This is a genomic window from Sorangium sp. So ce726, from assembly GCF_051521405.1.
Lineage (GTDB): Bacteria > Myxococcota_A > Polyangia > Polyangiales > Polyangiaceae > Sorangium.
In genome coordinates this window covers 3,875,001-3,932,671 of the sequence record NZ_CP150349.1, presented here as the reverse complement: position 1 = coordinate 3,932,671, position 57,671 = coordinate 3,875,001, and the positions used below count along the sequence as shown (strand labels likewise).

General features: G+C 71.1%; 42 protein-coding genes, 1 tRNA gene and 2 rRNA genes (2 of these 45 cut by a window edge). 17 read left to right on the top strand and 28 right to left on the bottom strand.

Annotated features, from left to right (window positions below):
* On the top strand, positions 1-258 hold the 3' end of the coding sequence (locus tag WME79_RS14835; RefSeq protein WP_437535576.1) for a hypothetical protein. It extends 480 nt beyond the left edge of the window; 258 of the gene's 738 nt are visible here — the last part of the coding sequence; its start codon lies off the left edge, out of view; the stop codon is at positions 256-258.
* An 88-nt stretch (positions 259-346) separates the two neighbouring features.
* Here the strand turns inward: WME79_RS14835 and WME79_RS14830 are convergent, their stop codons facing one another.
* The 4 genes from WME79_RS14830 to WME79_RS14815 all read right to left on the bottom strand — a co-directional run bounded on the left by WME79_RS14830 (position 347) and on the right by WME79_RS14815 (position 5,085).
* Positions 347-1,063 (bottom strand): hypothetical protein, encoded by a 717-nt coding sequence (locus WME79_RS14830; protein ID WP_437535573.1) that lies wholly within the window; start codon positions 1,061-1,063, stop codon positions 347-349.
* 565 nt (positions 1,064-1,628) lie between these two features.
* Positions 1,629-2,108, bottom strand: a complete 480-nt coding sequence (locus tag WME79_RS14825; protein WP_437535570.1) for a single-stranded DNA-binding protein — start codon at positions 2,106-2,108, stop codon at positions 1,629-1,631.
* A 185-nt stretch (positions 2,109-2,293) separates the two neighbouring features.
* On the bottom strand, positions 2,294-3,322 hold the full coding sequence (recA, locus tag WME79_RS14820; RefSeq protein WP_437535567.1) for a recombinase RecA: 1,029 nt from the start codon (positions 3,320-3,322) through the stop codon (positions 2,294-2,296).
* Between the two features lie 170 nt (positions 3,323-3,492).
* A complete protein-coding gene (locus tag WME79_RS14815) occupies positions 3,493-5,085 on the bottom strand; it encodes a YifB family Mg chelatase-like AAA ATPase (protein WP_437535564.1) in 1,593 nt (530 codons plus the stop codon).
* A 335-nt stretch (positions 5,086-5,420) separates the two neighbouring features.
* Here WME79_RS14815 and WME79_RS14810 point away from each other — a divergent pair, with 335 nt between their 5' ends.
* On the top strand, positions 5,421-5,945 hold the full coding sequence (locus WME79_RS14810; RefSeq protein ID WP_437535561.1) for a hypothetical protein: 525 nt from the start codon (positions 5,421-5,423) through the stop codon (positions 5,943-5,945).
* Positions 5,946-6,082: 137 nt separating this feature from the next.
* Here WME79_RS14810 and WME79_RS14805 read toward each other — a convergent pair whose 3' ends face one another.
* From WME79_RS14805 to WME79_RS14780, 6 genes are all read right to left on the bottom strand, one after another.
* Entirely contained in the window at positions 6,083-8,542 is a 2,460-nt protein-coding gene (locus WME79_RS14805; protein WP_437535558.1) for a SpoIIE family protein phosphatase, read from the bottom strand.
* A 16-nt stretch (positions 8,543-8,558) separates the two neighbouring features.
* Positions 8,559-8,936 carry a hypothetical protein gene (locus WME79_RS14800; protein ID WP_437535555.1) on the bottom strand — a complete coding sequence of 126 codons (378 nt, stop codon included), beginning with the start codon at positions 8,934-8,936 and terminating at the stop codon, positions 8,559-8,561.
* A gap of 391 nt (positions 8,937-9,327) precedes the next feature.
* Positions 9,328-9,912, bottom strand: coding sequence for a hypothetical protein (locus WME79_RS14795; protein WP_437535553.1), 585 nt, complete (start codon positions 9,910-9,912; stop codon positions 9,328-9,330).
* A complete protein-coding gene (locus WME79_RS14790) occupies positions 9,909-11,981 on the bottom strand; it encodes a hypothetical protein (RefSeq protein ID WP_437535551.1) in 2,073 nt (690 codons plus the stop codon). The genes WME79_RS14795 and WME79_RS14790 overlap by 4 nt, the downstream gene beginning before the upstream one ends.
* Before the next feature lie 341 nt (positions 11,982-12,322).
* Entirely contained in the window at positions 12,323-17,269 is a 4,947-nt protein-coding gene (locus WME79_RS14785; RefSeq protein WP_437535548.1) for an AAA family ATPase, read from the bottom strand.
* Positions 17,270-17,537: 268 nt separating this feature from the next.
* Positions 17,538-18,080, bottom strand: a complete 543-nt coding sequence (locus tag WME79_RS14780; RefSeq protein ID WP_437535546.1) for an SPW repeat domain-containing protein — start codon at positions 18,078-18,080, stop codon at positions 17,538-17,540.
* A gap of 178 nt (positions 18,081-18,258) precedes the next feature.
* Between WME79_RS14780 and WME79_RS14775 the strand changes: the two genes are divergently transcribed.
* Positions 18,259-19,902, top strand: a complete 1,644-nt coding sequence (locus WME79_RS14775) for a ribonuclease J (RefSeq protein WP_437535543.1) — start codon at positions 18,259-18,261, stop codon at positions 19,900-19,902.
* A 243-nt stretch (positions 19,903-20,145) separates the two neighbouring features.
* Entirely contained in the window at positions 20,146-21,537 is a 1,392-nt protein-coding gene (locus tag WME79_RS14770; RefSeq protein ID WP_437535541.1) for a sigma-70 family RNA polymerase sigma factor, read from the top strand.
* A gap of 36 nt (positions 21,538-21,573) precedes the next feature.
* Here WME79_RS14770 and WME79_RS14765 read toward each other — a convergent pair whose 3' ends face one another.
* From WME79_RS14765 to WME79_RS14750, 4 genes are all read right to left on the bottom strand, one after another.
* Complete coding sequence (locus WME79_RS14765; RefSeq protein ID WP_437535538.1) at positions 21,574-22,569, bottom strand: aldo/keto reductase; 996 nt, start codon at positions 22,567-22,569, stop codon at positions 21,574-21,576.
* 98 nt (positions 22,570-22,667) lie between these two features.
* Positions 22,668-23,426: an SDR family NAD(P)-dependent oxidoreductase gene (locus tag WME79_RS14760; RefSeq protein WP_437535535.1), complete on the bottom strand. Its 759-nt coding sequence runs from the start codon at positions 23,424-23,426 to the stop codon at positions 22,668-22,670.
* A gap of 352 nt (positions 23,427-23,778) precedes the next feature.
* A complete protein-coding gene (locus WME79_RS14755; RefSeq protein WP_437535533.1) occupies positions 23,779-24,054 on the bottom strand; it encodes a hypothetical protein in 276 nt (91 codons plus the stop codon).
* Positions 24,051-25,292 carry a hypothetical protein gene (locus WME79_RS14750; protein WP_437535531.1) on the bottom strand — a complete coding sequence of 414 codons (1,242 nt, stop codon included), beginning with the start codon at positions 25,290-25,292 and terminating at the stop codon, positions 24,051-24,053. The genes WME79_RS14755 and WME79_RS14750 overlap by 4 nt, the downstream gene beginning before the upstream one ends.
* Positions 25,293-25,531: 239 nt before the next feature.
* Between WME79_RS14750 and WME79_RS14745 the strand changes: the two genes are divergently transcribed.
* Positions 25,532-26,473 carry an alpha/beta hydrolase gene (locus WME79_RS14745; protein WP_437535528.1) on the top strand — a complete coding sequence of 314 codons (942 nt, stop codon included), beginning with the start codon at positions 25,532-25,534 and terminating at the stop codon, positions 26,471-26,473.
* A 126-nt stretch (positions 26,474-26,599) separates the two neighbouring features.
* Here WME79_RS14745 and WME79_RS14740 read toward each other — a convergent pair whose 3' ends face one another.
* The gene (locus WME79_RS14740; protein ID WP_437535525.1) at positions 26,600-27,385 is read right to left on the bottom strand and encodes a hypothetical protein; all 786 of its coding nucleotides are present in this window, start codon (positions 27,383-27,385) and stop codon (positions 26,600-26,602) included.
* A gap of 53 nt (positions 27,386-27,438) precedes the next feature.
* Positions 27,439-29,028: a hypothetical protein gene (locus tag WME79_RS14735; protein WP_437535522.1), complete on the bottom strand. Its 1,590-nt coding sequence runs from the start codon at positions 29,026-29,028 to the stop codon at positions 27,439-27,441.
* Between the two features lie 28 nt (positions 29,029-29,056).
* Here WME79_RS14735 and WME79_RS14730 point away from each other — a divergent pair, with 28 nt between their 5' ends.
* Complete coding sequence (locus tag WME79_RS14730) at positions 29,057-29,590, top strand: hypothetical protein (RefSeq protein ID WP_437535519.1); 534 nt, start codon at positions 29,057-29,059, stop codon at positions 29,588-29,590.
* Positions 29,591-29,689: 99 nt separating this feature from the next.
* Here WME79_RS14730 and WME79_RS14725 read toward each other — a convergent pair whose 3' ends face one another.
* The 3 genes from WME79_RS14725 to WME79_RS14715 all read right to left on the bottom strand — a co-directional run bounded on the left by WME79_RS14725 (position 29,690) and on the right by WME79_RS14715 (position 34,029).
* Positions 29,690-30,541, bottom strand: a complete 852-nt coding sequence (locus tag WME79_RS14725) for an SDR family NAD(P)-dependent oxidoreductase (RefSeq protein WP_437535517.1) — start codon at positions 30,539-30,541, stop codon at positions 29,690-29,692.
* Between the two features lie 152 nt (positions 30,542-30,693).
* Positions 30,694-32,880, bottom strand: a complete 2,187-nt coding sequence (locus WME79_RS14720) for a glycoside hydrolase family 3 N-terminal domain-containing protein (protein WP_437535514.1) — start codon at positions 32,878-32,880, stop codon at positions 30,694-30,696.
* 144 nt (positions 32,881-33,024) lie between these two features.
* Positions 33,025-34,029, bottom strand: a complete 1,005-nt coding sequence (locus WME79_RS14715) for a beta-ketoacyl-ACP synthase 3 (RefSeq protein ID WP_437535511.1) — start codon at positions 34,027-34,029, stop codon at positions 33,025-33,027.
* A 112-nt stretch (positions 34,030-34,141) separates the two neighbouring features.
* Here WME79_RS14715 and WME79_RS14710 point away from each other — a divergent pair, with 112 nt between their 5' ends.
* Together WME79_RS14710 and WME79_RS14705 are read left to right on the top strand one after the other, a co-directional pair.
* Positions 34,142-34,867, top strand: coding sequence for a hypothetical protein (locus tag WME79_RS14710; RefSeq protein WP_437535508.1), 726 nt, complete (start codon positions 34,142-34,144; stop codon positions 34,865-34,867).
* Between the two features lie 148 nt (positions 34,868-35,015).
* Positions 35,016-35,540 (top strand): hypothetical protein, encoded by a 525-nt coding sequence (locus WME79_RS14705; RefSeq protein WP_437535506.1) that lies wholly within the window; start codon positions 35,016-35,018, stop codon positions 35,538-35,540.
* 154 nt (positions 35,541-35,694) lie between these two features.
* On the opposite strand, the gene WME79_RS14700 is transcribed toward WME79_RS14705, so the two are convergent.
* Positions 35,695-36,066, bottom strand: coding sequence for a hypothetical protein (locus WME79_RS14700; protein ID WP_437535503.1), 372 nt, complete (start codon positions 36,064-36,066; stop codon positions 35,695-35,697).
* Positions 36,067-36,320: 254 nt separating this feature from the next.
* Here WME79_RS14700 and WME79_RS14695 point away from each other — a divergent pair, with 254 nt between their 5' ends.
* The 6 genes from WME79_RS14695 to WME79_RS14670 all read left to right on the top strand — a co-directional run bounded on the left by WME79_RS14695 (position 36,321) and on the right by WME79_RS14670 (position 44,292).
* Entirely contained in the window at positions 36,321-38,027 is a 1,707-nt protein-coding gene (locus tag WME79_RS14695) for a hypothetical protein (RefSeq protein WP_437535500.1), read from the top strand.
* An 83-nt stretch (positions 38,028-38,110) separates the two neighbouring features.
* Positions 38,111-40,279: a DUF1565 domain-containing protein gene (locus WME79_RS14690; RefSeq protein WP_437535498.1), complete on the top strand. Its 2,169-nt coding sequence runs from the start codon at positions 38,111-38,113 to the stop codon at positions 40,277-40,279.
* Positions 40,280-40,493: 214 nt separating this feature from the next.
* On the top strand, positions 40,494-41,327 hold the full coding sequence (locus WME79_RS14685) for a metallophosphoesterase family protein (RefSeq protein WP_437535495.1): 834 nt from the start codon (positions 40,494-40,496) through the stop codon (positions 41,325-41,327).
* Between the two features lie 86 nt (positions 41,328-41,413).
* Positions 41,414-42,148 carry an AgmX/PglI C-terminal domain-containing protein gene (locus WME79_RS14680; RefSeq protein ID WP_437535492.1) on the top strand — a complete coding sequence of 245 codons (735 nt, stop codon included), beginning with the start codon at positions 41,414-41,416 and terminating at the stop codon, positions 42,146-42,148.
* 200 nt (positions 42,149-42,348) lie between these two features.
* Positions 42,349-42,507, top strand: coding sequence for a hypothetical protein (locus tag WME79_RS14675; protein WP_437535489.1), 159 nt, complete (start codon positions 42,349-42,351; stop codon positions 42,505-42,507).
* Between the two features lie 96 nt (positions 42,508-42,603).
* A complete protein-coding gene (locus WME79_RS14670) occupies positions 42,604-44,292 on the top strand; it encodes a L,D-transpeptidase family protein (RefSeq protein WP_437535486.1) in 1,689 nt (562 codons plus the stop codon).
* Here the strand turns inward: WME79_RS14670 and WME79_RS14665 are convergent.
* From WME79_RS14665 to WME79_RS14645, 5 genes are all read right to left on the bottom strand, one after another.
* On the bottom strand, positions 44,279-45,547 hold the full coding sequence (locus WME79_RS14665; RefSeq protein ID WP_437535483.1) for a pyridoxal phosphate-dependent aminotransferase: 1,269 nt from the start codon (positions 45,545-45,547) through the stop codon (positions 44,279-44,281). The two genes, WME79_RS14670 and WME79_RS14665, sit on opposite strands and share 14 nt — an antisense overlap.
* A 128-nt stretch (positions 45,548-45,675) precedes the next feature.
* Positions 45,676-48,111 (bottom strand): S8 family serine peptidase, encoded by a 2,436-nt coding sequence (locus tag WME79_RS14660; RefSeq protein WP_437535480.1) that lies wholly within the window; start codon positions 48,109-48,111, stop codon positions 45,676-45,678.
* An 89-nt stretch (positions 48,112-48,200) separates the two neighbouring features.
* Positions 48,201-49,733, bottom strand: coding sequence for an acyl-CoA carboxylase subunit beta (locus WME79_RS14655; protein WP_437535477.1), 1,533 nt, complete (start codon positions 49,731-49,733; stop codon positions 48,201-48,203).
* 16 nt (positions 49,734-49,749) lie between these two features.
* Complete coding sequence (locus WME79_RS14650; RefSeq protein WP_437535475.1) at positions 49,750-51,153, bottom strand: VWA domain-containing protein; 1,404 nt, start codon at positions 51,151-51,153, stop codon at positions 49,750-49,752.
* A gap of 39 nt (positions 51,154-51,192) precedes the next feature.
* Entirely contained in the window at positions 51,193-52,002 is an 810-nt protein-coding gene (locus WME79_RS14645; protein ID WP_437535472.1) for a redoxin domain-containing protein, read from the bottom strand.
* 69 nt (positions 52,003-52,071) lie between these two features.
* Here WME79_RS14645 and WME79_RS14640 point away from each other — a divergent pair, with 69 nt between their 5' ends.
* The 3 genes from WME79_RS14640 to tadA all read left to right on the top strand — a co-directional run bounded on the left by WME79_RS14640 (position 52,072) and on the right by tadA (position 54,215).
* A complete protein-coding gene (locus WME79_RS14640) occupies positions 52,072-52,704 on the top strand; it encodes a hypothetical protein (RefSeq protein ID WP_437535469.1) in 633 nt (210 codons plus the stop codon).
* Positions 52,705-53,573: 869 nt separating this feature from the next.
* Positions 53,574-53,647: transfer RNA gene (locus tag WME79_RS14635), tRNA-Arg, on the top strand.
* Between the two features lie 43 nt (positions 53,648-53,690).
* The gene (tadA, locus tag WME79_RS14630; RefSeq protein ID WP_437535466.1) at positions 53,691-54,215 is read left to right on the top strand and encodes a tRNA adenosine(34) deaminase TadA; all 525 of its coding nucleotides are present in this window, start codon (positions 53,691-53,693) and stop codon (positions 54,213-54,215) included.
* A 24-nt stretch (positions 54,216-54,239) separates the two neighbouring features.
* Here the strand turns inward: tadA and WME79_RS14625 are convergent, their stop codons facing one another.
* From WME79_RS14625 to WME79_RS14615, 3 genes are all read right to left on the bottom strand, one after another.
* On the bottom strand, positions 54,240-56,528 hold the full coding sequence (locus WME79_RS14625) for a transglycosylase domain-containing protein (RefSeq protein ID WP_437535464.1): 2,289 nt from the start codon (positions 56,526-56,528) through the stop codon (positions 54,240-54,242).
* A 476-nt stretch (positions 56,529-57,004) separates the two neighbouring features.
* Positions 57,005-57,121 (bottom strand): 5S ribosomal RNA (gene rrf, locus WME79_RS14620).
* 129 nt (positions 57,122-57,250) lie between these two features.
* Positions 57,251-57,671 (bottom strand): 23S ribosomal RNA (locus tag WME79_RS14615) (it continues 2,586 nt past the right edge of the window).

Sequence of the window (57,671 nt, the reverse complement as noted above, 5' to 3'; positions counted from 1 at the left end):
CTCACCGTCGCTGCCAGCGTCAGCTGCCCGAACGCCGTCGATCTCAAGGTCTCGGACACGCTGAAGACGGACAAGGCCATCAGCCGCTCGGAGCTCGAGGAGATGATCTCGCGTCGAACGAGCATCGCGACCGAGAAGGGCGGACGCTTCTGCATGTACGTGCCGCAGTTCGAGCTGACCCGCGAGAAGCTGAGCGGAAAGGGCATCGCCCAGCTCTGCCGCGTGCCCGCGGCAGCCGAGAAGGGCGGAATGCCGTAAACGCCGAAGGGGGGAGCGGGCGATCCTGAGGGCGCACGCCGTCAGGATCGCCCGGTGAACGCTCTGCTGCGCCCGGGGGCGCGCCGGCTCAGGGCAGCGGGCAGGAGTTCAGCCTGCCGATGACGAAGGGCCGCGCCGGGACGGTCGCGCTCGTGATCGGGAAATAATTGGCGGCTGAAACCGAGGTGACGCTCCAGGTGTGGCCCACGGGGACTCCCGAGGCATCGGTATAGATGCGCATGTAGCCCGTCCCCGGCCCTGCGACGAAGTCGCTGCACGTGCTCGTCCACCGGCTGTCACGCCAGGTGGTGCTGCATCCGTGGACCGAACTGGTGGAGTCGGCGATCGGCAGCGCCCACTGCACCGTGCCCGAGTAGATCGGGTTGAGGGCCGTCGCGAGCTGCTGCGCCGGGCCCGTGATGATGACGGTGTGCCCACCGTATGCGGTCTGTACGCCGCCTGCCACCGTCTTGTTGATGACGAGCACGTCACCCGCAGCGACGTTGGAGATGTTCGAGATCAGCGAGACGATGGCCCCGGGCTTGGTGAACTCGGTATAGTACTTCTCCGAGCTCGGGCTCGTCGAACCCCAGTAGGAGGACATCTTGGCCGCGTCGTTCACCGCGTCCGTGATCGGATCTGGGTCGAACCAGAACTCCTCTTTCTGAACGCCCGTGAGGAAGACGGCTCCGGCCGCCGATGGCGTACCGGCAGCGATGAAGTCGAGCGCTCCGCTGGATAGCAGGGAGCACGCATCGGCCGGGGCAGCGCCGAGCGCGACGAAAGAAGCAGCAGCAGATACCATCAGAAAGCGAACCGCATTGCTGAGCATGAAGTACCTCGGTTGACGGTTACCACGTTGCCGTTCCGCAGGCCGAGCAGATTCGGTTGAGGAGGTCGATCGTGTACAGCCAGAGAATCGCACCTGGTCGCGTCGAGCCTAGCATCCAGTGTTTACTTCCAACACACGGCATTCGTCAACACACTTCGATCACATTCTCCATCCATTCAATCATTTTTCTGTGCGCATGTAGGAGACGAGAGCTCTTCAGACGGCACTGCCGGATACTGTCCACCGCATGATGGTGACCTGGAGTCATCGAATCAGTCATCGAGCTCATCGTGCCGCATCGTGCGGCTGACGCTGCGCGCCAGGGCCCGCGGAGGGCGGCGTCGCGACATATCGCCCTGGAAACTGGCCTCAGCGGAATCCAGCAACACGCCAATCGATGAGCACTGGGCCTCGATGGGGCCGCAATGGCGACCGCAGGAAGGGAATGTCGCCAACCGGGTGAGACGAGGCACACTGGGAACGCCGCGAGGCGGCTCGAAACAAGCCGCCTCGCCCCCGCCCGTCCGGACGGACCGCCTCAGTACGGCATATCATCCAGCGCAGGCACCTCCGGGGGCCGCCCTCGCGCGCCGTTCTTCCCGAGCCGCGCCGTGGTCGGCACGCTCGTCCCGGGCTGCGTCGGCTCGCCGTCGTCCTCCAGACCCTGCACGGGCTCCGCCATGAGGGACCGCCGCCCCGCGAAGCGGAGATCCCGCGCGATCACCTCGGTGCGGTAGCGCTTGATCCCGTCCTTCTCGTAGCTCGACGTGCGCAGCCCGCCCTCGATGAGCACGCCGTCCCCCTTCGTCAGCACCTTGGCCAGCGCCTCGGCGCGCGGCCCCCAGAACACGATGCTGTGCCACTCGGTGCGTTCCTTGGGCTCCTTGTTCTTGTCCACGAACGACTCGTTCGTCGCCATGCGCAGGTGAAGCACCGGGGTGCCGTTGCCCGTGTAGCGCAGCTCCGGATCCGCGCCGAGATTGCCCATGAGGATCACCTTGTTCAGTCCTTCGTTCATGACATGCTCCAGTCCGTTGATGTGTTGTCGTCTGCTGTCGTTCTCGTGTCCGTGTCGTCTCTGTCGTCGCTCACCAGCCGCCGGCGTTCGACGCGCTGCGCCTCTCACGAGGCGCGGCGTCGTCGCGCAGCGAGAGCCGCCGCGCCGGCGGCGGCGAGCCGCCGGGCGCGCCGGCCGCTTCGAGCTCAGGAGTCCATCGCCGCGGTGCTACCGGGTCGCGCCGGCGCTGCCGCGTCGACGGCGGCGCGGAGCGACGTGGCGAGCGTCGGCTTGCCCAGGAGCGCCTCGCGGGCGCGCTCCCTCCCCTGCCCGATGTGCTCGCCCGCGAACGACAGGTGCGCGCCGCTCTTCTCCACGACCCCGAGCTGGCAGGCGAAGTCGATGAGATCCGCCGCGCCGTCGATGCCCGCTCCCCACCGTATGTCGAACTCGGCTTCGCGGAACGGAGGAGCCATCTTGTTCTTGACCACCTTGACGCGCGTCCTGCTGCCGATGGCCTCGTCGCTCACCTTCACCGGCCCCACCCGGCGCACGTCGAGCCGCACGCTCGCGTAGAACTTGAGCGCATTGCCGCCGGTCGTCACCTCGGGATTGCCGAAGACGACGCCGATCTTCTGCCGGAGCTGGTTGATGAAGATGAGCGTGGTGTCGGTGCGGTGACATATGCCCGTGAGCTTCCGCAGCGCCTGGCTCATCAGCCGCGCCTGGAGGCCCATGTGCGAATCGCCCATGTCCCCCTCGATCTCGGCCTTGGGCGTGAGCGCAGCCACCGAGTCGACGACGATCACGTCGACGGCGCTCGAGCGCGCGAGCATCTCGACGATCTCGAGCGCCTGCTCGCCGTTGTCCGGCTGCGAGACGAGCAGCCTGTCGATGTCGACGCCGACCGAGCGCGCGTACGTGACGTCGAACGCGTGCTCGGCGTCGATGAACGCGGCGACGCCGCCCGCGCGCTGCGCCTCCCGCATCGCGTGCAGCGTGAGCGTCGTCTTCCCCGACGACTCGGGGCCATAGATCTCCACGATGCGCCCGCGCGGGTATCCCCCGATCCCGAGCGCCGCGTCGAGCGACAGCGATCCGGTCCGGATCAGGCCGATGTCCCGGGTCTCGTTCTCGTCGTTCAATGACATGATCGCCCCCTTCCCGAACTGCTTCTCGATGGTGCCGACGACGGTCTTCACGGTGCGGAGCTTCTCAGCGATCTCGGTCATCATCTCGGTCTCTCCTTTTCGACGTGCGTTCGTTGCTTGTTGCGTGTTGGCTGTTGCGTGTTGAACGTGCGCGCCCCCGAGCGCGCGGACAGACGATCCAGCGCGGCCGTCGGGGCGGCCGCGATCGCGCCGGCATCGCTGCAGGCGCGGTGGTCCTTGGCCCTGCGGCGAGCTCAGGCGCCCGCGGCGGTGGTGGCGGGCGCCGGCCCGCATGCGGCCTCGCGGTCGAACAGCCGCGCGCCGATCGCCTCGGCCACGTGCGCTGCCCGCACTGCAGAGCTGCTGTCCATGTCAGCGAGCGTGCGGGCGACCCGCAGCACTTTGGTGTACGCCCGCGCCGACAGGCCGAGCCGCTCCACGGCCGACGCGAGCACGCGCGCGCCGGTCGCGTCTGGCATGGCGACGCGCGCGAGATCGCGCGGACCGAGCTCGGCGTTGTGCGTCGCTGCGACCTCCCCCGCCTCGAAGCGCGCGCGCTGCGCGGCCCGGGCCTCGACCACGCGCGCCCGCACCGCCGCGGAGCTCTCGGGCGCGTCGAGCGGCGACCGGCCGTCGGCGAGCGGCGCGCACAGGTGAGCGACATCGACGGGCGGCAAAGAGATGTGAAGATCGATGCGATCGAGCAGCGGCCCGCTCAGCCGCGCGCGGTAGGCGCGGACGCGATCGAGGGAGCAGGCGCAGCGATTGCCGCGGTCGCCATGGAAGCCGCACGGACAGGGGTTGATGGCGGCCACCAGGATCGGACGCGCCGGGAACACCACGCGGGCGCGGGCGCGGCAAAGGGCGACCGTGCCCTCTTCGAGCGGCTCGCGGAGCGCCTCGAGGACGCCTCGGCGGAACTCGAGCAGCTCGTCGAGGAACAGGCACCCATGGTGGGCCAGGGAGACCTCGCCGGGGCGGATGGGATCCCCGCCGCCGACGAGGCCCGCGGCGCTCACGGTATGATGCGGGGCGCGGAACGGGCGAATCGCGACGAGACCCCTGTCCGGGGAGAGCAGCCCGGCGACGGAGTGGATCGCGGTGATATCGAGCGCCTCGTCGTAGGACATCGGCGGCAAAACCGTCGGCAGGCGACGAGCGATCATGGTCTTTCCGCTGCCTGGCGGACCCATCATGATCAGGTTATGTCCCCCGGAAGCGGCAATCTCGAGGGCGCGGCGCGCCCCGTGCTGGCCGCGGACCTCTGCGAGATCCGCCGCTGCAGCGCTCGGCTCTGCGTCGATCGCGGCCATGGCCCCCGCGCCCGGAAGGGGCTTGTTGCCGCGGAGGTGCGCGACGACCTGGCCGAGGTGCTCCGCGATGAGGACGTCGATACCAGCCACGCTCGCCGCTTCGCGCGCGTTGCCCTGGGGCACGATCGCGCGTGTGACCCCCTGCGCCGCCGCGCCGCGCAGCGCGGGCAGGACGCCGCGCACGGGGCGCACCGCGCCGCTCAACGAGAGCTCGCCGAGCAGGCCAATCCGGTCGAGCCCCTCGGCGGGCACCTTGCCGAGCGCCGCCAGCGCGGCGATCGCGATGGCGAGGTCGTACGCGCCGCCGCTCTTCTTGAGGTCTGCCGGGGCGAGGTTCACGGTGATCACATATTCGTCAAGCTCGACGCCCAGTTGCTGGAGCGCGGCACGGACGCGCACGCGGCTCTCGCGGACGCTCGCCTCGGCGAGGCCCACCATCTGGAAGAACGACGGACCGCGGCCCGAGTCGACCTCCACCCGGATGGGGTGCGCGTCGAGCCCGAGCAGAGAGAACGTGAGCGCCGTGGCCTGCATGCCCGAGCCCTTTCGCGAAAGGCGTGCCAGGCGGAGAGGGCGGCGAACTCAGGGAATTTCACGGCGGGAGGGGTGGCGAACGCGGCGGAGAGGGTGGCGGCCGCCAGAGGGAGTCGCCGGAATCGAGAGGATCACCGGCAGGTGCCCAGCGCGCCAGCGAGGTCTTTGCAAGGGACCAGGGCATTCGTCCGCAGCTCCTGTGCGGGTAGCCCTCGGCGCCCGCCGCACCTCATTAGACGCGCCCTGGCTATTTCGTCATGAGCAGCAAGAAATGGTCTCTTCCGCATCGTCGGTCGGAGCGACCGTCCTCTTTGACCGAGGATTGGATTCGCGACATGGCGGCTCGCCAACCTTGCTCCCTTCTGGAGCTGACCGAAAAGCACCTCGCCGACGAGCCGTTGCGGGACGCGCAGGCGCGTGCGATCCTCGCGGTGCTGAGCGACGCCACGCTGGCCGCGCTCAGGGAGATGGCCATGGATCCAAGCAAAGTCCCTGAAACCCCGGCGTCTCGACGTTTCCGGCTCTTCTTCGAGAAGCGTGGTCGCGCCGAGGGCAAGATCGAAGGCAAGATCGAGGGCAGGATCGAAGGCAAGCAGGAGGCCCTGCTCGCGGTGCTCGAAGCGCGCGGCCTGTCACTGACGGCGGAGGAGCGGGCTCACATCGATGCCTGCACGGCTCCTGCGGAGCTCGACCGATGGATCGCCCGCGCGGCGACGGCGGCGTCCATGAGCGAGGTGCTCGCGCCGAGGCCGGCCAGCGCGACGCGCCGATCCCCTGCCAAGGCGCGCTCGCGCGCGCCGGACCGTGGACCGCGAGCACAGAAGGCGGCAAGGCCCCAGAAACCAGGGCGCTCGCGGTAACTGCGCGGGGCCTTCTCCTTCGCCCTCTCGGCAGCAGAAGCAACAGCGGTGCCCCACGCAGCGAGGAGCTCCTCCGCGACGCGATGGGTCCACCACGAGGAGCGAGCCCGGCCAGGGCGAGCGCCGCCCCGCCGCAGCTAGTCGGGCGCGCGATACCTCGCCACGACGATCGTGATGTCGTCGTCCGGGCTCGGGCACCACCCCTCGACCTCCTCGAGGATCAGGTCGCGGATCACGCCGACAGGCTCGGTCTGGACAGCCTCGATGACGGCACAGAGCCGCTCCAGCCCGAACTGCTCGTGATGGGCATTCCGCGCCTCGGTCACGCCATCGCTATAGAGCACGAGCACATCTCCATCCCCAAGGTAGAGCTCGGCATCCCGCGTCAGCGCGCCGATCTCGGGCAGCGCGCCGATCCAGACGCCTGAGCTCGGAATGGCCCCGCAGCGCCGCGTCCGCGCCGAGCACACGATCAGGTCGTCGTGCGCGCCCGCGAACGTCACGCGCCCATTGCGCTCGTACCGAAGCAAGAGGAGCGTCGCGTGCTCGTCGCGCTCCAGACGATCGCGGACGTTCTTGTAGATTGCCTTGTTGAGCGCCGTGACGACCTTCGCCGGGCTCGCGGCCGGGTCGTTGCACGTCAGCGCCGATACCATGCTCTGGATCATCAGCATGATGAGGCCCGCCGCGAGCCCGTGCCCCGCGACGTCGCCGATCCCCAGCCACCCGCCCCCGTTCGCCGGGATCACATCGTAGTAATCACCGCCGACCTCGGCTGCCGGCTTCATGACCGCGCAGAGGTCGAGCCCCTCGATCGAGAGCTGCTTCGGCACCAGCGTGGTCTGGATGCGCGCCGCGACCTGGCTCTCCTGACGGACCCTCTCCTGCTCCAGCCGCTCGCGCAGCTCCACCTCCCGGACGACCTGCCGGTGCAGCGCCGCGGCCTTGACCGCGGAGCCGAGCTGGAGGCGCAGCACCTCGTACGTCATCCCGCTGGCGCGGTGGTCGAGCACCGCGACGCCGAACCGCTCCTCGTCGCCGAACGCAACCGGGAGCACGATCCTGCTGATGCGCTCGTCGGCGTCCAGGAACCCCGGGGGCGCCAGGAGGTGCGCCGGGAAGCTCACGGCCGGCACCTCCACCTCGCGGCCGTCCTCCATCACGAACAGCGGCTTCATGGTGGCGTGCTGAGCGTCGTCGTACAGCGACACGGCGACGTCCGAGAACCGCATCCTCGGCAGCTCCGACGCCAGCAACCCCTTGAGCACGGGCAGGCTCAAGCACGCGGAGAAGCCCCGCGCGCCGTAGGTGACATCGAGCGCGGCGAGCTCGACGTTCAGCCGCTGCTCCCCCTCGACGTGCACGCACTCGCTCCCGATCAGGATGCGCGCGGCGTGCCAGAGCTGCTCCAGCGCCGCGTCGCCGCCCACGGGCGACCCCTGTACCCGCGAGCGCAAGAGCGATATCACCGCCTGGAACTCCTCGAGGAGCACGCCCTCGCGCCTCGCCCCGTCGAGGAGCGCCTGGAGCGCGCGCAGGAAGCACCCATCGTCGCCCGCGAGCTCCGCCTCCATCGCGGCGAGCAGGTCGCCCGCCCAGCCGTCGAGGGCGCCCCTCGGGATCGCTACGCTGCTCGCGAGCGCGCGCTCCAGCGACGCCCGCTGATCCGCGATGGGGCGCGGGAAGCCGCGCACCGAGGGGACCGGCTGAAGGAACGTGTCGCCCGCGCGGTGCCCGCAGCCGCAGGACTCGCGCTGCGTGAGCTCCACACGCGCGAGCTGCAGCGCCTCGACAGCCTCGCCGTCGATCATGCGGAGGACCGTGCTCACGGCCATCCCCCCGAGCCGCTCGATCGGCTGGCGCACCGTCGTCAACGACGGCTTCGTGAAGCGAGCGATGCCGACATCATCGAACCCGCACACGAGGACGTCTTCCGGGATGCGGCGTCCCTCGGCCTTGAGGACCTCGATCGCCGCGAGCGCCATCCTGTCGTTGGCCGCCACCACGGCGTCGAACGCCACCCCGCGAGCCAGGAGCTCGCGCATCGCCGCGCGCCCCGTAGGGATCGTGAACCCACCGAACACGAGGAGGCGCTCGTCGTAAGGGATCGCCCGCGCCGCAAGCGCCCTCCGGTAACCGCCGACACGCAGCGTGGCCTCCTCGCTGCTGATCGGTCCGCCGATGTACGCGATGCGCCGGCACCCATGCTCATCGGCCATGTGCCCGACCGAGATCTCGCTCCCGAGGGCATTGTCGACCATCAGGCTCGGCACACCGTCGATCGCGGTCCCGATGCTGCACACCGGCAGCGGCGCGAAGGACCGGCAGAACGATCGCATGACCTCCATGCCGCCGTAAGGGGAGAGCGTCGACGAGGCGACGATGACGCCGTCGGCGGTCTCAGGGCCGATGAGGTGATAGAAGGTGCCCCGGTCGGCCACCTCGGGCCGGCGAGCCATGGCTGGGTCGCTGAACGCCGTCAGCAGGTTGACGTCGTGCGCTGCGGCGCCGCGCTCGATCCCGGCGCGCAGCTCGGACTGGTAGTCGCCAACGACATTGTCGATAAGAAACGCGAGCGTCCGACGCTTCCTCGTCATGGCCTCGGGCTCTCGATCATGCGTCCGCGATCGAGACCAGCTCCGGGCACATGCGATCCAGGGGCTTCAGGCTCCGACGCTGCCATGTCCGCTGCGCGTCCGTGACGAACCGTATCTTGCATTTGAGACCATGGCCCATCAGGCCGCAGATGAAGCCGACGAACGCCTTGAGACAGCTCGAGCTCATGAAGCGCAGCTCGCGCACGTCGAACTCGACGGTGCTCACCGAGAGGCGCATCACCTCGCCCTCCAGCGCCTTGACGTACCTGCTGAGCGGCGGAGATGCCGCCATGTCCCCCGTGCCGGTGAGCTTGACGCTGAGGGTGTCGTCCCTCAAGGCCGGCTCGATCCCGAAGCTGTCGGTGACGACAGGATCCACGCTCAAGCAGCTCATCTCTTCTCCATCTCTCGATCGGCGCGCGCGACGACCGCCGGATCGTGCCTCTGGATGCTGCAGCCGACGGCCGGTGCGATGGTTGATGCGAGCTCTCCACCCTACGACGTAGTCGCGCAGGATCCAATCCCTTCTCGCAAACCGCGCGGGTCGATCTCGTCACGCGCCACGCGCCACGCGTGAGTGCGGGTAGCAGGTGGCAGGCGCACACGATGCGGCGTCGCACGGTGAGCACGGCAACATTTCGCGAACGGGATCTCGATGCAGAGCGCGCCCGCTCGCTCGCGGCTTCCCGACTTGGAGCGCGGGATGCCTCCGAATTTGTGTGGATGTCGCCCGGGCGCGTGGCGCCTCGCAGGGCCGGCGCGTCGACGGTCGCGCCGGCGTGTGTTCAGAGCGCGCTGACGAGCGGCCCGGCGTCGCCTTCGAGCCATTGCTCGGAGATCATGACGCTCGTCAAAAGCCCGGTCTGGAAGCGGTATCCTTCCTCGATCGAGAGGATCTCGATGACCCTCCTGTCGCCGATCCGGACCGGGAAAATCACCGATACGCTCGACGGAAAAGGGCCGTCCTCGTCGGTCCTGTGCTCGCCGACCGAGACAGACTCGCCTCCGGCCCCGGCGCCGAGCGACCTCACGGCGACCAGCGACGGAACGCTGCAGTCGATCCGCAGCCACTCGCGCTGCCGGCGCGCCTTGCACGCGCCGCCCCTCGCGACGCGCGCGAGCGACACCTGCTCCGCGGCATCCCACTCGGCCGCTGCAGGCCGCGCCGTCCGCTCGGGCGGCAGCGGCGTCGCCTCGAGCGCGCGCTTCTGCGGCGCTTCCGCGCCTCCTCCCGCGTCCGCCGGGTCTCCCGCGGCTCCCGCCTGCGGCGCGGCCGCCGCGCCTCCCGCCGGGGCGAGCACCGACTCCGCGGCCTGCGCCGGCGCGAGCGCGCCGAGCAGGACCATCCCGATCACCGCTCTCTTCTTCATAACGTCCTCAAGAAGGCGGCGAGCGCCGCCTTGTCATTCCTCGACATGTGGCTGGTGCGACCCATCCGGTCCTGGTTGGCGTCGATGAGCTCTTCGAGCGTCCTCGCGGATCCATCGTGGTAGTAGGGCGCCGTCCCGCCGACGAAGCGCAGCGAGGGCGTCTTGAACACCTGGCCCGCCTTCTCCTCTGCGAACCCGGGCCGCGCCGCGAACCCGGGCATCGGGTAGCCCATGCGGTCGGAGTGCTCCGTCTCGGGCACGTGGCAGCGAGCGCACTGCGCCGTGTCGCTCATGAAGAGGGCGCGGCCGTGCTCCTCCTGCGGCGTGAGCTTCCGCGCCTCCCTGGGCGGCGGCACGAGGCCCGCGCGCAGGAACGCGGCCAGGTAGCGCGCCCTCAGGGCGAGCTCACCTGTGCCAAGGCCACCGGGCCCCCACCGGTGAAGTCCGAACCCCTCGCGGAGGCGCTCCGCCAGGTTCTCACTCTGGGCGTTCCAGCCATAAGGCCCCTCCGTCGCCAAGCGGCCCGCGAGCATGGGAGTCTGCCGAGGCAAGCCGCCGCGCGGCTCCACGTCGACCGGCTGGTTCTCGGCGGATCCGAGGAAATTGACGCTCTCGCCGCCGATGTCCATCACGTGAGCCTCGTGCCACACATGGCCGTCGTCGCGCCCGTCCGGATGGCAGCCAGCGCACCCGAGGCCGCCGCTCGTGCCCCAGTCGACCGCGTTGTAGAAGAGCTTCCGGCCGAGGGCGGCCTGCTGCGGGACCGGCGCGGCGGCCAGCGCGATGTACGGCACGGGGCTCAGCTCGAACGGAGCGTCGTCGCGGTGCTCGTCGAGGCGAACGATCGCGAGGGCGTCCGTCGAACGGCAGTACACCCACGCCATGGACTCGTCCGCGGACAGCGCGACACCGCTGGGCGCGCCGCACAGGGTCGCCACGTAGATGTCGGGCCCTGCATGGCGGCCGAGATCGTAGGTGCGGAGCGGCCGGAGCGCCGGATCGACCGCGAGCGCGTCGAGCTCCACCAGGGCGTCGGTGCCCTCGCTGGCGACGAGCAGGGTGCGGGTGCTCTTCCGGTACACGAGCGCGCGCGGCTGGACGAACGGAGCGAGCGACGTGTTGGGGAGCTCCAGCTCCGCGTCGTCGAACGGCGCATCGTCGAGGCCGCCCGCCCGCCAGAGCGGCGTGCCCTGGCGGCGCCGGGGCGCGAGGGGCGCATCGTCGCTCGTCATGAGGACATCGACCGTGGAGGCGCCGAACCACGCCTGCTCGCCGAGCGCGCCGAGCGCGTGGCGTGCGACGAAGAGGCGGCGGCCATCCGGCGAGAGCGCGGCCGCGTAGCCGAGCGACGCGGAGAGCGACTTGCCATGAGGAGCCCGGAAAGGCGACGGCGGGAGGGCCAACGGCCTGGCCTCGGGAGCGCCACGCAGCGCGATCCGGGTGAGCGCGGCGGACGTGAGGTGCGTGACGTACGCAGCCGCGCCGTCCTCGCGGATCACGACGCCGCGGGGCTCGCGCGGGACATCGATGGACCATGTCGCGGTCGCGGTCGCGAGGTCCACCGCAGAGACCTTGCCCGCCCATGCGCTGGTGACGAGCGCCGTGCGCTCATCCGGCGTGATCGCGAGCCCCCAGGCGTCGGCCGGCAGGGGCACGCGGGCCGCTTCCACGAGCCCCGCCGCTGGATCGGGCCGCAAGATAAGGAGGAGCCCGGGATCGCGGATCGTGACGAGCACGCGGTCCGCGAGCGCGAGGACCTGCGCCGGCCGCCCCGGCATGGCGATCTCGACAGGCGGCGTGCTCACGTCGACGGGAAGCGGGATGCGCCGGAGGACGGCGTGGTCCTCGTCGGCCAGATAGAGCGCGTCATCCTGCGGCGCGCGCGCGAGCGCGCTGCCGACCCGGGTGACGGCCTGGAGCTTCTGCGGCGGCGGAGAGGCTGGCGGAGCCGGCGCCGCCGTCCCGGCGACTTCGGCGCTGCGCTCGACGGCTGGTGTCTCTCTGGAAGGGCGCGAGCAAGCCGCGGCGAGGAGCGCGGCCAGGAGGAGGGTTGATGGTCGGTGCTTCATCGGTCGCCCGTGCCAACGACGGCGCCTGGCATTCGTATTCCTCGGCACCGTCCGTCCCGATCCTCGGCGCCCCGACCACCTGGCAAAATCGCATCACGCCTCGATGCGCACGTGAATAATCTTTTCTTCTTACCTTCCAGTCCGGGCTCGTCGTCGCGTGGCTGGGGGTCACTCGACAGCATGGAAGCACCCGTGAATCGACTGCGCCGCTCACGGTCGGCGACGTTGGGCGCTCTCGTCAGCATCCCTGATGGCAGCATCGCTCTCAAGCGCGCCGTCGTTCACCGCCCTCGAGAGCGGGCAGGTCCGCCCGCTGGCCATCTCCCCCGCTGCTGCGCGCGTCAGGCCGGCGGCGTCGCCCTTGCCCGCCGCGCGACCGACCCCGGCAGGCCGCGCGGCCCCAGCGCATACGCGATGCTGCTCTGCAGCGTCCCCATCGTCACGACCGATCCGAGGAAGACGTTCTGCTCCACCAGCGCCCGGGCCACCTCCGGCCGGACCCCGGAGAGCACCGTCTTGGCCCCGAGCAGCTGCAGCGCCTTGGCCGTCTTGATCAGCGCCTCCGCCACCGCGGCGTCGACCCGCGCCACGCCGGTGATGTCCAGGATCACCACCTTGGCTTGCCTCGACTGGAACCCTTCCAGCGCCGTCTCCAGCACCCGCTGGGCGCGCTCGCCATCCATCGCGCCGACGATCGGCATCACCAGCACGTCGTCCGTGATGGGGATGAGCGGCGTCTGCCGGCGCAGCATCTCCTGCTGCAAGAGCTCCCGCTCCGCCTCGGACGCCTCGCGCAGCTCGAGCTCCCGCTGCAGCTGCTCATTCGAGCGCTGAAGCGCCTCGGTGCCCGCGCGGATGCTCGCGATGAGCAGCGCGTTCTCCAGCGCGATGGCCGCCTGCGAGGCCAGGAGCCCGCAGATCTCGACCCGCCCCGGCGTGAACGCCCTCGGGGCCACGTTGTTCTCCAGGTACAGGAGCCCCGCCGAGCGCCCCTGGTGCGCCATCGCAAGGCACAGGATCGAGCGCGGCCTCCGCTCCACGACGTACGGATCGGCCGCGAAGCGGCCGTCCTGCCGGGCGTCGTTCAGCACCACGGGCTCCCGCGTCCTCGCGACCAGCTGGACCACGCTCGTCGCGAGCTCCTTGCTCTCGAGCGCCGGGATCGACAGCCCCGTCTGCACCGCGTCGGGGTCGACGCGCATGGAGGCCACGATCGTGAGCTTCCCGTCGCGCTCCAGGATCAGCGCGCCACGCTGCGCCCCCGCGTTCGCGACCAGGCTCCGCATCAGCCGCTCGAGGAGCCGGTCGAGCACCGTCTCGCTCGCGACCGCCTGCATGGCCTTGACCACGGTCGCGACGTCGAACGACTCGGCGCTCCCCCTGCGCGTGACCGTCGTGCCGACGCCCCTGGGCTGCTGCGCTCCGCCGAGGGACGCCGCGTCGAGCAGCGGCTCGTGCTGCTTCGCGAGGTGCTCCGCCTTGGCCGTCGCGCCCCACCGCGCGTACGCCCTGTAGGCGTCGACCATGTACCACCGCGCGATCCTCTCGCGCCCCCGCTGCAGGTAGAACCGCGCGCACAGCTCGTTCGCGAGCGCCTCCTGGTGCGTGAACCCGGCCTGCCGCGCCCCCTCGATGGCCTGATCGTAGAGCTCCGCCGCCTCCGCATCCTTCCCGAGGACGCGCGCCATCTCCGCCCCGATGAGCCGCTCCTTGTGCGCGTAGTTCTCCGGGGCGTGCTGCGCCCAGCCTGCGATCTTCGCCCGGTGCTCCGCCGCCGAGGCGAGGTGCCGCTCCCGCTCCTCCTCGGTCACCGCCGCGCACAGCGCGAGCAGCGAGAGGCTCACGTAGAAGGGGATGTCGTTCGCCGCGAACAGGCCCATCGCGCTCGCGCTGTGCTTCTCCGCCCGCGCCGCCATCAGCAGCGCGCCCGCGTGATCGCCGTACAGCACCGCGAGCACGAGCATGTTCACGAAGTACCAGCACCGCGGAAGCTCCTGCGCGGGCACGAGCCCCGAGAGGAACGCGCCCTCGTCGAACGACGCGTCGGTCAGGCTGTTGCGCCCGCTCGTCCTGCCCTCCAGGCACGCGATCATCTGCTGCGCGACGACGAGCACCGGCGTGGCGAGCGGATCCTTCGTCCGCTGCAGGAACCGCAGGAACACGCCCAGCTCCTCCCGGAGCGCGCCGAGCTCGTGGCCCGAGGACAGCAGGATCGTCACGGCGTTCAGGCAGGCGTAGGCCCCGAAGCTGAAGTCGCCCGAGCTCAGCCCGGCCTGGTACGCCTTCGTGAGGCACGCAACCGAGGCGCGGACCGGCTCGAAGAGGTGGGACGGGGCGCCGCACACCAGGTACGCCTTGCACTGCAGCTCCACCCCCTCGGACCGCTCGCAGAGCGCGAGCGAGACGCGCTGGAACTGCCGCGCCTCCTCGTACCTCCCCATCGCCGCCGCGAGCAGCAGGCAGTAAACGCCATAGGCGCACGCCGCCGCGGGCGAGTTGCCGTACCGGAGCGAGAGGTTCACCTGCGTCGCGGCGATGAGCGCGAGAAGCGCCGGGTTCAGCGTGTACGCCCCCGGGATCATCGCCGCCAGGAGCCGCAGGACGGCCAGCTGCTCCTCGTCGCCGACCCACGGCGCGTGAACGAGCTCCTCGATGTGGCGCCCCGCGAGGTGGCCGGGCATCTCCGCGAGCGCGGCCCCGAACGCCGCGTAGAGGGCCTCCGTCGGCTCCGGCAGCTCGATCCCGAACAGCGCCACGCCCTCCCGGCCGACCCGGAGCACGTCCGCGAACTCCCCGCGCATCGTGTGCACGAGGATCCGGAGGTTATAGACCTCCGCGCGCTCCCGGCGCGAGCGCGCGTGCTCGAGGAGCTCGCGGATCAGGGCCTCGGCCTGCGCCTCGTTGCCGCTCAGCCACTCGCACTCCGCCCGCTCCCGGTGCAGCGCGAAGCAGAGCTCGTACTCCTCCTCCCACGCCCGCGGCCCGAGCAGCGACAGCCCCGTCTTCAAGTGCTCGGCCGCCACCGCGTGCGCCATGGACGCCTTGGCCCGCCGCCCGACGGTCAGGTTGAGCTGCGCAAGATCCAGCTGCTCCGCCCGCTCCTCGATCAGCGCCGCGCCGACGTTCACGTGGCTCACGACCTTGAACAGGTCCTCGTCGCGCGGCTCCCCGTCGAGCTGCGCCCGCATGAGCCGGCCGATCCGGAGGTGGACCTGCTGCCTCTGCGCGTCCTCGATCAGGCTGTAGGCCGCCTGCTGCCCGCGATCGTGCAGGAACCGGTATCTCACCGACAGGGGCTGCTCCGCGTGCGCGCCGTCGGACGCGTGGAGCAGCCGGTAGTCGGAGTCCAGCGGCAGCACGAGCCCCTCGCGCAGCGCCTCCCAGAGATCCGCAGCGACCTCCGCAGGCGGCCGCTCGCGCACTGTCGACAGCGTCTTCAGGTCGAACTGATGACCGATGCACGCCGCGAGCTGGAGCACGCGCTGCGTCTCGGGCGAGAGCCGCTGCATCTTGTCCACGAGCAGATCGTGCACGTTCACCGTGCCCCAGCGCTGCCGGATGGACTCGAGGTCCCACGCCCACCGCCCGGCCCCCGGGTCGAACGACACGAGCCCCGCCGCGTACAGCTCCTTGAGCAGCTGGCTCAAGAAGAAGGGGTTGCCCTTGCTCATCGCATAGAGCACCTCGGCGAGCGCCTCTGTCTGCTCCGCGCGCGCGCCCAGCGCGTCCGCGAGCAGCTGGCGCACGTCGGCGAGCGCGAGCGGCGGGAGCAGCAGCTCGCGCCGCGCGACGCCCGCCGCCCGCAGCTCCCCGAGCCAGATCGTGAGCGGCTGCCCCGCGATCGCCTCCTGATCCCGGTACGCGCCGATGATGAGCAGGTAGGCCCCCGCCGGATCGGTCACGACGAGCTGCAGAAGCTTCAGCGACGCCGGGTCGGCCCACTGGAGATCGTCGAGGAAGAGCACCACGGGGTGCTCGGCCGTGGCGATGGCGCGCAGGAAGTCCTGGAATACGAGGTTGAAGCGGTTCTGCGACTCGCTCGGCCCGAGCTCCGGCACCGGCGGCTGCGGCCCGAGCACGAGCTCGAGCTCCGGGATGAGCTCCACCAGGATCCGCGCGTTCTTCCCCGCGGCCTGGAGCAGCTTGTCCTTCCAGTGCCCGAGCGACTCGGCCGGCTCGGTCAAGAGCTGGCGGACGCGCTGGCGAAGCGCGCCGGCCACGGGCGCGAGCGGCATGGTGCGGCTCAGCTGATCGAATTTCCCCTCGACGAAGCGCCCGCGCCGCTGCGCGACCTCCTTCTGGATCTCGTTCACGAGCGCCGATTTCCCGATGCCCGCGCCCCCCGAGATGAGCAGGAGCTCGCACCTGCCCCCGCGCGCCCGCTCGAAGGCGGCGAGCAGCTCGGCCATCTGCTGATCGCGGCCGTAGAGCTTCTGCGGCAGCCTGAGCTCGCTCGATACGTCGCGAGACCCCAGCTCGAACGGCTCTATCCGCCCGGCCGCCTCGAGCGCCGACAGGCACGCATCGAGATCCGCCTTGAGGCCAGTGCCGCTCTGGTACCGCTCCTCGGCGACCTTGGACATCAGCTTCTGCACAATGTCCGACACCGCTCTCGGGAGCTCCCGCGACCGCTCGCAGAGCGGCGTCGCGACCCGCGCGATGTGGCTGTGCATGAGATCCATGGGATCGGTCGCCTGGAACGGGAGCACCCCCGCGAAGAGCTCGTAGAGCGTCACGCCCAGCGAGTAGAGATCGGTCCGGTAGTCGATGACGCGGTTCATCCTGCCTGTCTGCTCAGGAGACATGTAGGCCAGCGTCCCCTCCACGAGGTCCGGGCTCTCCGCCGCCAGCGCCTCCTCCGAGAGCCGCGTCGAGCTCCCGAGGTCCATCAGCTTCACCTGACCCGTCTCCCGGTGGACGAGGATGTTCTGCGGCTTGACGTCCTTGTGGATGACCTGCTTTCCGTGCACCTCCGCCAGCGTCCCGGCCAGCGACGACGCGATACGCAGCTTCGCCTTCAGGTCGAGCGGGGTCGAGCGGGCGAGCTTGTCGAGCGGCAGTCCCGCGAAGTACTCCATCACGAGCGCGGCCCCGCCCGGCACCTTCTCCAGGCGGTCGGCGCGAATGACGCCCTCGAGCTGGAGGTGACGTGATATCTCGAGCTCGTGCCGCAGCTGCGCGACGTGCCGCTGGCCGGGGTGCTCGCCCTTCAGCACCTTGATCGTCGCGGGGACGCCGTCGGCGTCACGCTGCGCGCGGTAGAGGACGGTATCCCCCGTTTCGTACATCAGCTCAACCAGTGTGAAGGGCAGATCACCAATCCTGGTCTGGCGCATAGGATTTCGATGGTTGCATGGGGAGAACGCCTGCGGCAAGTGCCTGGAGAACCTCAGGATCAGCGCTGCAGGTGTGTGATGTGCGCCTTGGCACGGACATCGCGAGTCCCGTGGGCGGGACACAGCGGCTCGCGTGGGGCATTGGGGAGCGTTGGTGGGACCGAGGGTGGGGCGACTCGGCACATGGGAAGGTGCCGGTGCTGGCCGGCTGCGCGCGCGGCTACACCCGCCTCGGCCGGCGCCCGGCGCCCCTCACGGCGCGATAATCGGTGAGCAGCGACCCCAGGATCGTGGCCGCCCCCGCCGCGACGTGGATGACCGCGGCGAGCGGATCGCGCTTCGCGTAGCCGAGCGCGAACGGCGCGGCGATCGCCGACACGCCGAAGGCATGGTCGATGACCTCGTGCGCCTCGATCGGTATCCGCTTTGCCAGGCTCAGCCGGTAGTCGGTGAGCAGCGAGACGAAAACGACCGACGCGCCAAGCGCGACGCCCGCAATCTTTGCGGCCTTCGTCCGCGCGGAGAGGCCGGCCAGCGCGACGATGAGCCCGTTCGAGTAATCAAGGACGGAGTGCACGTCCTCGGGGACGATCCGCGCGAGGGGCGCGGCGCCGAGGAGCGGCCTCGAGGGGATCGTCGTCGTCCGCTGCACCTCCCGCACGCTTGGGGCGAGCGAGGCGAGCTCTGCAGTCGGTACGTCGTCCGGCGGCAGGTAGGTCGTCGGCAGCTCGTATGCGCCCAGCGAAACGTTGGATTGTGCCATGAGTACCTCCCGCTCTGCGCAGAGGCAATCCGCAGACCGGGGGACAGGCCTCCTGCGCAGCGCGGGGCCCAGCTCTCTTGAGCTCGGCCCCCCCGCGCCCTCGCGCAGGCAGGTCCGCGCGCCCCGCGCCTCCAGCAGAGGCCTCTGTTCGTGCGATCCGCGATGCTAGGCTGCGCCCATGGGAGTCCGGATTATTCCTCTCGGCGGCCTCGGCGAGGTCGGGATGAACGCGATGCTGATCGAGGAGGAAGGCCGCCGCGTGCTCGTCGACTGCGGCGTCATGTTCCCCAACGACCAGGTGCTCGGCGTCGAGGTCGCGATCCCCGACCTCAGCTACGTTCGCGAGGCGGGCGGGGTCGACGCGGTGCTGGTCACGCACGGCCACGAGGATCACATCGGCGGGCTGCCGTCGCTGCTGCGCGAGTTCCCCGTCCCCGTGTACGGGACGCGCTTCACGCTCCGGCTGGTGCGCGAGCGCCTCGCCGAACACGGCATCGACGTGCCGCTCCGCGAGGTCGAGCCGCAACAGCACTTCGTGGCGGGCCCGTTCCGCGCCGAGCCCCTCCGCGTGACCCACTCCATCCCCGACGCGGTCGGCTACGCCATCGAGACCGGCGAGGGGATCCTCATCCACACGGGCGATTACAAGATCGATCTCACCCCCGTGGCCGGCGAGCGGCTCGATCTCGGGCGCTTCGCCGAGTACGGCCGGGCCGGCGTGGCGGCCCTCCTCTCCGACTCCACCAACTCGGAGCGCGACGGTTGGTCGGTCAGCGAGACCGCGGTGGCCGAAGGGTTCACCCGGCGGTTTCGCGAGGCGAAGGGGCGCATCCTCGTCGCGCTGTTCGCCTCCAACGTCCACCGGGTCCAGAGCGTCCTCGACCTCGCCGCCCAGCTCGGCCGCAAGGTGGTGCTCGCCGGGCGCAGCCTCGCGACCAACACGCGGATCGCCGAGGAGATCGGCATCCTGAACGTCCCGCCCGGCGTGCTCGTCGACGACGCCACGGCGGCCTCGCTCCCGCCCGAGCGCCTCGTCGTGCTCGCTTCGGGCGCGCAGGGCGAGCCGAACAGCGCCCTCGCGCGCATGGCCATGGGCGATCACCACCGGCTGCGGGTCGATCCGGGCGACACGGTGATCTTCTCGTCCCGCGCGATCCCCGGCAACGAGATCGCCGTCAGCCAGCTCGCCAACCGCCTGGCGAAGCGCGGCGCCGTGGTGCTCGATCGCGGCCTCGATCCCATCCATGCGAGCGGCCACGCGCAGGCCGAGGAGCAGAAGGTCCTCCTCGACGCGGTCCGGCCGGAGCACTTCGTCCCCATCCACGGCGAGTACCGGATGCTGCTGGCCCACGCGCGCACGGCGCTCCGGATGGGCGTGCCGGCGTCAGGGGTCTTCGTCGTCGAGGACGGCGACTCGCTGGTCATCGAGAACGGCCGGATGTGCCTCGGCGAGACGGTGAAGAGCGGGCGGGTGTGGCTCGACGCGCGCGGCGGGCTCGACGTCTCCGAGCTGGTGCTCCGCGAGCGCGAGCAGATCTCGGATCAGGGGCTCGTGATGGTCCTGGTGGTGGCCGACCGCAAGACGGGCGAGATCTTGCGCGGCCCCGATCTCCTGGGGCGCGGCGTGGCGCACTTCGAGGAGGGCGGCCCGCTGTACGCCGCCGCCCTCGACAGCGCGCGCGACGCGCTCGCGGCGCTGTCGCCCGCGGCGCGCACGCTGGCGCCGGCGCTGGAGGACGCGCTCAGCCGAGGCGTGCGGCGCGTGTTCCGGCGCGAGGCCTCGCGGCGCCCCGCCGTGCTCCCGCTGGCCGTGCTGCTGTGAGGTCCGGCGCCTCTCGGTCAGGCGGACCGGGCCGCCCCGGCGCCTGACCGCGCTGACAGGCGATCTGGAGTGAGCGCGGCTATCGCACGCTGGATCGCGCAGACCGCGCAGCCCCTTTGTTCTGTCGCGGCATGACCGGAGTCGCTTCATGGTCCATCCTGGGGGGTTGCCCTCAGGGCGCGTGTCCCGGCGAGCGCCCGAGCGGATCACCGCGCAACGCGGCACCATGGTGGAGCAGGCGAGATGAACGAGAGTCCCACGAACTCGCGCCTTCTGGGCGAGGCGGCGACGACGATCATGGAGGGAACGGGCGCTGTCGCCGAGGCGCGGACCGACGAGCCGATCGGCGCCGACACCCGCCCTCCCCCGTCGTCGCGGCGGGGGGCGCCCGCCAGCCGGCGGGCTGCGCCCTCGGCGCGGCCGAGCGAGGACGTCGCCGCGGTCTATCTCCAGGAGATCTCGGGAAGCGCGCCGCTGAGCCGCGAGCTCGAGGTGGAGCTCGGCCGTCGTATCGAGTCGGCGGAGCGCGCGATGATCGAGGCCTGGGTCGCGTCGCCCGTCGCGCTGCGGGCGCTCGCGGCGCTCACCGACGATGTGCGGGCGGGGCGGGTGGACATGAGCGATCTGCTGCTGAACGCGGACGCCGACGACGCGCTGAGCGACGCGACGTCCGTGAGGATGGCGCGGCTGCTCGGGCTCGCGCGGTCCCTGGCGGAGTCCGGGCGGACGGAGGCGGGCGGGCAGCGAGCGCGCGCCGCGCTCTCGGCCGGGCTCTCCGATGTGCGCCTGGGCCCCCTGGTGGAGGCGCGGATCGAGCGCGCGCTGGGCACGGCGATCCCCGCGGCGTGCGGGCTGGAGCGCGAGGCGATCGAGGGGACGCTCTCGGCGATGCGCGTCGCCCGCCGGGCGGCGGCGGAGGCGAGGGCCGAGATGGTCCGCGCGAACCTGCGGCTCGTCGCCGCGGCGGCCCGACAGCTCCGGCACCGCGGCGTGCCGCTGCTCGACCTCATCCAGGAGGGCAACCTCGGGCTGATCCGCGCGGCGGAGAAGTTCGATTACCGGCGCGGCTATCGGTTCAGCACGTATGCGATGTGGTGGATCAAGCAGGCGCTCTCTCGCGCGCTGCTCTATCAGGGCCAGGTCATCCGGGTGCCCGTCCACATCGCCGAGACCCGGCGCCGGGCGCTGCAGGCGCGGCGGGAGCTCGAGCAGGAGCACGCGCGCGAGGCGGCGCCCGAGGAGGTCGCCGAGCGGAGCGGGCTGTCGATGGAGAAGCTCCAGACGCTGCGGGAAATGGCGCTGCCGCCGGTGTACCTCGACGCTCCGGTGGGGGACGACGACGGAGCGCGCCAGGGCGACTTCTTCGCGAGCGAGGGCGCCGCGCCGGACGAGCTCCTGGTCCACCGCCGCCTGCACGCGCAGGTCTCTGCGCTGCTCGAGTCGCTGACGCCGCGCGAGCGCGACGTGCTGCGGCTCCGGTTCGGCCTCGACGGCGGGCAGCCGCACACGCTCGCCGAGATCGGGGGCATGTTCTCGGTGAGCCGGGAGCGCGTCCGGCAGATCGAGGAGAGCGCGCTGAGCAAGCTGCGGACGCTGTCGCGGAGGCAGGCGCTGGAGACGCCGCTCGGCGGCTGACCGGCGCTGCCGTCGCGGCAGCGCCTCAACCCCGGCTCAGCGCGGCGAGTCGCCGTGGCGGAACTCCGCGGTCGCCTCGTCGAGCCGGGCCTTGAGCTGCGGATCGAGCGAGAGCTCGGCCGCGGCGAGCGTCGCGTCCAGCTGGTCTGGCCGGCTGGCGCCGATGATGGCCGACGTGATGGCCGGGTTGGCGAGCACCCACGCCACGGCGACGGTCGTGAGCGACTGGCCTGCTTCAGCGACGATGCCCGAGACCTTCTCGACGGTCGCGAACGCGCGCTCGTTCCAGTAGCGCTGCTGGTAGATGGACGCCGCCGCGCCGAGCGTGAAGCGGGTACCCGCCGTCGGCTCGCCGCGGCGGTGCTTGCCCGTGAGGAACCCGCCGGCGAGCGGGTTGTACGGGATGACGCCGAGGCCCTCCTCCTGCGCGAGCGGGAGCAGCTCGCGCTCGATCTCCCGGAACAGCAGCGCATAACGCGGCTGCACGGACACGAACCGCGCGAGCCCGCGCACGTCGGCCCGGCCGAGCGCGCGCGCCAGGCGATATGCCAGGTAATTGGATACGCCGATGTACCGCGCCTTGCCCGAGCGAACGACGATGTCGAGCGCCTCCAGCGTCTCGTCGATCGGGGTGTCACGGTCGTCGGAGTGCAGCTGATAGAGATCCACGTAGTCGGTGCCGAGCCGGCGAAGGGAGGCGTCGATCGCGTCCAGGATGTGCTTGCGGGAGGCGCCCTGATCCCACGCGTTCGGGCCGACGCGGCCGACGCACTTGGTGGCGAGGATGAAGCGGTCTCTCTTGCCCTTGAGCCAGCGGCCCACGATCTCCTCGGTGCGCCCGGCCGTCGGCAAACCGCCGCCCAGCGGATACACGTCGGCCGTGTCGAGGAAGTTGACGCCGGCGGCAGCGGCTTTGTCCAGGATGGTGCGGGAGGTCTCCTCGTCCGTCTGGAAACCGAACGTCATCGTGCCCAGGCACAGTCGAGAAACGGTGAGGCCGGTACGGCCGAGTCGGGTCGTCGGGATGCTCATGATTTTCCGTTGGTGCTTTGGCTAGGTTGGCTCGTGGCGTCGCGCTGGCGCGGTCGCCTTCCGCTCCCGCGTGTGGCGCGGGCCCGTCGGTTCAGAGCTCAATAATAGATCGGGCCGACGCTGCCGCCGCCGGCGACGACGGCGTCGCCGTTGATCGCGACGCTCCTCGGCGAGGCGAGGAACGCGACGACCCACGCGACCTCGCGGGAGTCGACGATCCGGCCGATGCTCACCGAGGCGGCGAGGTCCTTCTCGGGCTCAGGCCGGGTGCGCTCGGTGCGCGTCGCGCCGGGGTGCACGACGGTGACGTTGATCCCCTTCGGGCCGAGCTCGTCCGCGAGGTTCTTTGTGATCGCCGCCACGCCGACGTTGCGCAGGGTGGCGACCGGGCGGCCGGCCTTGCGCACGGCGAGCCCGCCGATGTTGATGATGCGGCCCCAGCCGTTCGCGATGAGGTGCGGCGCGACGGCGCGCGCGGTCCGCAGGTAGCCCACGACCTTGATGTTGATGTCCTCGATCACCTGCGCGTCGACGATCTGGTCGAGGCGCGTGGCGGTCGAGATCCCGCCCGGCACGGCGGCGTTGTTGACAAGGATGTCCACGCCGCCCAGCGCGGCGACGGCGCGCTCGACGAGCGTGTTGACCGAGGTCTCGTTGCCGGTGTCGACCACCAGCGGGACGATACGGCGGCCCGTCTCCGCCGAGAGCTCGGCGGCGGTCGCCTCGAGCTTGTCCTTGCCGCGCGCGGCGATCACGACGTCGGCGCCCTCGCGCGCCAGCTCCCGCGCGATGGCCTTGCCGATACCGCGGCTGCCGCCGGTGACGATGGCCCGCTTGCCGGTGAGTTCGAGATCCACGATCAGCTCCTTCCATCGGCAGACACGAGGTCTGTGTCTTGTCGTGCCGAGGGAGCCGCGCCAAAGCACGTTTCATTCCACCCTGCACTCGCCCCCTGTTCGCAGAAGGGATGGCGCGCTCCGGCGTCCGCGTTGCCCTGCCCGCGCCCGCTGGGCCCTCCGGGCGGCGCCGCGCGCGCCGGCACGTCGGCACGTCGGGCGCACGTCGGGCGGCATGTCTGCTTCGCAGGCAGCAGGCTGCTGGCGCCGTGCTGCGGGCAAAGCAGCTCGCCCATCGCCAGGGGGCGCGGAGCGAGCGCGGGGCGCGCGAGGGCGCCCAGCGCGAGCCCGTCGAGGCGGCGCAGGCAGCCGCTCAGCGCGGCGGCCGAGCTGTCCGAGAGGGCGCAGGTCGCCGCGACCCGAGCCGGTCGACGGCCGCGAGCACGCCCGCCGCGATCGCGAGGATCGGCGCGAAGATCACGCCGCCGAACCACGCCAGCGCGTAGGCGACGCCGAGCAACGGGTCCCCCCCACCCGCGGGCGGGGGCGTGCCGCTCAGCACGGAGACATGCTCGCGCAGGCCGAGCATGTGGCAGGCAACGAAGGCCGCAACGAGCATCGCAGCGCCGAGGGCCAGCTGCCGGCTCACGGGGCACCTCCCGCGGCGGCGATCCGCTCCCAGAGCGGGCCGAAGCTCAGCGCGTAGAGCAGCGCCGCGTCGCCGACCTGGTTGCTTGCGGCGTACCGCAGCCGGTCGCCCTCGCGGATCGGGAACGCCGCGAAGTCGAGCGAGGTGAGCAGCCCCCCGAGGTACGGCGCGTCGCCGAAGGCCGCGGCGCCGAGCAGCGCGAGGCCGCTCGATCCGGCGCTCGCCCCGACGACCGGCACGATCGGGCCCGAGTCCACGTCCTCCGGGCCGGCCCACGAGCGAGGCCACTCGCGCGCCCAGCCGAAGCCGAGGAGCTCCGCCCCGAGCTCGCGGCGCGCCCGCGCGTACTGATCGCGCGCGAAATCAGGGTCGATCAGGAGCAGCGCGTGCGCGACCAGCCAGAGGGACGATCCCTCGGGGCCGTCCAGGATCCTGCCGTCGTGGGTGTAGCTCGACACGAGCAGCCCCGTCTTCGGGTCCAGGAGCCGGGCGCGCGCCGCAGCGAGCCAGCGGCGGCCGAGATCGAGGCCGCGGCGCTCGCCGTGCAGCGCGTCGGCCATGCGCATCGCGGAGAGGGCGAGCGTGTTGCAGAAGGTCCAGCACTCGTCGGGGTAGCTCTCGGCCGACAGCACCGGGCTTTGCTCCATGCGGGACCGCATCTCGGCGACGCGCGCGTCGAGCTCGGCCTCGTGATCGGCGCGGCGCGCGACCAGGGCGCGCGCGCCCAGCATGAGCGCGATCTCGCCGTCCACGAAGAGGCTGCGCGCGGGCTGCTGCACGAACGGCCGCCGCGTGGCGTACGGCATCATGAAGTGCAGCATCCCCCGCTCGCGCTCGATCGCGAGGGTCTCGTCGACGATCCGGTCGATGACGGCGAGGTGGCGCGCCTCGGCGCCCGGATCCCGCAGCGCGGCGTTGGCGAGGCCGAGGACGAGGAAGGTCCGCCCCATGAAATCCCACTCGGCGTTCGCGGCCCGCATCCGCGCGAGCGTCGCGCCCTGCGCGGCGCTGTCCTTCTCCCAGAGCGAGAGCTGATGCGCGAGCAGCGCCTGGCCGCGCGGCGAGAGCGCGCCGGAGGCGGGGTGCTCGCCCGGCTCGCTCCGGAAGAAGAGGTGGAGGCACGGGAGCCATACGGCCGTGGCGACCAGCAGCGATAGCGCGGCGGCGCCGAGCCGGCGCAGGCGGCCCGCCGCCGCAGGGCGAACCACGACGCCGGCGGTGGAGGAGAGGTCGGTCATGAGACGGAGCGTGGCGCGGCGCCGTGGCCGGGCTGCGCGCAAGATGTGGCAGATCGGAGGAGGCTCCGGGGATTTTCTCACCGGATGGCCGATTTCGCATACGGCGGTGGTGGCTGGCCTTCAACATGAAGGCGGCATGGCGGGAAGGATGATCCCTGTCCTTTCTGACTTCCCGCGTTGAACCAGGGGACGGGGACTTGCGACGTGGACAATTGAGCTGGTACAAAAAAAACGAAATGGTGGCGCCCTCCTTCTCCCCGGAGCCGCAGAGTCTAACGCTCTCCGATGGCCGAACGCTTGCCTACGCCTCCTTTGGAGCCGACCCGCACGCCTCCACCGCCAGCGCGGCCCCTGTCACGACGACGGTCTTCTACTTTCATGGCTTTCCGGCCTCCCGCCTGGAGGGAGCGCTCTGGCACGCCGCCGCCCTTCGCTTGAACGTTCAACTGATTGCTGCCGACCGCCCCGGCGTCGGCCTGTCCACGTTCCAGCCCGCCCGCACCCTCCTCGACTGGCCGAGCGACGTGCTCGCCCTTGCAGACCACCTCCATGTCGAGCGCTTCGGCGTGCTCGGCGCATCGGGCGGTGCCCCCTATGTGCTCGCTTGCGCGAAATCGCTCCCAGGAGCGCGATTGCGCGCGGCTGCCGTCGTGTCCGGGCTGTACCCCGTGGCGCTCGGGACGGGAGGTATGCTCTGGGAAGGGCGAATGCTGCTCTGGGTCGCGTCGCGGATGGCCCCGGCGGTCAAGTTGCTCCTGGAGGCGAGCCTGGGCAAAGCGGCACGAAACTCGGCGAAGCCGCACGTCTTTGACGAGCTCGTCATGCGGGACATGCGCAAGAGGCCCGGGGTGGACAGGAGATGTGTCGAAGACGATGAAGGCTTCCGTCGGAGGTTCCTGGACTCCGTGCGAGAGAGCTTTCACATGGGGAGTCAGGGTGTGGCATGGGACGCGAAGCTTCTCGGGGCTCCGTGGGGCTTTGGGCTCGAGGAGATCGAGAACATGAAGCTCACGCTCTGGCACGGAGGCCTGGATCAGAACAGTCCGATCGGGATGGCGAGGCGAGCGGCCAAGGTCCTGAGGGGCGCTCGCTTCCAGGAATTCGAAGGCGAGGGGCACGTGAGTCTCATCGTGAATCAGATGGACGAGATTCTGAGGAGCCTGGCCGCGGACGCCCGATAGGGCCGGCAGGTCGCTGCGCGCCCGTCGTTGCTCAACGTTTTGGCGAGCTCCTCGAATCGCCTCCGGTGCCGCGGCCTGCCCGGAGGCGATCGCCGCGGTGGTGAGGCTCGCGGCGACGGCGGCACGCTATCGATGTCCGGGCGGTGGATCCACGGGGGTGTCCCGCCGGAAGTGCCTCCTCATGACGGCGCGGGTCATGGCGAGGAGGTTCTCGCTGGTGAAGCGGAACCAGAAGCCGGCGTAGCAGCCGTTCGTGCGGAAGCCGGGGTTGGCTGCGGCGTAGCGCCGCGCGGCCGGGCGCTCGAAGTAGCGCGGCGGATACCGGCTCACCGTCTCCTCGGTCATGAAGATGTTGACGCGGACGAGGCCGGTCTCGTCGTCGACGTGGTAGTTGCTCTCCCTGGCGAGCCTGAAGAAGGCCTCGCGCACCGCCTCGTCCTCCGCGGTGCCCCGGCGCTTCGGATCGAAGAGCTCGTAGCGCGCGAGCGCCTCGGTGATGGACACGAACCCGAAGAGGCTGGCGATCGAGAGCCGATAGAAGCGGGTCCGCGGCGCGCGGCGCTTCGTCTCGAGCAAGAACAGGAGGCCGGAGGCGAGGTGCAGCCCGCGGGTCCGGAAGTCGGGCGAGATCCTGAGCTTCCCGCCGACGATGGCCCGGCTGCGGGGCAAGGCGAGCGGGGCGGTCTTCCAGAACTGGAAGCCGACGATCGCTCCCGTGTCGGCGCGGCGGAAGACGTGGACGACATCGTTGGTCCTCGCGTGAACGCAGAAATGCCCGAAGTCCTCGGCCATGAGCGCGTTCGAGAGGGCGTGGAGCTCGCGCAGCCGCGGCTCGGTGAAGTCGCGCCGCTCGACGGTCTCGAGGCGAACGGCGGGGCGCAGCGGGGAGAGGCGGAGAAGGACGTTCAGCATGGAGGGCTCCGAAGGCTCCGGGATGGCCCGTATACGGCGGGCGAGCGCCGCGCTCAGGGAGCGCGCCCCTCGGCGCGATAGCCCATGTACTTCAGGAAGCCGCGCGTCACCTGGGTCCAGTTCTTCGGCCGGCCGGCGTAGAGGTGCTCGATGCCGTGGCGGGCCATGCGGTCGCCGAAGTCGAGCCACGACGTGTCGCCCGAGACCAGGTAAGCCGCGCCGAAGACGTGGGAGATGAGCAGGTTGAGCGTCGCCCACGCGCTGCTCTGGTACGCCACGTCCTTGCAGCCCCAGAGGTACTGGAAGGCGACGCCGTCGCGGTTGATCGCGTGGTCGCGGTACCACGCCGCGGCCCTGACCACGATCTCTGGGATACGCGGGTCGCGGAGGAGCAGCCATGCGTCCATCAGGCCGTCGACGACCAGCGAGGTCATGAACGGCGAGCCCCCGTGAGGGCCTTCCCCGCACTCGCCGGGATCTGGAGCATGGATGTCGTGCTCGAAGGCGCCGCTCCGGCTCGCGCGCTGCCAGTCGAGCGCCGTGCCGATCAGCGCGACGAGCGCCTCGCGCACGTCGGGGCGCGGCTCGGCGGCGTAGTAGCTGGTGAGGCCCATCAGCGTCCACGCGAGGTTGCGCTCCGTGGCGCGGATGTGGGGTGTGTCCCCCGCCATCAGGGCGGGCAGGTTCCGCAGGTAGGCCTCGCCCAGCCCGCGGAGCGCGCGGAGCGCCGCTGGATCGCCCGTGAGCAGGTAGTCGTCGAGCATCCCCTGGCCGAGCATGTTGCGCAGGTGCTGCCACGCCATGGGCGTCGATGGGTCCCATCGATCGGCGCACGCGTAGAGGGCGACCTCGCCGCCCGCGAACCAGCGGAGCTCGTTCCCGCGGTACCAGGTCGACTCCTCGCGCGCGCGCCGGTACGCGCCGGGGGTGCCGTGGTGGATGAAGCGCTGGAACAGCGCGTGCGGCGCATCATAATAGGTCCGCTCAAGGGCCGTCGCGCCGCAGCTGATGCCATAGGCCTGCCAGGCGGGCGTCATCTCGGCGAGGTAGCGCTCGGTCTTTTCTTCCCAGACCTTGAATGCCGTGTTCTCGGTCGCGGGCAGCTGATAGCCGATCACGCGGCTCCGGGCGTACCAAGACGGCGGCATCCGGGCGACCGCGGCGCCGTCCGGGGTAGGCGCGAGCGCGCCGGACTCCTCGCGGCCCTGCGCGCCGTACTCCAGCGTGAAGGTCGCGGACGCGCCCTCGTCCAGCGAGGCGCGCCACGCCACCAGCACGGCGCGCTGCGAGCCGTCCGCCGGCCAGGTCGCGAGCGAGACGACGCGGCGGCTCACCTCGGCCCCAGCAGCGTCGAAGACGCGGAGATGCGCGGCGTCGAGGAGCGCGCCGGGCGGGAACGGCACGCCGAGCGAGACCGTGCCGCCGCGCAGGGCGCCGCGGTCGGCCGTGACCGTCACAGGCACGTTTCCTCGCTGCTCCGCGGGCTTGCGCCCGGAGATCGCCGCGCGATCCGGCCCGCGAGGGGCGCTGCTCGGACTCGCGGCGCACCCCGCGAGGAGGAGAACGACGGGCAAGCCGCGCAGGAGGAGCGCCGGCGCGAAGGGACCGTGGCGCATTCGCTTGCGGTCGTGTTGGATCGACATCGGCCGGGCGTCGCCTACGATAGCCGGGATGCCGCGGGAGCGTACCGAATTCGCTTTTCTCTGGTGCTTCGCTGGGCTCGCGGTCGTCGGTCTCATCGGCTGCGCCCCGACCCGGCCCCCCGCAGCGGTGCTCCGGGACTCGCCGGGGATCAGCACGGAAGAGCGACTTCCCTTCCACGCGCGGCCCGGCGAGTTCTTCTGCCGGCTCCACCACGGCGAGCGCGAGGAGCCGCGGCTCCCGTGCCAGATCACGGATCCGGGGGACGGCGGGCGGCGGCTCGCGAGCTTCGGGGAGCCACGGCGCATCGAGGGGGCGCTGACCCCGATCGATCACCGCAGCTTCCGGTTCGACGGCGCGTTCGCCCCGGAGCCGGGCGCCGCGGCCGAGGCCGTCACGGCCACGTTCGAGGCCGTGGATTACCACCTGTACCGCGGGGCGATACGCGCGGCGGGGAGCGAGACCTGGGTGACGCTCGAGTACCTGCCCACGCCGCAGGACCTCGCGGGCCAAGGAGCGGCAGCGAGACCCGGCGGACGGCCGGGGAATCCAGGGCAGCGCTAGCTCACTCGCCTCACCGGCGACGCCCATAACGATTGGTTGCAATGGCAGCGAGAGCTCACTCTTGGATCAGCGTGAGCTCTGGAGCGGCTGGACATCGTCTCACGCCCCGTACAGGGCGTGCAGCGCCCGCGTGGCCTCGTCCGCGGCGACGTTCACCGGGTCGACCAGCGCCGCGTCCGCGCCGAACGTCGTGCGCAGCGGCCGCTGGCCGTGGGGCATCTCCAGCAGCCTCAGCAGCACGCCCGCGAGCTCTTCCGGGGATGGCCCGTTCATGGCCTTGGCCGTCTCGAGCGTGGCACGCGCCACGCCGCCGAGCGCCCCGTACTCGGCGACGCGCGCCGTGTCGTCGTCCAGCCACATGTTGTCGAAGATCTTCGTCTGGACCATTCCCGGCTCCAGGATCACGACGTCGATCCCGAACGACGCGAGCTCGCGCTTGTAGCCCTCGGCGATCATCTCCATCCCGGCCTTGGCCGCGCAGTAGAGCGTCGTGGTCGGTATGACGATGCGCCCTGCGCAGCTGGACGTGAAGGCGAGCACCCCGGTCTTTCGCCGGCGCATGTGCGGCAGCACGGCGCGACAGACGCGCTGCGTCCCGAGGACGTGGGTATCGAGGAGCCGTTGCAGCAGCTCGATGCTGCCGCACTCGGTCAGCCCCATCAGGCAGCCACCCGCGTTGTTCAGGAGCACATCGATCTTCCCCGTCTTCTCCACGACCGTCGCGACCGCCGCGGCCACGGAGGCGTCGTCCGTCACGTCGAGCGCGACCGCCTCGATGGGGATCCCCGCGGTCGCCAGGCCGGCCACCTCGTCGCGCGCCGCTCGGTTCCTGCCATTGGGATCGCGCATGCCCGCGAAGGCCACATACCCGTTCCTCGCGAGCGCCTCCGCCACGCTCCGGCCGATCCCCGTGCTCGCGCCCGTCACCAGCGCCACCCGCTTCGCCGTCATGGGTCCTTCCCTCCTCGGGCGCCGAGGCCTCACTCGTCGCCCCGTTGACGGTGATACACGATCCGGCGAAAATTGGAATTCAGGCCGGAGGTGTGCGGCACCTTCCGGCCTGAGTCACCACCGCACCGCCGGCGGCCGTCGCCGATACGGCCCTATGCCACGGCAAACCCGGCGCTGAGCAGGTCCTGGGGCCTGGACGACGAGCCGATGTGGACACGGAAATCCCCCGGCTCCACCACGCGGCGCCCCTCCGCGTCGACCAGGGACAGCTCCGCCACGGGCACGTCGAAGCGCACCTTGCGCGCCTCCCCCGCGGCCAGGCTGACGCGGCGGAACGCCTTCAGCTCCTTCTGCGCCCACGTCGACGACGTCACCAGATCTTCGATGTACAGCTGGGCGATCTCGACGCCCTCGCGCCCGCCAGCGTTGGTGATCGTCACCTCGAACGACGCCGTCCCGCCTCGCTCCACGCTCGGCGTCAGGACCTTCAGATCGCCGTAGGTGAAGCGCGTGTAGCTCAGACCGAAGCCGAAGGCGAACGCCGGCTCCTGCGTGAGGTCGGCGTAGCGATTCCCGTGCTGACCGCGGGCCTGGTTGTAGAATATCGGCTGCTGGCCCACGTGGTAGGGGAACGAGATCGTCAGCTTGCCAGAGGGGTTGATCGTCCCGAACACCGCCTCGGCCACGGCCCGCCCGCCCATCATCCCCGGATTGAACACCTCGAGGATCGCCGCCGCGCCGAGCGCCGAGCGCGGCAGGACCAGCGGCTTGCTGTTGACGAGGACAACGACCGTGGGCACGCCGGTCCTGGCGATCGCGTCCGAAAGGGCCTTCTGACCGCCCATGAGCTCGAGGGTCGCTGTGCTCCTCACCTCGCCGATGAACTCGATCCGATCCCCCAGAACCAGGACCACCATGTCGGCGCTCCGGGCAAGCTCGACCGCCGCAGGAATGCCGGACTCGTCCTCGCTGACGACCGAGCAGCCCGCGGCATAGACCACCTCACACCCCGGGGGCGCGAGCTCCCGTATCCCATCCACGATCGTGACGATGCTCGAGCGGGGGTGCTGCGGCCCGTTGCCGCCGCTCATTTGGCCCGAGCCGAGCGACCAGTCGCCCAGCTGGGCGATTGTGTCGTCTGCGTTGGGGCCGATCACCGCTATCCGCCGCAATGGCCTCGACGCCGCCGCCTCCGCGAGCGGCAGGAGGCGGTCGTTCTTGAGCAGCACGAGAGACGCCCGCGCGACCTCCAGGTTCAGGTCCCGGTGGGCCGCACACCCGATGATCTCCTGGATGCGCTGCTCGCTGCTGTACCCGGGGTCCTCGAAGAGCCCGAGGGAGAACTTGAGCGACAGGACGCGCCGCACGACCGCGTCGATCTCGGCTTCAGCCAGGAGCCCGCGGCGCACCGCCTCCAGGGCGCCCTCGTAGAACTGCGGTGTCGCCATCATCAGGTCATTGCCGCTTCGGACCGCCACCGTGGCCGCCTCGGCCATGTCCTTGCAGACCTTCTGATCGAGCACGAGATTGCCCACGTTGTTCCAGTCGGTCACGAGGATCCCCTCGAACCCCCACTCCTCCTTGAGGACCTCCGTCAGGAGCCAGCGGTTGGCGGTGGCCGGGATCCCGTCCATGGACTGATATCCAGTCATGAAGGCCATACAGCCGCTCCGCGCGGCCCGCTCGAAGGGCGGCAGAAAATACGAGCTCAGGTAGCGCCGCGAGATGTTCGCCTCCGAGGCGTCACGGCCGCCCAGCGTCTCCGAGTACCCCGCGTAGTGCTTGGCCGTGGCCAGCACCGCGTCCGGATCGTCCAGGCCCTTGCCCTGATAGCCCTTGATCATCGCGCAGGCGAACTCCCCGATGAGGTAGGGATCCTCGCCGAAGGTCTCCCCCACCCTGCCCCAGCGGAGATCGCGTGTGAGGCACAGGACGGGAGAGAACGTCCACTTGAGGCCCGTGGCCCGCATCTCGGCGGCGGTCACCCGCGCGACCTGCTCCAGGAGCCCCGTATCCCAGCTGCAGGCCATGCCGAGCTGCGTGGGGAAGATCGTGGCGCCCGCCCAGAAGGAATGACCATGGATCCCGTCGTCGGCCATCAGCACCGGAATACCAAGGCGGGTGTCCAGCGCGCGCCGGATCGCCGTGTCAGCGTCCTTCCCGTTACAGTGCAGGAGGCTGCCGACCTTCATCCGCCCGATCGCGTCCTCCAGATCTCCCTGGGCGTCGAGCTGCATGAGCTGCCCCACCTTCTCGTCCAGGGTCATCCGACTCAGGAGGTCTTCCACCCGCTTTCCCACGGGTTGCTTGGCATCTTTGTAGAGAAGAGCGTCGTTCATGGGTTCTCCTGCACGATGGGGAGCGCACGGCGACAAGTCCACCGTCGCGCTCGTCACCTTGTCGCGAGCGCAGCGCGCGGGCTCCCTCGCGGGCCGTGTACCGGCCGGGCCGCGCGCCGCCAGAGACCCCCGGCCCTCGTCGACTCAGACGCGGAGCACGGCGCTGCCCCACGTGAGGCCGCCGCCGAGCGCACACAGCAGCACGTGATTCCCGGGCAGGATCCGGCCATCGCGGAGCGCCTCGTCGAGCGCCATGGCGACCGAGCCCGCGCAGGTCCCGGCCGCGCTGGCGCCGTCGACCGCGCCGAGGACGCGCTCAGGCCGGCACCCGAGGCGCTCGGCGAGGAGGGCGACGAGGTGCGGGTCGGCGTGGTGCGGGATCACCCAGTCGACGTCCGCGGGCGCAAGCCCGGCGGCCGCGACCGCCGAGAGGGCGTGAGCCCCGAGGCGCTCCTCCGCGGCCTGCCGCAGCTCGGGCTGCTTCACGCGCAGGTATTGCCGCCGGTCAGCGAGCCGCTCCACGGTGAGCGGCTCCGCGGATCCTCCGCCGGGCACCTGGAGCACATCGGCCTTCTTCCCGTCGGCGCGCAGGCCGACGCTCAGGATCCCGCGCCCGTCGCCGGTCGCCGGCCCGATCACCACCGCGCCGGCGCCGTCACCGAACAGCTGGGCCGAGGCCCTGTCCCGCGGATCCAGGCGGCGGGAGAGCAGGTCCGCGCCGATGACGAGCACGTGCTTCATGGTCCCCGCCGTCACGAACTGGTTCGCCACCGACAGCCCGTAGAGGAAGCCCGTCAGCGACGCGGAGAGGTCGAACGACGGGATGTGCTCGGCGCCGAGCTTCTGCTGCACGTACACCGCGGTCGCCGGCATCGGCGCGTCGCCGCTCGAGGTGGCGAGGATGATCATCTCGAGGTCGCGCGGCCCGACGCCGGCCGCCTCGAGGGCCGCCTTCGCCGCCCGCGCCGCCAGATCGCTCGTCCGCTCGCCGGGCGCGACGCGGCGCCGCTCGTCGTTCGCGCCCGGGTCGCCCGCCGCGCCGTCCGCCGGCGGCGCGCCCGCCTGCGCCTCGCTCGTCGGGACGGCGAGCGGCAGGGAGCGGCCTGTGCCGAGGATGCGCGCGCGTGGATTTCTGGCATCGAACGTCATCGGGAGCGCAGCCTACATCAAGGGCTGCTCGTTGGAACGGGCGATCGTGCCCTGCCGCTCGGTCCACGGAATGCTTGAGTCGCGGGCACGCTCCGGTACATAAAGCGCCTCGATGGCTACGAGCTCCGAAGACAGAGACCGCCCCGACACGGACGAAGCGCCTCCCGGCGAGGCCGACGCGCAGGACACGCGCAGCGAGGAGGACGGCGAGGGCCGCGCCGACGCCGCGGCGCCGGCCAAAGCCTCGCGTCCTGCAAAGCAGGCTGGCGCAGCGCGGCGCCCGGCCGGCAAGAAGCCCGGCGCGCGGCCTCGCGCCGCCGCCCAGTCGCAGGGCGGCTCGCTCGGCAAGAGCATGATCCTGTTCCTCATCATCATCGGCGGCCTCGCCGCGGCCTTCGCCTATTTCGGGCGTGAGCCTGCGTCCGGCACCGCCGGCCCCAAGTGGAAACCCGGCGACAAGTCCCAGGTCGAGATCACCCTCGTGTCCACCGACATCAAGGATCTCGCCTGCTGGTCGGCCGACGAGGTCAGCGGCCGGCACTGCGCGTTCGAGTCGCCCACCAAGGGTTGGTCCAAGGGGGATGCGGATGACAAAAAGCTGCTCCGTCCTTACACGACCACGGACCGCGTCCAATTCCTCGCCGCCGGCCTCTGGAGCGAGTCCGCGCTCACCGACGGCAAGCTGCCGTCCGCACGGTTCGCGGTGAAGTGCACCTACACCGTCGAAGGCAGGATGAAGCGGCCCGGCATCCGTTGGTCCAGCGAGGGCGCATGGCTCGACAGGACCGATGACTGGTACACGGGGCTCCTGTCGGACTGCAAGCTCATCACCCCCTGATGTCGCAGGCGCCGCTGCGTTCATCGTCGTGACGCGCGTGACGCGGCGTACGACGCAGCGCATTCAGCCGGCGCTGCGCCGTGTGCCATGCCCCCCTCGTGTGGCCGCGACCCTCCGTGGTAGTGTGATTTTCGGCTTGGAGGTGCTCATGCCCTGTCATCGGGTGATCGCGTTGCTGTTGTGGGCCGCATTGTTCGCCGTCGCTGGATGTGAAGCTGACCCGGGCACCGTGAACATTCTGCCGACCTATGTCGTCACCGCGTCGAGCTCCTCCAGCGGGGGCGCGGGCGGGGAAGGCGGAGCGACCACCACCGTCGCGACGACGAGCACAGGGGGCGAGGGCGGCATGGGCGGCGAGGGCGGCACGGTGTGCACGTGCGAGCCCGGGCTCTCGTGCTGTGGATCCGAGTGCTTCAACCTGGCCGGTGATCCGCACAATTGCGGGTCGTGCGGCACGACCTGCACCGAGACGCAGGTCTGCATCCAGGGCGAGTGCGCGAATGCGTGCGCCCCCGGCTTCGGGTGCGAAGAAGGCCTCTGCTGCGGCGTGAGATGCTGCGGCACCGGCGAGATCTGCTGCGACTACGGCGACAGCGCCGACGCGCCCGACCTTCACTGTCAGGCGACGGTGAACGGCACCTGCCCCCTCGCCTGCAGCGGCTGCGAGAACTGACGGACCTCGATAGCGGCGCGCGGCGCACCAGGCGGCGCCGCGCGTCGGCGCATTGCGCGCAGCGCGCCTCGTCCGTGCGCCGCGCCTCGTAGGCACGGCAGGCGGCGCATCGCGCGCGGCGCGGCTCACCGCGCGCCGCGCGCGCCAGGTCGGCTCACGCCTTGTCGAAGATCTTGCCCGGGTACTTTCGCTCGAAGTGCCCCACCACGCCCCGGCCGATCGCCTCGATGGTGAGCGCCGCGATGCCCATCTTGATGGCCGGCCCGATCAGGGGGACGAAGCCGACCGCCCGGGTGGCCAGGAATTTCAAACCTTGCCCGAGGATCGCGAAGCTCCCGCCGGCGGCGGTCGTCACCACGGATCCCACGTTCTCGCCGTAGATCTCGCCGACCATCGTCATCATGTGCGTCTCGATCGCGACGAGCCCGGCGGAGGTCGAGATCGGGAGCGGAAGCGCGGCGAATGCCGCCCCGCCGATCGCGTAGCGGTGAACCCAGCGGAGAGCTTCATCCCTGCACGTCGTCATATCCCGAGGTTGCCGCAAGTCTCGCCATCCGTCCATCGAGCACCGCGCTGACGGAGCGAGCGCGTCGATCAGCCCGGGCACACCCGGATCTTCTGTGCGCTGCCTTCCCGCGCAGCGGGAACCGCGCGTGCATGGCCCTCGCTCGGCTCGACCTCGGCGCTCGCGCCGGAGGGCGGAGCCCGTGGCAAAGCGATCCCGCGAGGGAATGTTGGACCGTCGGAGCCCGTGGCGATCCGGGCTCCAGCGAGGTGCTCATGACAGCTCGACGCGCGCTCTTCAGCCTGCCCCTCCTCTGCGCCTGCGCCGCCGTCGCGGCGTGCGGCGCGGAGCCACGCCCCTCCTCGCCCGGAGCGGAGCCGCCGGCCGGCCCTGCGCCCGTGGACGCGCCCGACGCCGAGCGCGTCCCTCTGTTCGAGGACATCGGCGCGCTCCATCACCCCGTGACGACGTCATCGCAGCTCGCGCAACGTTATTTCGATCAGGGGTTGCGGCTCGTCTACGCGTTCAACCACGACGAGGCGAGGCGCGCATTCAAGGAGGCCGCCCGCCTCGATCCCGGCCTCGCCATGGCCCGCTGGGGCATCGCGCTCACGCTCGGCCCCAACATCAACCAGCCGGCCGACGCGGCGCGGGAGCGGGCGGCCTTCGAGGCCGTCGAGGAGGCGCGCTCGCTCGCCGCGTCCGCGAGCGAGCGCGAGCGCGCGTATATCGACGCGCTGGCGGAGCGCCACGCTTCAACGTCGGGCCGCACGCCGGGCCACGACCAGGCAGCCCTCGACCGCGCCTACGCGAACGCGATGCGCGAGCTCGCTCATCGCTTCCCCGACGATCTCGACGCGGGTGTCCTCTTCGCCGAGGCGCTCATGGATCTGCGCCCGTGGGATCTCTGGACGCTGGACGGTCAGCCGCAGCCCGAGACCGACGAGATCGTCTCCACGCTCGAGGGCATCCTCCGGCGAGATCCCGAGCACATCGGCGCGAATCACTATTACATCCACGCGGTCGAGGCGTCGCGAGCGCCGGAACGGGCATTGCCGAGCGCCGAGCGGCTCGGCGGTCTGGCCCCTGGCGCTGGGCACCTCGTTCACATGCCGTCGCACATCTTCATACGGGTCGGTCGCTACGCGGACGCCTCTGACGCGAACGAGCAAGCGGTGCTGGCCGATCGCCGGTACATCCGCGAGCGGCGGCCGGAGGGCATCTATCCGATGATGTACTTCCCTCACAACCTCCATTTCCTCTCGGTCTCGGCGAGCATGGAGGGGCGCAGCGCCGTCGCGGTGCGCGCCGCGCGAGAGCTGACCGCGGCGGTGCCCGACCACAACGTCCAGCACATGCCGATGCTCGAGATGTTCCGCCCTGCGCTGCTGTTCGCGCTGGTCCGGTTCGGACGGTGGGACGACGTCCTCGCGGAGCCGGCGCCGCCGCCCGAGCTGCGGTACACGACGGGGATATGGCGCTATGCGCGCGGCCGCGCGCTCGCCGCGACGGGGCGCCATGACGATGCCGCGCGCGAGGCGGCGGTGCTCAGGGCGATAGCGTCCGAGAGCCCGGACGACGCGACGATCGGCAGGAACCGCGCGAAGGACCTGCTCGAGATCGCCGCGCTCGTGGTCGAGGGCCAGATCGCGTCCGAGCGCGGCGACACCGGCGCCGCTGCTCGCGCGCTCGAGGACGCCGCGCGCATCGAGGACGGGCTGCGCTATTTCGAGCCGCCGGACTGGCCCGAGCCGGTCCGCCACACGCTCGGCGCGGTGCTCCTCAAGGCGGGTCGCGCGCGCGACGCGGAGGCGGCTTACCGGGAGGACCTGCGCCAGAACCCGCAGAATGGCTGGTCGCTGTGCGGGCTCGAGCACAGCCTCCGCGCACAGGGCAGGGAAGAGGAAGCAGACGCCGCACACGCGCGCTTCAAGCGCGCCTGGGCGCGAGCCGACGTACGGCTGTCCGGGTCACGCCCGTGAATGTCCGGTCTCGAGCGGCTGGAGACGGCGAGAGAGGCGCGCATTGCCGGCGTGCACATCGGAGCATCTGCTAGGTTGGTGGGGTGTTGCGCGCGAAGCTCGGACACTCGGCGTTCTGGTGTCTTTTCTCCCTCGCTTCCAGCCTGTGCGCGGTCTCGCTCTTCGGCTGCGAGAGCACCAACCTGCCGCCGTATACGAACCTCCCGGGGGAAGGCGCCGGCGGCTCGGGGTGTGCGCCGGGACAGATCAGCGGCGCCAGCGGATGTGCGCAGGTGGGCATTCGGGGCTGCGCCGACGCCTTCGTCGACGAGGACGGCTTCTGTCGTCCCGCGCTCGCGAAGTGCTCGCCCGGGACGATCCCGAAGCACGACGAGGGCTGCATTGAAGTCGGGATCCCCGGCTGTGCGGCCGAGTTCGTGGAGGGCGGTGGCTGTCGTCCCACCATGGCCAAATGCCCGGAGGGAACATTCGCGGTCCCGCAGAAGGGCTGTGTTTCCATCGACGGCCCGGACGGCTGCGGCTCGGCGCCGTGGGGCGAGATCGCCGAGACGCCCGGCGATCTCCACGTCGATCCTGGCCACGAGGGCGGAGACGGCGACGGGTCGCGGGAGAGGCCGTTCACGACGCTGGCGGAGGCGCTGGCAGGCGTTCAGACGGACGGGCGCGTCGTCCTGGCCGAGGGCGAGTACGACGAGCCGATCGAGATCACGAAGCCCATCGAGATCGTCGGGCGGTGCGCCTCGCGGGTGGTGCTCCGGGGCGAGCAGAGCGATCCCAGCGGCAACGTCAGCGCGATCTGGATCCATGACGTCGAGCGCGCCGGCGTGCGCGGCGTGAGCGTGCTCAGCGCCTCGATCGGGGTGCTGATCCAGGCAGCGGCGGTCTCGGTGCGCGACATCCGGGTGACGGGCGAGAGCGGCAATGGGCTCGTGGTCGCGCTCCCTGGCGCGAGCCTCGATTTGTCGCGCAGCCTCGTCCAGTCGTCGTGGGCGGACGATGGAACGGGCGAGATCTGGACCAGCGTGCTCGTCGTCTCCGGGGCCGAGGCGCGGCTCACCGAGAACGCGCTGGTCGGCGGCACGGTCAACCTGCGGATCAGCTCCGCAGCGGCCGAGGTGGTCGCGGAGGGAAACCTGCTGGAGGCTCCGGCGCTGCCGTCGGTGACGAGCGACGATGTCGGCGTCCACCTTGAGGACGGCACGCTCCGGCTCGACGCGAACGCGCTCGTCCACCATCACCTGGGCGCGCTGGTGACGGGCGCCGGTGCGGAGCTGGTGGCGGCGCGCAACCTCATCGCCGCCCCGGCAGACGCGGCGCCCGAAGCCCGCGGCCTGGCCGTGGGCCAGGGCGCGCGCGCGTCGCTGGCCTCCAGCGTACTGTCAGGCGCGTGCGACGCGCAGCTCGTCGTCGCGGACGCCGGCACGGAGGTCGAGGCATCGGGCAACCTGTTCGATGGCGCGGGCGCCTCGGAGAGCGATCGCCTCGGCGTCGCCGTCGAGCAGCGCGGCGGAGCGCTCTCGCTGTCATCGAGCCTCGTGCGCCAGGCCGGCGACGCTGGGCTGTTCGTATCGGGCGGGACGCTCTCGGCGAGCGGCGTGGTCATCGAGGGCACGCGCGCGAGCCCGCTGCACCGGGATCGCGCTGCCGGCGTGCTCGTGCGGGGTGGCCGCGCCGCGCTTGCGTCCACGTATGTCCTGGAGCCCCACGTCGCGGGCGTGTCTGCGTCCCAGGGCGCGACCCTCGAGATCGCGGACAGCCTCATCGAGCGCTCGCTGCCGGAGGAGCGCGACGGCACGGGCGGCGTCGGCCTGCTGAGCGCCGGGGCGGCGCAGCTCCTTGTCCAGAGGTCGGCCGTGCTGGAGAGCCGCGTGGCGGGCCTGCTGCTGGCCTCGCCGAGCACGGTGGAGGACACGGTTATCCTCGGGGTCGAGGGCGGCACGTTCTCGGCCCTGAGCGCCGGTGGGCAGACGGAATCGGTGCCCGACCTGGGCGACGGCCTCGTGGTCCTGGGCTCGACGGCGCAGGTGAGCTACGTGCAGGTGCAGCGCTGCGCGCGCGCAGGTTTGCTCTTCAGCGACAGCCGTGGCGCGCTCGCGAGCTCAGAGTCCACCGGCAACCGGTTTGGCCTCGTCGTGCAGGGCGCGCAGGGGCCATCGGTGTCGGAGGACAACAGCTTCGAGGGCAACCAGGAGAGCGATCAGCTCGCCGAAGGCGCGCTCCCTGTCCCGAGCAGCGCCACGCCCGCTCCATGAATGACGATCGCTCGTCGAGCGGCGCGAGCGCGGCGCCGCCCGGCCCGGACGGACGTCGGCCCCGTCGCGGCGACACGCGCACGACGCGCTCGCGAATGTCGTGTTGAGATCGCGAGGCGCGCGTCGATGCGCCTCGCGCAGCGACGGATTGCGTCGCTGAGAGCTTGCGTCGATGTCGCGAGAACGACGTCGCTCAGGGCTCAAAATCGCGTCAATGACGACGATCGCACACCTCACGGACTTCCATCTCCTCGAGGCGGATCACGACCGGCGCCGCGGCGCCGAGCGGTGGCGGCTTCGTTACCTGAGCTTCGGCCGCCCCATCGACGCAGCGCAACGCCGCCGTCGCACGCTGGCCGCGCTCATCGAGGCGTGGCGGAGCGGGGCGGACCACCTGGTGCTCACCGGCGACCTCACGGAAGACGGGACTCCTGCCCAGTTCGAGGTGCTCGCCGCCGTGCTGGCGGAGAGCGGCTGGGACCCGGCCCGCGTCACGTTGGTGCCTGGCAACCACGACGCGTATACCGAAGGCGCGTGGGAGCGCGCGCTGGAGGGCTGCCTCCGTCCCTTTGCGGCGACGAGCGGGCAAGGGACGGCCGTCGCGCTGCCTGGGGCTGTCGTGGCCGCGGTCTCGACGGCCATGATGCAGCCGGTGACCCGCTCGGCGGGCGCGATCGCGGCCCGCGAGCTCTCGTGGATCGCCTCGCTCGCCGCCCAGACGCGCCGCTCGGGCGACGCGCTCGTGCTCGCCCAGCACCACCCGCCGATCCGCCATCCGATCGGAGCGATGCAGTGGCTGGACGGGCTCATCAACAGCGCAGAGCTCATGGCATTGCTCCACGAGCACGATCACCTTCACGTGATCCACGGCCATACGCACCGAGAGCACGACGCGCCGGTGCGCTCAGGCGCGCCACCTCGCATCTTCTGCGCTCAGGCGCTCGTGGACGGACCTTCACCGCTACGCCTCTACCGTGTGCGTTGCGGACGCCTCCTGTCCGAGCAGGCGCGCGTTCGGAGCGGCGCGTCGACGTTCGCGTTGGCGTAGAATCTCTCACACGCACTGCAGCGCGCGTTCCCCTCATCGCGCTCTTTTCGCCCAAGACGCGGCTCGTATAGAGTCCTCGTTCGATCATGAAATTCAAGCGCTTACTCAGGGGTACCATCACTGTCGTTGCTCTCTCGACGTTCGCGGCCCAGCTGGGCTGCGGCGGCGCCGCGCCCACGTCCGTGGCGCCGGTGATGGTCGACGCCGAGCCTGTCGAGACGTCGAGCCCGAAGATGAGCTCGGGTTCCGAGATCGGCGGCATGAACGAGGAGAAGGTGCAAGCGGCGTTCGAGCGCGTGTCGCCTCGGCTCTCGCGCTGCTATCAGAAAGGCGTCCAGCGGATCCCCTATCTCGGGGGCGAGATCCGCTTCAAGGTCCGCGTGACCGAGGAGGGCACGGCGCGCTGGGCGTTCGTGAAGGACTCGAACCTGGGCGATCGCGAGACCGAGGCGTGCATGCTCAGCGTCCTGAAGGCGACGAGGTGGCCGAAGCCGGTCGGCGGAGAGGGCCTGGCGGAGAACAGCTTCACCTTCGAGCCGAGCAGCGACGAGCGCCTGCCGGTGCCCTGGACGCCCGACCAACTCGGGACGCCGTACAAGAAGGCGAGGCCGGCGCTCGCGTCATGCCGGAGCCAGGCGGGCGCCAGCCAGATCAGGGCCACGCTCTACATCGACACCGACGGCAAGCCGCTCAGCGTGGGCGTGTCCAGCGACGACGAACGGGGCGAGGAGGCGGCCGAGTGTGTCGCCGGCGCGCTGCGCGAGATCACCTTCCCCTCTCCTGGCAGCTACGCATCGAAGGTGAGCGTCGACATCGATTGACGTGACGCCGGGCACCGCGCGCTGCGACCGCCCGCACGCCGGGCTGGCCGCTGGCGGAGGTGTCGTGTCGGCAGGCGTGCCGCTGCGCGCCGCGTCCGGCCCTGTCCGACGCGGCCAGGGTCGCAGGGCTCGTTCATTGGGCGCGAAATCTACCGCCCTTGCTGGCAGCGCGCGCCGCCGGTCTGCGCTACGCTCTCATCGTGGGCAAGGTCCTCCGGCAGATCCTGGTGCTCTTGTGGAAGGTGGTTCGCCTCGTCCTGTGGAAGTGGCTGAAGCCGCGCCTCATGAGGTTCGCGATGATCACGGCGGCGCTCGTCGGGGTCATCCTGCTCGTGGTGGCCGTGCTCGGCAGGCTCTAGCAGCGAGCGCGGCTCCCTGGCCCTGGCAGCCGCGGGCGGCGCGGCTGTCGTTCGCTTGTCCGCGGCCGCTTTCGGCAACTAGTCTCTCCCGCTTGCATGGCTAGCTCACCGCCTTCCTTCCTCCTCGCGGCCCTGACGTGCGCGATCGCGTCGGGGGGCGCCGCAGCTTGCTCCGAAGAGAGCCCCGCCGAGGCGGCGCCTGCCTCGCTCGAGGCGGACGCCCTGCGAACGCCCCCCGAGGCGGACGCGCCGCGCGTGTCCTCCGGAGCGGCCGCGCCGCGCGCCGCGGTCGTCGAGGCGGCGCACGTCACGAAGGCGCCGGCCCCGGCCCGGGCGGAGGCCGACGCGCCGCCCGCGACGAGCGCGGCGGGAACGACGCCGCCCGCCAGCGCGGCGGCGGAGGACGCGCGCATCTACTCCAAGGCGCGGTTTGCGTGGATCAGCCCTGGCCCTTACCCGACGCGCGGCTGGAGCGGCTATCTGGGGCTCGGCGGCTCCGTCGCGCTGCGCGGCGGCAGCGTCGAGGCCGCGCGGACGCCGGGCGAGGGGTGCGACGCGTGGTACGCCATCGAGCCGCGGGGCTACGTCTGCGCTGGCGCCAGCGCCGCGGTCGACCCGAACGACCCGGTCGTGGTCGCGCTGCGGCCGCACGCGCCCAGGGTCGACTCCCCGTGGCCCTATGACTACGCGGAGTCGACCGGCGCGCCGCGCTACCCGCAGCTCCCGAGCGCGAAGGAGCAGAAGCGCTCCGAGTGGGACCTTGAGGAGCACCTCGCGAACATCGCGAAGGTGCGCGCCGCCGAGGGCGCTGGCGAGGAAGCCATCCGCGAGATCGACGAGGCCCTCGTAGGAGTCGACCTGAAGCCCGCGGGGGTCGCCGCCCCGGCGCTGTTTCCTTTCGGCGGCCTCGTGCGCGAGGGGCGCGACCGGATCGTGAACGGCTCGACGGTGGCGTTCACCCGCGCGTTTGACGCGCAGGATCGGACCTGGGTGGTGACCTCGGACCAGGCGTACATGCCGAAGGATCGCCTGAAGCCCTACCCGCGCTCGAGCTTCCAGGGCGTCTGGTTGAAGGACGGGCGTTCGCTCCCGCTCGCGTTCTTCCGCAAGACCGATCGGCCGAAGTACCAGCGGGGCGCCAGCGGCGCCTTCGAGCCGACCGGCGCGTCGTTCGCGCGGCTCGCCTCGGTCGGGCTCACCGGTCGCGCCGAGGTCGAGGACGGAGGGCGGTTCCTCGAGACGCAGGAGCCGGGGGTCTACGTGCGCGCGGACGACGCCGTCGTGATCGAGGCGGCGAAGAGCTCGCCGCTCGAGGGCGACGGCGATCCGTCGTCGCCGCCGCGCAAGTGGATCGAGGTGAGCGTGCTCGGCGGCTGGTTCGTCGCCTACGAAGAGCTCACCCCGGTCTTCGCGACGCTCATCTCACCGGGGCGCGGCGGCGTCCCGAGGCAGGGCATCCCTGCCATCGAGACCGCGGCGACGCCGACCGGGCGCTTCCGCATCGACGGGAAATTCGTGACAGCGACGATGGTGTCGAGCACGAACGACAAGATCGTCCACTCCGAGGTGCAGTTCGTGCAGAACTTCAGCGGACCTCACGCGCTGCACGGCGCGTACTGGCACGACGCCTGGGGCGAGCCGAAGAGCGGCGGCTGCGTCAACCTCTCCCCCATCGACGCGAAGCAGATGTTCGCCTGGACCGACCCGCCGGTGCCGGAGGGGTGGCACGGCCTGCGGGCCTCCCGCGACGCCGGCCGCTCCACGGTGGTCCTCATTCACCGCTGATCACGCGCGCGATCCGGCCCACGAGCCGCAGCGCGGCTTCCGCGAACACGTCCGGATCGAGCAGCAGGCCGACCACGAGGAAGCCGTCGCGCGGCATGTCGAAGAAGTAGCCGGGGTGGACGATGATCCCCTCGTCGCGCACGAGGAGCTCGACCCAGCCGTCCTCGTCGTGCACGCGCGGGACCTCCAGCGTCGCGCACCAGCCGCCGTCGATCGGGAGCCGCCGGACCGCGCCCCCGTCGCGCGCTTCGATCGCCGCGTCGAGCGCGGCCAGGTTGGCCTGCACGCGCGACAGGATCGCGCGCTGAATGGGCGCCCGCGAGGCGAGGATCTCCGGCAGCGCGAGCTGCACCGGGGTGCCGACCGAGAGGTAGGTGTCCGCGATGACCTCGAGCCGCTCCAGCGCCGCGGCGGCCAGCTCCGGCGGCCCCGACACCGCGATCCAGCCGAGCTTGAGCTGTGGCAGCGCCATCACCTTGGAGAGCCCGCTCAACACGAAGGTCAGCGCGTGCCGCGAGCCGGCGAAGCTCGGCAAGCGGTCCGGGGCGAGGTCTCCGTGGGCGTAGTCCCCGAAGACCTCGTCGACGATCAGCGCGAGGCCGCGCTCCCTGGCGCACGCCTCGAGCGCGGCCGCGTCGTCGCGGCGCACGAAGGAGCCGGTCGGGTTGTTCGGATGGACGAGCACCACCGCGCGCGTCCGCTCGCCGACCGCGCGCTCGAGCGCGCCGAGATCGATGCGCCATCCTTCCTCCCTGAGGAGCGGGTAGGGCTTGAGCGCGACGTCCTCGAGGCAGGCCAGGTACTCTAGGAGCGGGTACGACGGCACGGGGACGAGCACGTCGTCGCCGCGCTCGGCGAGCAGCTTGAGCAGCCAGCCGTACGCTTCGCTGGTGCTGGCCGTCAGCACGACGCTCGACGGATCCACGTCGAGCCCACGCTCCCGATAGTAATGCGACACCGCGGCGCGCGCCGCCGGATCGCCGAGCGGCAGCGGCGCGTACCGCTCGCCGCGCGGCTCGCCAAGCGGCGCGATGAGGTGAGCCGTCTCGATGATCCCGCAGCGCGTCGGGTTCGACTCGGTGAAGTCGACGAGCGCGCGCCCCGCCCCGCGCGCCTCGGCGAGCACGGACGCGAGGCTGTTGCCCGAGAGATCCCAGCCTGTGCGCGCCGCGAACCGCAGCGGCCGGGGCGCGCGCTCGTGTCCCGCGTCCGCCTCTGCCGCGGGAGGTCGATCCAGGATCACCCGTTTCTCCATGCGTCCGTGCTCCATCGCCGTCGTGCTCTACCCCGCCCCGCCGCTCGGCCACGGTGACACGGACGGCGCCGGACTGCAGCCGGGCGCGCACCTGGGCGGCGCAAGGGCGCGCAGGCCGCGAGGGGTGTTCAGCCGCGGCGCCGCCGGCGCGCCGCTGACGCCGCCACGAGGATGCTCGCGAAGCCCCAGGCGGCGCGGCTCGACGGCGGCGTGCGGTCCGGGCCGGCCGCAGCCCAGGTGCACGCGCCGCTGGTCGCCTCGATCTCTCCGTTCGCCATCCAGACGTCGCTCCCGACGGGGAGCTCGCGCGCGCCGAGCGAGGCGCCGCCGTAGAGCACGTCGACAGCCAGCGTCGCCCCTCCGGAGCCGCGCGGCGCGGCGACCGCGAACTGCCACAGCCCGCGGCGCACCTCCCGGAGCGGCGTGTGCATCACCCCGCCGCGGACGGCGACCGTGAGCTTTCCGTCGACGCCCCTCACCGGGGCGCCGTCAGGGCGTCGCAGCTCGATCGTCCCCCAGACCGGCCACGACGGGTCGGGCCTCGCGTAGGTGCTCGACAGGACGTACCAGCTCTTGTCGAGCGCCGGCTCGTTCCCGCCGGTCTCGGCGGCCTCGAGCGCGAGGCGTGCGCCTTCGAGATCGAGCACGCCGGGACCGAGCTGTGCGTCGAGCGGCACGGCGCCCCTCGGGTACCGCGCGCCTGCCTGGAGCGCCTCCGTGACCTCCGCCTGGGTCAGGTTCGGGTTGACCTGGAAGAGGAGCGCGATCGCCCCTGCGACCTGCGGCGCAGCCATGGACGACCCTGACGCGATCGCGTGGTAGTCGTCGACGACGAAGCAAGGCTCGTCGCCGGGGCACCCGGGCGTATCGAACAGCCCTCCGGGATCCTCGCGCGGGTCGACGCCGCTGGCCATGGCCGCCGCGACCAGGCCGCCGGGCGCGCTGATCTCCGGCTTGGCCACGCCGAACGGCGTGGGACCAGCCGCGCTGAAGTAGCAGGGGCTGTCCTCTTCGATGTCCACGCCGTCGAGGCTCGTGAGGCGCACGCTCGTGGAGCTCCCCTGCGGCTGCCAGCGGACGCGGTTGATGGTGCACCCCACGGCGAGCAGCCCAGGGTGGCTCGCGGGCACGTTGATCGTCCCTTGCTTGATGGCGCGCGGGAACAGGAGCCCGAGATCGTGCGACGGCGAGACGTCGCCGAGCCCCGTCACCCAGAGCTGCGCGTCCCCCTGGCCTCGCAGGCGGATCGCGAACTCGCCCGCCTTCCACGCCCCGCTGAAGGCCACGACGGCGCTGTTCGTCGCTGCGGTGATGGGCGACTTCCCGTTCGCGAGCCGGTTGATGACCGCGCCGGTCGTCTCGCCGTCATCGCCGGTGTAGCCGGCGTCATCTCCGGGCTCGATCAGGCCGATCCACGCCTCGCCGCCTGGCCCGTCCAGGCCGACCGACACCTCGTCCCCGGGCCGGAAGGTGATCCAGACGTATCCTTCGCCGCGCTCCGCGCTCGGCGTGCGGATGGGCACGCGCGTCTCGGCGTGCGCCGACACGTGGGCTTCGGTGTGGATCCCGAGCGGTCCTTCGCCGTCGATCTCGTACATCGCGCCGCTGTTGCCGGCGGCGACGACGATCGCCCGCCCCGGATGAGCGCTGCCGACCATCGCGGCGAGCCCCGCCTCGAGCGGGCTCGTCCCGTCGTGGGGCCCGAAATCGCTCCCGACGCTCAGGTTGACGACCGCCGGCATGTTCAGCTCCTCGGCGCGGTCGAAGATGAACTGCACCGCCTTGAGGATGTCCGGATCGTCGAAGCCCTCGCCGGGCCGCGCGGGCGCGGCGATGATCAGCGTCGCGGCGGGCGCCACGCCGACGTACCGCGGCCGCTCCGAGACCATCGGCCCGCCGTTGCCTGCGGCGATGGAGGCCACGTGCGTGCCGTGCCCCGCGATATCACGGAGGATGTCGGGCTTGCTCTTCGCGAGCATCGCGTCGATGTCGGCGTCGGAGAAGATTGCGCACGCCGACTGGTCCGGATCATCGCACCCGTAGGCGTGTTCGAGCGCTGCGTGCAGCCCCCTCGGGCCTCCGGCCTGCAGCATCCAGCGGATCCGTGTCTTGCCGTCCTTGTCTCGAAAATCTGGGTGGGTCACGTCGAGGCCGGTATCGACGACGCCGACGACCACCCCCTTGCCGTCCGCGCCGGTGGCCTTCCTGTACGGCTCGACGCGGATCCACCCCTTGGACCGATCCAGCAGGGGCCGCCGCGGCGGTCCTGTGAGCAGCTTGAGCTCCGGGTGCGCGGCGGAGAAGGCGCCGACGTCGCCCGGCGCGAGCCGGATGGTCCCGAAGCCCGGCGCGACCGGGAGCAGCCCGAGCGCTCGCGCGTCGGCGCCGGCCGGCAGCGGCACCAGCACGGGGATGCGCCCGCGCGGATCGGCGAGCGGGTGCCGACCCAGGCGCGAGCTGAGCAGGCGCGCCATCGCCGGGGCGGAGACGTCGGCGCGCGCGTCACCCGCCGCGAGAGCGAGGCCGAGCAGCGCGATGGAGAGCGGAAACCTGCGAGCGAGCACGCCGCGAGTCTACACCACGTCCGCGCGCGGCCGAGGTCTCGAAGGGCGCCGCCCTCGCCGCGCGCTCTCCGAAGCGCGCCGCGGGCCGCTCACACCGGCGGCACGAGGTGCTTCTTTCGCGGCCTCTCCTCGACCTTGCCGGCGTACCGCTCGAAGCGGCGCGCCACCTCGCGGCGGAGGTTCGCCGTCGGGATGATCGCGTCGATCACGAGCTCGCTCGCGAGCTTCTCGAGATCGACGTCGGCCCGGTACTCGTCGCGCAGCTTCTGGACGAGCGCCTCGCGCTCGGGCCCCGCCGGGATCGCCTGGATCTTGTTGAAGTAGACGGCGTTCACCGCGGCGCTCGGCCCCATCACCGCGATCGAGGCCGAGGGCAGGGCGATGCACTCGTCGGGCGCGAACGCCGGCCCGCACATCGCGTAGAGCCCGGCGCCGTACGCCTTGCGCACGACAACGGACAGCTTCGGCACGCTCGCCTCGCTCACCGCGGCGATCATCTTCGCCCCGGCCCGGATGATCCCCTGCCTCTCGACGACGGTCCCGATCATGAAGCCGGGCACGTCGGCGAGGTACAGGAGCGGGATGTTGAAGGCGTCGCACAGCCAGATGAACCGCGCCGCCTTGTCGGCCGAGTCCACGAACAGCACGCCGCCCTTGTATTTCGGCTGGTTCGCGACGATGCCGACCGCGCGTCCCTCGACGCGCGCCAGCCCGGTGACGATCTCTCGCGCATAGAGCTTCTTGATCTCGACGAAGCTGCCCTCGTCGATGATCGCGTCGATCACGGCCATGATGTCGAACGGCTTGTTCTCGTCGGCGGGGATCACGTCCTCGAGCGGCCGCTGCGCTGGCTTCTCCGGCCTCGGCTCGACGCGGGGCGCGGCCTCGGCCGAGCTCTGCGGCATCAGCGCGAGGTAGCGCTTCGCGAAGGCGATCGCCTCCTCCTCGGTCTTCACGAGGACGTCGCCGCACCCCGAGACCGAGCAGTGCATGCGCGCTCCGCCGAGCTCTTCGAGCGTGACCTTCTCGCCGATCACCATCTCCGCCATCCGCGGAGAGCCCAGGTACATGCTCGCGTTGCTCTCGACCATGCACACGACGTCGCAGAACGCCGGGATGTAGGCGCCCCCCGCCGCCGACGGGCCGAACAGCAGGCAGATCTGCGGGACGAGGCCGCTCAGCTCGACCTGGTTGTAGAAGATCCGGCCCGCGCCGCGCCGCCCGGGGAACATCTCGATCTGGTCCGTGATGCGCGCCCCGGCGGAGTCGACGAGGTAGAGCAGCGGGCACCGGAGGCGCCGCGCTGTCTCCTGCACGCGCAGGATCTTCTCGACGGTGCGGCGCCCCCACGAGCCGGCCTTCACCGTCGAGTCGTTCGCCATCACGCACACGGGGCGCCCGCCCACCGTCCCGGTGCCCGTGATGACGCCGTCGGCCGGCAGCTCGGGATCCAGCGCGTTGGCGAGCGCCGCGTCCTCGATGAAGCTGCCTTCATCGACGAGCAGCGCGACGCGTTGCCGCGCGAACAGCTTGCCCTGTTCCGCGTTCTTGTCGTGGTACTTCTGCGCGCCTCCCTTCTCGATGCGCGCCGTGAGATCCCGCAGCTTCTGATCGAGCGACATGGCGCGACCCATAGCCCTAAGCGCGCCGGGCGACCACCTCTCGCGCCGCCGATTCGAGCTCCCGCGCGGTCCGGGCGACCAACACCTTCGTCGACGCGGCGGCGTAGCGCGGCATCGCGCTGTCTCCCGTCCCCCAGGCGCCCGGCCCCTCGGGGCACAGCCACAGGAGCGCCCGCGCCCGGTCACGGAGCCTCCTCACGACCTCCGCCTCGTCCGCGAAGTAGTTCGTGCGCCCGTCGCCCAGGATCACGAGGGTCACCCGCCGGTCCACGTCACGCCCGTGTCGCTCCTCGAAGGCCAGCAGGGCGCGCCCGTAATTCGAGTTGTGCGCCCGGCTCACCACCTCGCCGCGCTGAATCCGCTCGAGCGCCGAGCTCGCCGGCAACGCCTCGAAGAGCTCGGTTGTCTCGGCGAGCTCGCTCACGAAGACGAACGATCGCGTCCGGTCGAAGAGCTCCTGCGCCGCGCAGACGAACTCGAGCATGAACCGCGCGGCGACGCGGACCGAGTCCGACACGTCGCACAGGATCATCAGGCGCGGCTTGTCGCGCCGCCTCGCCCGCCGCGCCGGCTGGAACGGCACACCGCCGGTCTGGAGACTGCGCCGCAGCGTCCGGTGAGGATCGATCCTCCCCCGCCGCGCGCGGCGCCTGCGGAGCCGCTCGGCGCCCCGGAGCCGCTCGGACAGCTCCTTCACGGCGCGGCGCACGTCCTCCATCTCGCCCTCGCCGAGCGAGGCGAACGGCACATCCATGCGGCCCTGGGCAGCTGGCTCTTCGCCCTCGAAGCGCCGGAGCGACAGCGTCACGTGCTCGCGCACGCGGTGCCGCATCCGCTCCAGCTCGGCGGCGAGCGCCTCAGCGAGCGCCCTCCCCCGCTCGTCGCCGAGCGCCTCCTCGAGCGCGCTCCGGATCCGCCGCAGCGCGCTGGCGACGGCCGGCACCCCGAGCTGATCCATCACCCGCTGCGCGAAGAACCCGACCTGGAGCGAGCTCGTCATCGGCGCGAGCACGCGCGCGATCCCGGCCGCCTGGAGCGCTCGGTCGAGCTCCCCTGCGGTCCCAGCGAGCGCCTGGAACGCGATCGCGTCGCCCGAGGCGCCGCTCCTCTCCGCCGCCGCGCTCAGCAGATCGCGCAGCGCGGAGAGCTCCCCATCCGAGAACCCTCGCTCTCGCAGGCGCCCCCACAGATCGCCGACGTGCGCGCCCGTGGGGGAGAAGAAGCGGTCGAAGCAGGCGCCGTACCGGCGGAGATCGGCGGCGCGCTCGACGACCACCGCGCCGATGGCGTCGCGCAGCGTCCCGCGGTCGCCGAACCCGACGAGGGCGCACGCGCGCGCGACATCGATGGCCTGCGCCGTCGAGACAGCGAAGCCGTCGCGGCGCAGCGCCCAGAGGAACTCGTCGATGGAGAGGAGCATGGAGAGCGTACCGGTCCAGCCCGCGCGGCCCCGCGGCGGCTACGGCGCGGGCGCTGGCTCCGCGAGCAGCGCCTTGAGGAGCTTCTCGACCTCGGCGTGCCGGGTCGGGTCGTACCCGACCACCACGTCCCGGATGACGCCCTTCTTGTCGATCACGAACATCGTGGGGAGCGCCTTGACGCCGTACGCCGCGGACATCGACTCCGACGCGTCCGCCGCGACCGCGTAGCGCATCGAGAGGGCCTGCGCCGTCTTCGTCGCGACGCTCACGTCGTCGGTCGTCACGCCCACGACCCGCAGCCCCTGCGCGGCGTACGCCGCGTGCCATGCCGAGAGCTGCGGGGCCATCAAGCGGCACGGCGCGCACCAGGTCGCCCAGAAATCGAGCAGCACCACGTTTCCGCGCAGGGTCCCGATGTTCGCCGGGACGGTCCCTCCGACGGTGGTGAGCGACTTCCAGGCTGGCGCGAACGTGCCGATCTTGTCGAGGCGAAGGATCTGATCGTGCCCGGGGAACGGCACCAGCGTCGGCGCGACGTCTCGCTCTCGTCCGCCGCGCCGGATCCGGAGGTTCACCACGTTTCCAGGCCCCGCGAGCGCGACACGCGCGACGAGCTGCTTTGGCTCGTCGATCTGGACGCCGTCCGCCGCGATGACCTGGTCTCCGTCCACGATGCCCGCCTTGGCCGCCGGCGAGCTGGTGATGACGTGCTTCGCGACCACCCCCCCGGCCGGCCCTGGCTCCAGCTCCACGCCCAGCCAGGCGCGGCGGGACGCCTCCTCGGCGGCTGCATGCGGGGCGCCTCCCAGCAGCGCGGCGCCCGACAGCGACACCAGCGTGGCGGCCAAGAGGGCGCGCCACGCGCGGCCTCGCCTGGAAGAGGCCAGGTACATCCGGGCAGTGTAGCATCTCGACCGGTGCGGTCCCGAACCCGCCTCTCTGCGTGGTGCGCGCTCGCTGCGGCGTCGCTCGCCTCGATGACGCTCTCGACGGAGGCGCGGTTCTGCTCCGGGTGGCCCCCCCTGCCGCTCGGCTGTACACCGCCCCCGCCGTCCCCGTCCCGCGCTCCCGTCGCGGGGACCACGGAGGAGTGGATCGGACGCGGCTCCAGCGCCATCCCCGAGGCCCGCGCGTCGGCTGCAGCGCCCGCTGCACCTCCGGCCGCGGCGCCCTCGGCGTGGGAGCTCGCCGGGCAGCTCGCGAGCTTCCAGCCCGTCACGGGTCGAGCTCGCTCCCAGCACTTCACCGGTGAGATGGAGGCGGAGGTGAGGATCAACGCGGCGGCTGCGCCCTACCCGCAGCTTGGTCCGGATCGCATTCTCCCCTCGGGCGCGGCCGTGGTCGAGTTCCACTACCGGGCGGGCGCATCGGAGCCGGACACGCTGCTGGCCATGGTGAAGCGACCGGCTGGCTACGACCCCGACGGCGGCAACTGGGAGTACCTCGTCCTCACGCCCCAGGGCACCTCCACCCACCGCGGCGCTCTGCCTCTCTGCAAGCGCTGTCATGCCGACGCTCCGCACGACCACCTCTTCGGCGGCCCCCGATAGGCGCTCGCGTGGCGCTCGACAGCGCGACGCGTCATGGGGCGCGCTGGCCGGCGCTCTCGGTCCGCAAAGATTGCGAAGCACGGCATGGCACGCGACACCGCTGCCCGAGCACCTCGTCGGACACGGGATCCACGACACCCGAAGAAACCGCGGCGAAACGTGAGTATTCCGCGGGACGCATGCGCGCGCGGGGAGGCGCCGAGAAAGAGGCCGCGAGATGGCACAGAGGCTGCTCCAGGCGGAATTGACCGTGTTCTGCGCTGTGGGCTGCAGCGTGTCTCGGTCCTCCTCCCCTCGTAACGGGCCTCACTAGCTTGTGCTTGGTCGTTCAGCTGGCGCCATCCCGCCTCGTCCATGGCGCCGCTGCTGCTTGGCTTACGGCTTCTTTCCGTTTCGTCAGCTTGGCCTGCTCATCTCGTGGTGCGCTTTCAGAGCTTCGCTTGCCCTTCGAGAGCGTGTGAAAGCGCGCGGCCATTCCGTGACGGAGTCGCCGCGCGCCCTGTTTTTGTCCTGCGCTTGTTGCCCTCCGCCGGCTTCGCGCGTCGCAGGCATGGCGCGCTCCGCTCGCCTGCTTCGCCCTGCGGCGGCTCAGCCTTGCGGATGGGACCAGCCTTTACGGGCGAGAAGGCTCGGCCATTCATTCCGGGGGGAGTCGCCAAGGCGCGAGGCACGAGGGCGCGACGAAGAAGCGAACTTCGCAACGGCCTCGGCCGCAAACGCCGCGCATCCGAGCAGACGCCCTCAGGCTTCGATCACTTTTCCTTTGACAGCTCGCTCAGGGGCGTATAAACGCCGGCACTCACTTCGCGCAACCGAGCGCGACGCGGGAGTGCGGTGGCGTAGCCACGTCTTGCACTGTCTTCACCAGAGCGCCCATAGCTCAGCTGGATAGAGCATCGGCCTACGAAGCCGGGGGTCGGAAGTTCGAATCTTCCTGGGCGCGCCTGATCGGTCGTGTAAAAGGTCCTGAGCCCCTCATGGATGTCATGGATGACGGAGCGGAATTGCTCCTCTCCCCTGTGGCACAGCCGGAGGACACAGCGAGCCTCGACGTGCTGTGGATGCGCGAGGCGCTCGCGGAGGCCGAGGCTGCGGCAGGTGCCGGTGACGTCCCCGTGGGGGCGCTCATCGTCGATGCTGCGGGGACAGTGCTGGCGCGCGGTCGAAACCGTCGCGAGGTCGATCAGGATCCGACCGGCCACGCCGAGGTGGACGCGCTGCGAACGGCGGCCAGGCAGCTCGGTCATTGGCGGCTCGAAGGGGCGACCGTCTACGCGACGCTCGAGCCGTGCCCCATGTGCGCGGGCGCGCTCGTCAATGCCAGGATTGCGCGGCTCGTTTACGGCTGCCCGGACCCGAAGGCGGGAGCGGTCGACACGCTCTTCGCGATCGGACGCGACAACCGGCTCAACCATCGCTTCGCGGTCACGTCGGGCGTGCTCGCCGACGAGTGCGCCGGCGTGCTCCGCGCGTTCTTCGCGAAGCTCCGGACCGCCGCGTCGAAGCGCTGACAGCTCGGCCCGCGCGTCCGGGCGTCAAGGCGCCGCCCAGGCGCCGCCCTCGTCCTCTCCCGATCTCTCCTCGCCGGCTTCGCCGCCGTCCTCGGAGGGCTGACGGGGCGCCAGATGAGGCGCAGGGGAGCCTCGCACCACGACCTCCTGGAGCCCCTTCTCCAGCTCCTCGTCGGAGATCCTCTGGCGCCTGTGCGCGATCTGCATGAGCTTGCGCAGGTACCCGCTCCAGGCAGGCGTCACCTCGCCGTTCGCATCGAAGTGCTGCACGCTCGGGTTTGGCAGGATCGACGCGATGTACAGCGCCTGTCCGAGCGAGAGCTGCGCCGCCGACGCATTGAAGTAGTGCCGCGCGGCAGCGCCGATGCCGTAGACCAGCGGCCCGAACTCCACCGCGTTCAGGTAGAGCTCCATGATCTGCTCCTTGGTGAGCTCCTGCTCGAGGTACATGGTGAGCAGGGTTTCCTGGAGCTTGCGCGCCACGCTCTTGGTCCGCTCGAGGTAGAGGTTCTTGGCGAGCTGCATGCTGACGGTGCTCGCACCCCGCACGAACCTCCTCTTCCGGAGGTTCTCGCGGATCGAGTTCTTGATGGCTTCCTCGTCGAACCCGTGGTGCCGGTGGAAAGCGCCGTCCTCCGTCGTCAGCACGGCGACCTCCATGAAGCGGGAGATGTCTTCGTAGGGGACCCACTCCGGGGTCCCTGGCCCGGACTCGATGTCGACGCGCTTGCCGCCGGGCCCGTAAACCAGGCGCCGGAACGCGCGCTTGAAGCGATCGACGCTGAGCTCCGGCGGCATCTCCGTCACGCGGCAGGTGTTGGAGATGCCCCAGTCAAGCAAAAAATTCCGGTCGAGGTTCGCGGTATCGAACCGGAGTTTCCCTTCGATTCCGAACGAGCCGGCGAGCCTCATGCCGTGGAGCTTCGCCACGATCCCTTTGGGCACCGAATCCAGCATCGACTGGCAAGCCGAGAGAGGCACCTCGAAGGTGCCGCGGACCCGGTGTGAGTTCCCGGCGTGCTCGTATTCGCCGCGCGCGATCAGCCTCAGCGCACCGAGGTCGACCTCGGCGTCCTCGGCGACGAGCTTGGACCCGTCGAGCTTGCCGTTCGCCTTCGCTCGCCATGCCAGATCGAGGCCTGCGATGGGCTCGTCTGCCAGGGCCGCGCTCCGCAGGGAGAGGTTTTTCAGCCTTCCTTCGCCGTCGACGCCAAGCGTCTGGCCGTCGGCCGAGAGGACGACCCGCGCGCGGCTGACGATCGACGTCCGCGCCACATCAAACAGCCCCATGTCCCCTTCATGGAGGCCGAGGGTGGAGAGCCAGATGGGTCCGCCCTGCACGTCGGCGACGATCTCCTGCGGGATCTCTTTCGCGTCGCTGAGCGGCACGCGAAGGCGAAAGGTGAGCGCCTGCTGGGCGTCGGCGCCGACGGTCGCGATCGCTGCCTCTCCAGGCGAGAGCTCCACCACGAGCGAGCCTGCCTCGCGCCGCACGGCGAGGTGGCCTGGTCCCAGGTTGAGGTGATCGGCGTCGCGCCGGAGGCGCGCGGTGACGCCTGCAACGTCGACCTTCGCATCCTTGCCGAGCGCCAGATCGATCCCCTGCGCCACCCGCAGGAGGGCTTCTCGAACCGCAGCCCCTCGGTTCCGCCCCGCCTCGGCCCCGTCGCTGTGCTCGGCAGTCCTCGTCAGCTGTGCCGGCTGGGTGCGCCCGCTCTGCTCAGGCACGACCTGAGGTTCAGGGGTCACCTCCGGAAGCGCCACGTTCGCGTCGATGGAGTCGGCCGAGAGCTCGCTCACCTGATACCGCCCCTGCTCCAGGGCGAGCACCAGCCGGCCTTGCCGGACCGAGAAGGCGGCGCGTCCCAGGGACAGGATCGCTTCGCGCGCGGCGATGGCTGTCCGCCCTCCCGCACGCGAGAGGTGCACGTTGTCGGCCGACAGGCTCTCCCCGGGTGACTCCGCCCGATCGGTCCAGACGAGCCGCAAGCCCTCCAGCTCGGTGCTACCGCCCCCCTCGCTCGTCGCGGTACCGGTACGTCCTGCCGGCTGCCCGGCCCGCCAGGTCTCGAGCTCGTGGAGGATGGTCTCGCGCGGGCCGACGGCGGACACCGTCCCCCCGCGCATCGTCACGCGCCGTCCCGAGACGCCCAGCGCGACGGCGACCTCCTCCAGGCGGATGGAGATGCTCGGCGCCCCGCGCAGCTGGACGTCCACCCCCTTCAGGGAGACGCCGCTCCAGGTGGGCCGAACCTGGTCGATCGACAGCGATGCCCCGTACCGAACAGCAGCCTGCTCGGCCTGGTAGCGCACAAAAGGGGCGAATCCGACGACGAGCCCGCCACAGAGGGCCCCCCCGGCGACCGCAGCGATTCTCCTGCGCTTGAATCCCAAGGTTCCCCTAGGGTAGCAACGCCTGGCGGCCGGAAGAAACTCGCAGCGTCATCTCGATCTCGCGCCGCTGTCCCCCGCCGGCCCTCGTGCCCCTACCTGCGCTGGCTCTTTTTCTCGTACGGCGGGCGGCGCCGCACGTAGCGCGAACGCCCAGAGCTGAGGCCAGCGAAAATTCAAGCCACACAACAAGACAAAAGCCCTCACAGGCTCCTGGTGCACGTCGGGACAAAAGATCGTGGGGGTGGTCACCGCGCCGCGCTGGCGAGAAACAGCGCCAACGAAGCCCCGAGGTGACCTCGGCGCCGCGAAGATGCCGCGAACGAGTCTCGAGTTCGAAGCAAAATGACAAAAAAAAACCTGCGCACGGCTCTCACCGTGCGCAGGTTCGAAGAAAATCCCGGCGGCGTCCTACTCTCCCACCAGGTTGCCCTGGCAGTACCATCGGCTCCAAGAAGCTTAACTTCCGAGTTCGGTATGGGATCGGGTGTGACCTTCTCGATATCACCACCGGAAACTTGTGGGTGCGTCCAATCGGAACCCTGCGGAGCCCGCTCCTCGCGGCGCTCTACGCTGGGCCAGCTGTGTCACGCTGCTCGTCACCCGAACTCCGGGCGCGACGCTTCGATGTTTGCCTTAGAAGTATGGTCAAGCCGCACGACCTATTAGTACCGGTTAGCTCCGCCGATTGCTCGGCTTCCACACCCGGCCTATCAACCTCGTGGTCTACAAGGGGTCTTTAGGGGCCTTGCGGCCCGGGACACCTAGTCTTGAGGCCGGCTTCCCGCTTAGATGCTTTCAGCGGTTATCCGTTCCGTACATGGCTACCCGGCTATGCCCTTGGCAGGACAACCGGAGCACCAGAGGTACGTCCACCCAGGTCCTCTCGTACTATGGGCAGCTCCTCTCAAGTGTCCTACGCCCACGGCAGATAGGGACCAAACTGTCTCACGACGTTTTAAACCCAGCTCGCGTACCGCTTTAATCGGCGAACAGCCGAACCCTTGGGACCTGCTCCAGCCCCAGGATGCGATGGGCCGACATCGAGGTGCCAAACCGCGCCGC

Coding starts and splice junctions, on each gene's coding strand:
- WME79_RS14650 (WP_437535475.1), bottom strand. CDS start 51,153: ATGCTCCTCTCCATCGACGAGTTCCTCTGGGCGCTGCGCCGCGACGGC.
- WME79_RS14825 (WP_437535570.1), bottom strand. CDS start 2,108: ATGAACGAAGGACTGAACAAGGTGATCCTCATGGGCAATCTCGGCGCG.
- recA (WP_437535567.1), bottom strand. CDS start 3,322: ATGATGACCGAGATCGCTGAGAAGCTCCGCACCGTGAAGACCGTCGTC.
- WME79_RS14790 (WP_437535551.1), bottom strand. CDS start 11,981: ATGAAGCACCGACCATCAACCCTCCTCCTGGCCGCGCTCCTCGCCGCG.
- WME79_RS14765 (WP_437535538.1), bottom strand. CDS start 22,569: ATGAGCATCCCGACGACCCGACTCGGCCGTACCGGCCTCACCGTTTCT.
- WME79_RS14780 (WP_437535546.1), bottom strand. CDS start 18,080: ATGGCACAATCCAACGTTTCGCTGGGCGCATACGAGCTGCCGACGACC.
- WME79_RS14775 (WP_437535543.1), top strand. CDS start 18,259: ATGGGAGTCCGGATTATTCCTCTCGGCGGCCTCGGCGAGGTCGGGATG.
- WME79_RS14700 (WP_437535503.1), bottom strand. CDS start 36,066: ATGACGACGTGCAGGGATGAAGCTCTCCGCTGGGTTCACCGCTACGCG.
- WME79_RS14670 (WP_437535486.1), top strand. CDS start 42,604: ATGGCTAGCTCACCGCCTTCCTTCCTCCTCGCGGCCCTGACGTGCGCG.
- WME79_RS14810 (WP_437535561.1), top strand. CDS start 5,421: ATGGCGGCTCGCCAACCTTGCTCCCTTCTGGAGCTGACCGAAAAGCAC.
- WME79_RS14805 (WP_437535558.1), bottom strand. CDS start 8,542: ATGACGAGGAAGCGTCGGACGCTCGCGTTTCTTATCGACAATGTCGTT.
- WME79_RS14795 (WP_437535553.1), bottom strand. CDS start 9,912: ATGAAGAAGAGAGCGGTGATCGGGATGGTCCTGCTCGGCGCGCTCGCG.
- WME79_RS14695 (WP_437535500.1), top strand. CDS start 36,321: ATGACAGCTCGACGCGCGCTCTTCAGCCTGCCCCTCCTCTGCGCCTGC.
- WME79_RS14830 (WP_437535573.1), bottom strand. CDS start 1,063: ATGGTATCTGCTGCTGCTTCTTTCGTCGCGCTCGGCGCTGCCCCGGCC.
- WME79_RS14770 (WP_437535541.1), top strand. CDS start 20,146: ATGAACGAGAGTCCCACGAACTCGCGCCTTCTGGGCGAGGCGGCGACG.
- WME79_RS14710 (WP_437535508.1), top strand. CDS start 34,142: ATGGCTACGAGCTCCGAAGACAGAGACCGCCCCGACACGGACGAAGCG.
- WME79_RS14720 (WP_437535514.1), bottom strand. CDS start 32,880: ATGAACGACGCTCTTCTCTACAAAGATGCCAAGCAACCCGTGGGAAAG.
- WME79_RS14715 (WP_437535511.1), bottom strand. CDS start 34,029: ATGACGTTCGATGCCAGAAATCCACGCGCGCGCATCCTCGGCACAGGC.
- WME79_RS14655 (WP_437535477.1), bottom strand. CDS start 49,733: ATGTCGCTCGATCAGAAGCTGCGGGATCTCACGGCGCGCATCGAGAAG.
- WME79_RS14725 (WP_437535517.1), bottom strand. CDS start 30,541: ATGACGGCGAAGCGGGTGGCGCTGGTGACGGGCGCGAGCACGGGGATC.
- WME79_RS14685 (WP_437535495.1), top strand. CDS start 40,494: ATGACGACGATCGCACACCTCACGGACTTCCATCTCCTCGAGGCGGAT.
- WME79_RS14735 (WP_437535522.1), bottom strand. CDS start 29,028: ATGTCGATCCAACACGACCGCAAGCGAATGCGCCACGGTCCCTTCGCG.
- WME79_RS14815 (WP_437535564.1), bottom strand. CDS start 5,085: ATGCAGGCCACGGCGCTCACGTTCTCTCTGCTCGGGCTCGACGCGCAC.
- WME79_RS14680 (WP_437535492.1), top strand. CDS start 41,414: ATGAAATTCAAGCGCTTACTCAGGGGTACCATCACTGTCGTTGCTCTC.
- WME79_RS14785 (WP_437535548.1), bottom strand. CDS start 17,269: ATGTACGAAACGGGGGATACCGTCCTCTACCGCGCGCAGCGTGACGCC.
- WME79_RS14740 (WP_437535525.1), bottom strand. CDS start 27,385: ATGCTGAACGTCCTTCTCCGCCTCTCCCCGCTGCGCCCCGCCGTTCGC.
- WME79_RS14800 (WP_437535555.1), bottom strand. CDS start 8,936: ATGAGCTGCTTGAGCGTGGATCCTGTCGTCACCGACAGCTTCGGGATC.
- WME79_RS14705 (WP_437535506.1), top strand. CDS start 35,016: ATGCCCTGTCATCGGGTGATCGCGTTGCTGTTGTGGGCCGCATTGTTC.
- WME79_RS14750 (WP_437535531.1), bottom strand. CDS start 25,292: ATGACCGACCTCTCCTCCACCGCCGGCGTCGTGGTTCGCCCTGCGGCG.
- WME79_RS14665 (WP_437535483.1), bottom strand. CDS start 45,547: ATGGAGAAACGGGTGATCCTGGATCGACCTCCCGCGGCAGAGGCGGAC.
- WME79_RS14730 (WP_437535519.1), top strand. CDS start 29,057: ATGCCGCGGGAGCGTACCGAATTCGCTTTTCTCTGGTGCTTCGCTGGG.
- tadA (WP_437535466.1), top strand. CDS start 53,691: ATGGATGACGGAGCGGAATTGCTCCTCTCCCCTGTGGCACAGCCGGAG.